This window comes from Cytobacillus sp. Hz8 (assembly GCF_042263505.1).
In the GTDB taxonomy this organism is placed as follows: Bacteria; Bacillota; Bacilli; order Bacillales; family Cytobacillaceae; genus Bacillus_BE.
In genome coordinates, this window is the sequence record NZ_JBHKFI010000015.1 from 57,672 (window position 1) to 115,342 (window position 57,671).

At 36.9% G+C, this 57,671-nt stretch carries 51 protein-coding genes, 2 tRNA genes and 1 rRNA gene; 8 read left to right on the forward strand and 46 right to left on the reverse strand.

Annotation, left to right across the window (positions count from 1 at the left end; genetic code table 11):
• Positions 1-153 precede the first annotated feature (153 nt).
• From ACE38V_RS16730 to ACE38V_RS16810, 17 genes are all read right to left on the reverse strand, one after another.
• A complete protein-coding gene (locus ACE38V_RS16730) occupies positions 154-624 on the reverse strand; it encodes an SMI1/KNR4 family protein (protein WP_375842978.1) in 471 nt (156 codons plus the stop codon).
• A gap of 37 nt (positions 625-661) precedes the next feature.
• Positions 662-1,201: an HNH endonuclease signature motif containing protein gene (locus ACE38V_RS16735; RefSeq protein ID WP_375842980.1), complete on the reverse strand. Its 540-nt coding sequence runs from the start codon at positions 1,199-1,201 to the stop codon at positions 662-664.
• Between the two features lie 109 nt (positions 1,202-1,310).
• Entirely contained in the window at positions 1,311-1,685 is a 375-nt protein-coding gene (locus ACE38V_RS16740) for a hypothetical protein (RefSeq protein ID WP_375842981.1), read from the reverse strand.
• A gap of 388 nt (positions 1,686-2,073) precedes the next feature.
• A complete protein-coding gene (locus ACE38V_RS16745) occupies positions 2,074-2,565 on the reverse strand; it encodes an SMI1/KNR4 family protein (protein ID WP_375842983.1) in 492 nt (163 codons plus the stop codon).
• Positions 2,562-4,412 carry an HNH endonuclease gene (locus ACE38V_RS16750; protein WP_375842985.1) on the reverse strand — a complete coding sequence of 617 codons (1,851 nt, stop codon included), beginning with the start codon at positions 4,410-4,412 and terminating at the stop codon, positions 2,562-2,564. The genes ACE38V_RS16745 and ACE38V_RS16750 overlap by 4 nt, the downstream gene beginning before the upstream one ends.
• 4 nt (positions 4,413-4,416) lie before the next feature.
• Complete coding sequence (locus tag ACE38V_RS16755; protein WP_375842987.1) at positions 4,417-4,749, reverse strand: hypothetical protein; 333 nt, start codon at positions 4,747-4,749, stop codon at positions 4,417-4,419.
• Positions 4,742-5,449, reverse strand: a complete 708-nt coding sequence (locus ACE38V_RS16760; RefSeq protein ID WP_375842989.1) for a DUF5081 family protein — start codon at positions 5,447-5,449, stop codon at positions 4,742-4,744. Before ACE38V_RS16760 ends, ACE38V_RS16755 begins: the two co-directional genes overlap by 8 nt.
• On the reverse strand, positions 5,449-5,748 hold the full coding sequence (locus ACE38V_RS16765; protein WP_375842991.1) for a WXG100 family type VII secretion target: 300 nt from the start codon (positions 5,746-5,748) through the stop codon (positions 5,449-5,451). Before ACE38V_RS16765 ends, ACE38V_RS16760 begins: the two co-directional genes overlap by 1 nt.
• 30 nt (positions 5,749-5,778) lie before the next feature.
• Complete coding sequence (locus tag ACE38V_RS16770) at positions 5,779-6,135, reverse strand: chorismate synthase (protein ID WP_375842992.1); 357 nt, start codon at positions 6,133-6,135, stop codon at positions 5,779-5,781.
• Positions 6,135-10,667 (reverse strand): type VII secretion protein EssC, encoded by a 4,533-nt coding sequence (essC, locus tag ACE38V_RS16775; RefSeq protein WP_375842994.1) that lies wholly within the window; start codon positions 10,665-10,667, stop codon positions 6,135-6,137. Before essC ends, ACE38V_RS16770 begins: the two co-directional genes overlap by 1 nt.
• Before the next feature lie 64 nt (positions 10,668-10,731).
• Entirely contained in the window at positions 10,732-12,087 is a 1,356-nt protein-coding gene (gene essB / locus ACE38V_RS16780) for a type VII secretion protein EssB (RefSeq protein WP_375842996.1), read from the reverse strand.
• A 427-nt stretch (positions 12,088-12,514) separates the two neighbouring features.
• Positions 12,515-12,775: an EsaB/YukD family protein gene (locus ACE38V_RS16785; RefSeq protein WP_375842998.1), complete on the reverse strand. Its 261-nt coding sequence runs from the start codon at positions 12,773-12,775 to the stop codon at positions 12,515-12,517.
• A gap of 13 nt (positions 12,776-12,788) precedes the next feature.
• Positions 12,789-13,304, reverse strand: coding sequence for a type VII secretion protein EssA (gene essA / locus ACE38V_RS16790; protein ID WP_375843000.1), 516 nt, complete (start codon positions 13,302-13,304; stop codon positions 12,789-12,791).
• Positions 13,273-16,563, reverse strand: a complete 3,291-nt coding sequence (esaA, locus tag ACE38V_RS16795) for a type VII secretion protein EsaA (protein WP_375843002.1) — start codon at positions 16,561-16,563, stop codon at positions 13,273-13,275. Before esaA ends, essA begins: the two co-directional genes overlap by 32 nt.
• 243 nt (positions 16,564-16,806) lie before the next feature.
• Positions 16,807-17,103 carry a WXG100 family type VII secretion target gene (locus ACE38V_RS16800; RefSeq protein WP_375843004.1) on the reverse strand — a complete coding sequence of 99 codons (297 nt, stop codon included), beginning with the start codon at positions 17,101-17,103 and terminating at the stop codon, positions 16,807-16,809.
• 583 nt (positions 17,104-17,686) lie between these two features.
• The gene (locus tag ACE38V_RS16805) at positions 17,687-19,366 is read right to left on the reverse strand and encodes a methyl-accepting chemotaxis protein (protein WP_375843006.1); all 1,680 of its coding nucleotides are present in this window, start codon (positions 19,364-19,366) and stop codon (positions 17,687-17,689) included.
• A gap of 571 nt (positions 19,367-19,937) precedes the next feature.
• Entirely contained in the window at positions 19,938-20,516 is a 579-nt protein-coding gene (locus ACE38V_RS16810) for a hypothetical protein (protein ID WP_375843010.1), read from the reverse strand.
• Between the two features lie 892 nt (positions 20,517-21,408).
• Between ACE38V_RS16810 and ACE38V_RS16815 the strand changes: the two genes are divergently transcribed.
• Positions 21,409-21,582, forward strand: a complete 174-nt coding sequence (locus ACE38V_RS16815) for a DUF4083 family protein (RefSeq protein ID WP_375843012.1) — start codon at positions 21,409-21,411, stop codon at positions 21,580-21,582.
• 370 nt (positions 21,583-21,952) lie between these two features.
• Here ACE38V_RS16815 and ACE38V_RS16820 read toward each other — a convergent pair whose 3' ends face one another.
• Both ACE38V_RS16820 and ACE38V_RS16825 read right to left on the reverse strand, forming a co-directional pair.
• Positions 21,953-23,284: an APC family permease gene (locus ACE38V_RS16820; RefSeq protein ID WP_375843014.1), complete on the reverse strand. Its 1,332-nt coding sequence runs from the start codon at positions 23,282-23,284 to the stop codon at positions 21,953-21,955.
• A 160-nt stretch (positions 23,285-23,444) separates the two neighbouring features.
• Entirely contained in the window at positions 23,445-23,858 is a 414-nt protein-coding gene (locus ACE38V_RS16825) for a DUF2000 domain-containing protein (protein WP_375843016.1), read from the reverse strand.
• 166 nt (positions 23,859-24,024) lie between these two features.
• On the opposite strand from ACE38V_RS16825, the gene pdxR reads away from it, so the two are divergent.
• On the forward strand, positions 24,025-25,425 hold the full coding sequence (pdxR, locus tag ACE38V_RS16830; protein WP_375843017.1) for a MocR-like pyridoxine biosynthesis transcription factor PdxR: 1,401 nt from the start codon (positions 24,025-24,027) through the stop codon (positions 25,423-25,425).
• 143 nt (positions 25,426-25,568) lie between these two features.
• Here the strand turns inward: pdxR and ACE38V_RS16835 are convergent, their stop codons facing one another.
• Genes ACE38V_RS16835 through ACE38V_RS16845 form a run of 3 tightly spaced genes read right to left on the reverse strand, consistent with a single transcriptional unit; the run spans position 25,569 to position 29,734 of the window.
• Positions 25,569-26,237, reverse strand: coding sequence for a potassium channel family protein (locus ACE38V_RS16835; RefSeq protein ID WP_375843019.1), 669 nt, complete (start codon positions 26,235-26,237; stop codon positions 25,569-25,571).
• A gap of 11 nt (positions 26,238-26,248) precedes the next feature.
• Complete coding sequence (locus ACE38V_RS16840) at positions 26,249-26,899, reverse strand: potassium channel family protein (protein WP_375843021.1); 651 nt, start codon at positions 26,897-26,899, stop codon at positions 26,249-26,251.
• 21 nt (positions 26,900-26,920) lie between these two features.
• Complete coding sequence (locus ACE38V_RS16845) at positions 26,921-29,734, reverse strand: cation-translocating P-type ATPase (RefSeq protein ID WP_375843023.1); 2,814 nt, start codon at positions 29,732-29,734, stop codon at positions 26,921-26,923.
• Between the two features lie 660 nt (positions 29,735-30,394).
• Between ACE38V_RS16845 and ACE38V_RS16850 the strand changes: the two genes are divergently transcribed.
• Positions 30,395-32,098 carry a putative bifunctional diguanylate cyclase/phosphodiesterase gene (locus ACE38V_RS16850; protein ID WP_375843025.1) on the forward strand — a complete coding sequence of 568 codons (1,704 nt, stop codon included), beginning with the start codon at positions 30,395-30,397 and terminating at the stop codon, positions 32,096-32,098.
• Positions 32,099-32,364: 266 nt separating this feature from the next.
• On the opposite strand, the gene ACE38V_RS16855 is transcribed toward ACE38V_RS16850, so the two are convergent.
• Together ACE38V_RS16855 and ACE38V_RS16860 are read right to left on the reverse strand one after the other, a co-directional pair.
• Positions 32,365-32,829: a phage tail protein gene (locus tag ACE38V_RS16855; RefSeq protein ID WP_375843027.1), complete on the reverse strand. Its 465-nt coding sequence runs from the start codon at positions 32,827-32,829 to the stop codon at positions 32,365-32,367.
• Positions 32,830-32,852: 23 nt separating this feature from the next.
• Positions 32,853-33,332, reverse strand: a complete 480-nt coding sequence (locus ACE38V_RS16860) for a GyrI-like domain-containing protein (protein ID WP_375843029.1) — start codon at positions 33,330-33,332, stop codon at positions 32,853-32,855.
• A gap of 111 nt (positions 33,333-33,443) precedes the next feature.
• Here ACE38V_RS16860 and ACE38V_RS16865 point away from each other — a divergent pair, with 111 nt between their 5' ends.
• Positions 33,444-34,406: a helix-turn-helix transcriptional regulator gene (locus ACE38V_RS16865; protein ID WP_375843030.1), complete on the forward strand. Its 963-nt coding sequence runs from the start codon at positions 33,444-33,446 to the stop codon at positions 34,404-34,406.
• Positions 34,407-34,829: 423 nt separating this feature from the next.
• On the opposite strand, the gene ACE38V_RS16870 is transcribed toward ACE38V_RS16865, so the two are convergent.
• Together ACE38V_RS16870 and gdhA are read right to left on the reverse strand one after the other, a co-directional pair.
• Entirely contained in the window at positions 34,830-35,105 is a 276-nt protein-coding gene (locus ACE38V_RS16870) for a hypothetical protein (RefSeq protein ID WP_375843032.1), read from the reverse strand.
• Positions 35,106-35,416: 311 nt separating this feature from the next.
• On the reverse strand, positions 35,417-36,799 hold the full coding sequence (gene gdhA, locus ACE38V_RS16875; RefSeq protein WP_375843034.1) for an NADP-specific glutamate dehydrogenase: 1,383 nt from the start codon (positions 36,797-36,799) through the stop codon (positions 35,417-35,419).
• Positions 36,800-36,945: 146 nt separating this feature from the next.
• On the opposite strand from gdhA, the gene gltC reads away from it, so the two are divergent.
• Entirely contained in the window at positions 36,946-37,857 is a 912-nt protein-coding gene (gene gltC / locus ACE38V_RS16880) for a glutamate biosynthesis transcriptional regulator GltC (protein WP_375843036.1), read from the forward strand.
• 504 nt (positions 37,858-38,361) lie between these two features.
• Here the strand turns inward: gltC and ACE38V_RS16885 are convergent.
• The 10 genes from ACE38V_RS16885 to groES all read right to left on the reverse strand — a co-directional run bounded on the left by ACE38V_RS16885 (position 38,362) and on the right by groES (position 48,508).
• On the reverse strand, positions 38,362-38,841 hold the full coding sequence (locus tag ACE38V_RS16885) for a hypothetical protein (RefSeq protein ID WP_375843037.1): 480 nt from the start codon (positions 38,839-38,841) through the stop codon (positions 38,362-38,364).
• Positions 38,842-38,904: 63 nt separating this feature from the next.
• Positions 38,905-39,369 (reverse strand): DUF5381 family protein, encoded by a 465-nt coding sequence (locus ACE38V_RS16890; protein ID WP_375843039.1) that lies wholly within the window; start codon positions 39,367-39,369, stop codon positions 38,905-38,907.
• A 1,303-nt stretch (positions 39,370-40,672) separates the two neighbouring features.
• The gene (locus tag ACE38V_RS16895; protein WP_375843041.1) at positions 40,673-41,689 is read right to left on the reverse strand and encodes an oxidoreductase; all 1,017 of its coding nucleotides are present in this window, start codon (positions 41,687-41,689) and stop codon (positions 40,673-40,675) included.
• 449 nt (positions 41,690-42,138) lie between these two features.
• Entirely contained in the window at positions 42,139-43,050 is a 912-nt protein-coding gene (locus tag ACE38V_RS16900; RefSeq protein WP_375843043.1) for a PTS system mannose/fructose/sorbose family transporter subunit IID, read from the reverse strand.
• 17 nt (positions 43,051-43,067) lie between these two features.
• Complete coding sequence (locus ACE38V_RS16905; protein ID WP_375843076.1) at positions 43,068-43,868, reverse strand: PTS mannose/fructose/sorbose transporter subunit IIC; 801 nt, start codon at positions 43,866-43,868, stop codon at positions 43,068-43,070.
• Positions 43,869-43,907: 39 nt separating this feature from the next.
• Positions 43,908-44,879, reverse strand: a complete 972-nt coding sequence (locus tag ACE38V_RS16910) for a mannose/fructose/sorbose PTS transporter subunit IIA (RefSeq protein WP_375843045.1) — start codon at positions 44,877-44,879, stop codon at positions 43,908-43,910.
• Positions 44,880-45,372: 493 nt separating this feature from the next.
• Positions 45,373-45,744, reverse strand: coding sequence for a DUF956 family protein (locus tag ACE38V_RS16915; protein WP_375843047.1), 372 nt, complete (start codon positions 45,742-45,744; stop codon positions 45,373-45,375).
• Positions 45,745-46,024: 280 nt separating this feature from the next.
• Positions 46,025-46,267: an SEC-C metal-binding domain-containing protein gene (locus tag ACE38V_RS16920; RefSeq protein ID WP_375843049.1), complete on the reverse strand. Its 243-nt coding sequence runs from the start codon at positions 46,265-46,267 to the stop codon at positions 46,025-46,027.
• Positions 46,268-46,542: 275 nt separating this feature from the next.
• The gene (gene groL, locus ACE38V_RS16925) at positions 46,543-48,171 is read right to left on the reverse strand and encodes a chaperonin GroEL (protein ID WP_375843051.1); all 1,629 of its coding nucleotides are present in this window, start codon (positions 48,169-48,171) and stop codon (positions 46,543-46,545) included.
• 52 nt (positions 48,172-48,223) lie between these two features.
• Positions 48,224-48,508: a co-chaperone GroES gene (groES, locus tag ACE38V_RS16930; protein ID WP_375843053.1), complete on the reverse strand. Its 285-nt coding sequence runs from the start codon at positions 48,506-48,508 to the stop codon at positions 48,224-48,226.
• 378 nt (positions 48,509-48,886) lie between these two features.
• Here groES and ACE38V_RS16935 point away from each other — a divergent pair, with 378 nt between their 5' ends.
• Both ACE38V_RS16935 and ACE38V_RS16940 read left to right on the forward strand, forming a co-directional pair.
• Positions 48,887-49,618, forward strand: a complete 732-nt coding sequence (locus tag ACE38V_RS16935; RefSeq protein WP_375843055.1) for a CPBP family intramembrane glutamic endopeptidase — start codon at positions 48,887-48,889, stop codon at positions 49,616-49,618.
• Positions 49,619-49,825, forward strand: a complete 207-nt coding sequence (locus ACE38V_RS16940) for a YdiK family protein (RefSeq protein WP_375843057.1) — start codon at positions 49,619-49,621, stop codon at positions 49,823-49,825.
• A 53-nt stretch (positions 49,826-49,878) separates the two neighbouring features.
• Here ACE38V_RS16940 and ACE38V_RS16945 read toward each other — a convergent pair whose 3' ends face one another.
• Both ACE38V_RS16945 and moaC read right to left on the reverse strand, forming a co-directional pair.
• Positions 49,879-50,529, reverse strand: coding sequence for a redox-sensing transcriptional repressor Rex (locus ACE38V_RS16945; protein WP_375843059.1), 651 nt, complete (start codon positions 50,527-50,529; stop codon positions 49,879-49,881).
• Between the two features lie 19 nt (positions 50,530-50,548).
• Entirely contained in the window at positions 50,549-51,043 is a 495-nt protein-coding gene (gene moaC, locus ACE38V_RS16950) for a cyclic pyranopterin monophosphate synthase MoaC (protein WP_375843077.1), read from the reverse strand.
• Between the two features lie 128 nt (positions 51,044-51,171).
• Here moaC and ACE38V_RS16955 point away from each other — a divergent pair, with 128 nt between their 5' ends.
• Positions 51,172-53,106, forward strand: coding sequence for an ABC transporter ATP-binding protein (locus ACE38V_RS16955; protein ID WP_375843061.1), 1,935 nt, complete (start codon positions 51,172-51,174; stop codon positions 53,104-53,106).
• Between the two features lie 379 nt (positions 53,107-53,485).
• Here ACE38V_RS16955 and tsaD read toward each other — a convergent pair whose 3' ends face one another.
• The 8 genes from tsaD to rrf all read right to left on the reverse strand — a co-directional run bounded on the left by tsaD (position 53,486) and on the right by rrf (position 57,546).
• The gene (gene tsaD / locus ACE38V_RS16960; RefSeq protein ID WP_375843063.1) at positions 53,486-54,511 is read right to left on the reverse strand and encodes a tRNA (adenosine(37)-N6)-threonylcarbamoyltransferase complex transferase subunit TsaD; all 1,026 of its coding nucleotides are present in this window, start codon (positions 54,509-54,511) and stop codon (positions 53,486-53,488) included.
• Entirely contained in the window at positions 54,511-54,951 is a 441-nt protein-coding gene (rimI, locus tag ACE38V_RS16965; RefSeq protein WP_375843078.1) for a ribosomal protein S18-alanine N-acetyltransferase, read from the reverse strand. Before rimI ends, tsaD begins: the two co-directional genes overlap by 1 nt.
• Positions 54,952-54,968: 17 nt before the next feature.
• On the reverse strand, positions 54,969-55,679 hold the full coding sequence (gene tsaB, locus ACE38V_RS16970; RefSeq protein ID WP_375843065.1) for a tRNA (adenosine(37)-N6)-threonylcarbamoyltransferase complex dimerization subunit type 1 TsaB: 711 nt from the start codon (positions 55,677-55,679) through the stop codon (positions 54,969-54,971).
• The gene (gene tsaE / locus ACE38V_RS16975) at positions 55,676-56,131 is read right to left on the reverse strand and encodes a tRNA (adenosine(37)-N6)-threonylcarbamoyltransferase complex ATPase subunit type 1 TsaE (protein ID WP_375843067.1); all 456 of its coding nucleotides are present in this window, start codon (positions 56,129-56,131) and stop codon (positions 55,676-55,678) included. Before tsaE ends, tsaB begins: the two co-directional genes overlap by 4 nt.
• Before the next feature lie 418 nt (positions 56,132-56,549).
• Complete coding sequence (locus ACE38V_RS16980; RefSeq protein ID WP_375843069.1) at positions 56,550-56,990, reverse strand: GNAT family N-acetyltransferase; 441 nt, start codon at positions 56,988-56,990, stop codon at positions 56,550-56,552.
• Positions 56,991-57,094: 104 nt separating this feature from the next.
• A tRNA-Asp gene (locus ACE38V_RS16985) sits at positions 57,095-57,168 on the reverse strand.
• A 7-nt stretch (positions 57,169-57,175) separates the two neighbouring features.
• Positions 57,176-57,249, reverse strand: a tRNA-Met gene (locus tag ACE38V_RS16990).
• 179 nt (positions 57,250-57,428) lie between these two features.
• Positions 57,429-57,546: ribosomal RNA gene (rrf, locus tag ACE38V_RS16995) — 5S ribosomal RNA — on the reverse strand.
• Between the last annotated feature and the right edge of the window lie 125 nt (positions 57,547-57,671).

Genomic DNA, 57,671 nt, shown 5'->3' on the forward strand with positions numbered 1-57,671 from the left:
TCATTTGAATTATTTTTGTAGAACAAGGTACCTACCCCTTCATCCATCAAGAATAAATCCTCTTTAAATAATTTACATTTTTTGGTATACCAAGATACCTCGTCTCCGAACTATATTTAATTTTAGATTGTATTACACTCTCAAAACTTCTTATCATTCAACCATAGCTATAAAATCACTAAATGTATCAGTTACAAAATATGTCACTGGTTCTAACTCGGCCGACTCCTCATGATTCCAAACAACAACGTTGGGATTTTTTTTATCTTTTCTAAAATCCAAACATACAAAATCACCAGCAAACAAAACAGCAATAGGCAAGATATCTGCACCTAGTAAATCTTCATTATCAGTAAGCCTGTCTTCAAGTTGAGTCAATGTTACATTTATATCATACATCCCTAGTTCATTATCTCTAGGAGTTTTTAAAAAACATAAAAAACGGTCTATTGCATATTCATGATTATTGCATTTAAAAACTCCATCCACTGGTCTTCCTCCATTATTTTCTTTCATAAAATCAACAAAATCTTTTGGAAGTTTTACTCTCCAAATTTTCTCTTTTCTTTCAAATAGTTCATCGATTGGTAACGGAAATATTATAGTTTCCTTATCTATCTTCATATAAAATCCCCCTCGTATAATAAATCAAGTAAGTAATCTATCTAGGTGCATCTGCCCACATACCTGTTGTTCTACCTCCATTATGAGGAGTAATTTGATGAATTCCATATGGAACTAATTCCATCTTTCCGGGTGTTTCTGTGTGATGCCAAGTCATACCCTCACGGTATCCACCAATTTGTTCATCAAGCCATTTAAACTGTTCCCTATCCGATAATTTCCAAAACTCTTCTGGTAAAAAAATAATTTCCTCTACTACACCAGCTCCAGAAAAATCTGCAAATCCATATCTCAATCCTTCCACTTTATTTATTATAATTCTAGGAATATATCCGTTTAAAACAGCTTGCTCTTTAATAAGACGCTTTTGCTTTAATGTTAGATTTTCTGCGCCTAATATATCCTCTCCCCAAGACCAAAATTCATTTGAATTTATTTTTTCAGCATATAATTTAGCATAATCATCTAAGACATGTTCAAAATTCTTAGTTCCACTAATAAATTCAACTATATTTTTTAAGTTAGACTCATTGACTCCCTTACTTCCATTACCCGTACCCTTAGCCCCAACACTCACCCCATCCTTCTCAATCTTCCAAAAACTCCGCGCCTTATCCCAAACACATGATTATTCTTAGGTTCCATTCGGATGGATACGCCTTCTGGAGTGACTGCTGCACCTTCTGTTAAGGAGGTAATCTTTTCACGAAAGTGACCGCACTATCAGTCAAATCTGCTAATTCTATTGTATCTTTTATGAACTTATTCTTCACGACCGATCCAGCGTTTCTTAAGCGGCTTGCTGTGAGTTTCTCGGCTTCTTTGACCAGATCATCGACATGCACGATTCCTCGTTGTATAGTGGTTTTTACTCCCGTTTTCATTCCAAACAGTGCGTCATTTTTGCCGAGATTAAGGGTACGGGTGGCGCTGCTGAATTTCGCAACCGCACTTACTCCAGGGACAATATCTAGCGGGCTTAACAAGCCGCGCATCCAGCGTTCCGATGTGCCGAGTTCTCGACTTGAGATCCAGTCCTTTCCGGTTATTGCTGATTTCAATTCAAGGGAGCCATTCCTGCTGAAGGACACACAAGTGAAACACCAACAATCACTGCTAAAGCCTTAATTTGACCCCAGAATTCTTTATTTTCCAGTGAATCTTTGATGGATTTATATTCAAAGGCTCTGGAATTCAGGTCGGCTAGTTGGTACTCCTTTTGGGAAAAATCTTGATCTGGTATTTGTCGTATCACTCTTAAGATTAATTCCTAATTCCCCTGAATAAGGCAACCATATCTTGATCAATACCCACTGTACATAATTAATTTTCAAAAAAAAGCCATGTGAAAATTCTTTTTTCCTCATGGCTTTACTTTAGTCTACTTATAATATTTATTTGTAATATTTTGTAGAACAAGGTGCCTAATCTCTTTATGATTATCTGAACTTAATCGTGTAACTTATCTAGAAATTCGGCAAATGTTGCTGCAATATAAAATATATTTTCTCTAGCACGTTCTTCAGCTTGCTCTTCAGTTAATCCTTCTTCCCTTATTAACATTTCCTTTTCTCCTGCATTCTCATGTTCCCAGAAAACTACAATAGGGTTATTTTCATGATTTTTATAGTCAAAACATATTAGGTTGCCTGCTGGATCATCTGCAATAGGAAAGACATACTTTGGTAATGTATCTATATAAATTTCATAGTTTTTAACAATATTTTCACTACTGTCTTCATTAAAACTGAATAATGTACCAAAGCAACGTTCTTTTTCCCCAACATTAAATTCTTCAGGAAATACACTTGCACCACCGTTTATTTTTACACAATCAATATAATCTGTAGGTAAATGGAACCCAAATTGTAATCCAATTTCTTTTATTTCATCTTCTGATACTTTTGAATCAGCATATTCCCATTCTAGATCTTTTCTCATCTAATACCCTCTCCCCATAATTTATTTCCTCCTAGATGATTTACTGAGCCATGAATATCTTTCACTACTAATTGCATCTTACCAGGAACCTGGTGATGGTGCCATGTAAGTCCCTTAATTTTAGCTCTTTCTTTTAGAATCTGTTCAAGTTGTTCAGGTGTAAAAAGACCCCTTGATACTTCACCTTTTTCAATTGCTTCTTTTAATATTCTTGTACATTCCTTAAACTGACTTGTATCTTTCATTACATAATACCTCTCATCTAACTTTAACGTATATTTTAAATTTTCTCCTTTAAAAATAGGAAAACCTAATACATCGTAATCTACGCCTTTCACATGTGTCCCCCCTGCTAATGATTTATTTAGAATATTATTCTTTGGTGAAGCATTTAAATAATCTTCTACATAGCCTACTACTACTTTAAATTCTTCAATACTATCATAACCATATTCCTTAATAGTTGTATCATCTACAACTTTCAAAAAATTCTCAACACTTTCATAACCTTTAGGAACAATAGATCTATTAATCAAATTTCCATTTATATCATAATCATTTTTAATTACTTCATCAATTTCAGAACGGTGAACATTAACCGTACCCTTAGTCCCAACATTCACCCCATCCATCTCACCCAACATTCTCCGCACCTTATCCCCAAACACATGAGTTTTCTCAGGTTCCAATTGGATAGGTACGCCTTCTGGAGTGAGGGCCGCACGTTCTGTAAATGGGTTAATCTTTTTCGCGAAAGTGACCGTACTATCAGCCAAATCTGCTAATTCTATTGTATCTTTTATGACCTTATTTTTCACTACATTGGCGCCATCTTTGATTGCGGAACCAGCGTTTCTTAAGCGGCTTGCTGTGAGTTTCCCGGCTTCTTTGACTAAGTCATCGACATGTACGATTCCTCGTTGAATCGTGGTTTTCACTCCCGTTTTCATTCCAAACAGCGCAGCATTTTTGCCGAGATTAAGGGTACGGGTAGCGCTGCTGAATTTCGCAACTGCACTTACACCAGGGACAATATCTAGTGGGCTTAACAAGCCACGCACCCAGCGCTCCGATGTGCCGAGTTCCCGACCTGAGATCCAGTCCTTTCCGGTTATTGCTGATTTTAATTCGAGGGAGCCATAGACCGCTCCTAACGCCATTCCTGCTGGAGGACACACAAGTGAAACTCCAACAATCACCACTAAAGCCGCGATTTGGCCCCAAAATTCTTTATTTTCTTGGGAATCTTTGATAGATTCATATTCAAAGGCTCTGGAATTCAGAACGGCTAGTTGGTATTCCTTTTGGGAAAAGTCCTGATCCGGATGCAATTTCTTCACCGCTTCGTATTCCAGTTTCATACGTTCTCCGTAGAAATTATCTCCGCTGAACAAATCCTCTAGGTTTATTTTCGTTTTGGGGACTTCTAATTTTTGTTGTGCACCGTAGCCGGCATACATCGTTCGAATTTCTTTAGCGCCAATTCGATTGGTGGTCGTGTAGTTGGTAATGCTGATATTCTGAATCGCTTCGACAAAGGCATCCATGTCGTTATAAAAAGGCTCGTCAATCGTTTGGTCAACAATGTCGCCCACTTTACCGGTGAACCCATGCAGAATTTTAAAATCCTCAAACAAATCCTGATACTTGCCCTTTTGACTCGTATATTCGAACTGGATGACACCGTCACTATCATAGTTTTCAATATCCGATTTGGCATCCTTCAAATTTCCACTTATATCCTTTAGCTCATCAATCATCCCTTTGCCAAAGCGGTGCAGTCCGATTAAATCACCAACTCCGTTCTTCATCTTCTCCCAATCAGCAGGGATGTATTTAACATCCATAGACTTACACCCCCAACTTCGCAATAACTTCTTTGGCGAGGGTTTCATCTACTGTAATCATTGTATTGAGAATATCTAAAACCAAAGTCGATGCACGGAAATAATTATCGTATAGATCTAGGATTTTTTCATTGGCTTCAGGATATACTTCCATAGCCGTCATCGCTTTTCCTGCTGTATAAAACTCTAAATTTCCCAATTTTTCAATGTTTGGTGCCGCATTCGATTCTAATTCAGTTAAAATCTTTTCTAAATATTTAAAAACCGTTGTGATTTCATCCGGATTTACATTAATCAGCAACTCGGAACCTCCATCACCCATGACCGCTTTATGCATAGGACTTTTCCTCCTTATACGGGAAATCCATTTCATCAAAGAGCAATTTCAAAAACCAATACTGGCTTACATGATAATATTTTTTATTAACGGTATCGACCATAATTAGTTTTTCATCCTTCGTAAATATAAGCCATTGCTGATAGTAATTGGAATTGTATCTGTCTCTCGGCTCCTCTTTTAAATGAAAGATTTCTAGATTCATAAACATCCTTTCCGGTTCAAAATTTTCTACCTTATGCCTTTCTTGATTCGATAATTCCTTTTTCAGAAATGTCCTCTCATTCTCCTGAGGTTCCCTCAATATAAGTGGGATGCTGTCCATTAATTTCTTCAAAATAATAGCCTTAGAGACAACCCTTAATTGATATTGACCTTTTTCCTCTAATTCCACCAATAAAATCAGTTCATCCTCCTCTTTTTCACGAAAGGAAAACATAAGATTATTGATACGGACATATTTTTGGCTCTGATGATAATACTCCATCGCTTTTATAACGATTGCTCCACCTTGAGTTATTTTTCCCTCAGATGTCACAATCCCCTTTTCTATTAATCGATCATGGGCCAACTTAAATACTTCTTCCCCCTGGAATTGGAAAATTTGCTTCTCTGGAAGGCCAAAAAGTACATTTCCACCAAAGGCGGCAGCTAATAAGTAAAGTTCTGGTGCACTGAATGTATCAATGGAAGGACTCATTATAAATTCCTCACTTCTTTGACCGAACAATCTTGAAGGAAGTCTTGGTAATAGCCATCAAGATTATTTAAGGCCTTTGTTTGCTTTTTAGCAGCGTCGAGCATATCCGTATGATATTGTTGAATAATCTCGAGATAGCTTAAGAAGGCATCCCGTGCTCTTCCACTCCATTTCGCACCGGAAATATACGATACAAGTTCATTACAGCTCGTTAAGGATGTTTGAATCGATTGCTCCAATGCCTTTGCGGCTACTTGAGCCTCTTTCACTTTGTCATCATGAATCCTAACCTTCCCCAATGAATCATTCCTCCATTCTCTTCAAAATGATTACTTTTTCTTCGCACTTCTAGCTCTTTCCTCCGCTTCCCTAATCGCTAAATCCCGATAATACTCATATCGCTCATAAGCTTTATTCTCGGCTGATACAAGAGAACTTCGTTTTTCCTTATCATGATTAAAATACTCATTCAGCAAGGCATTCTTTTCCTCTCTCTTTGGTTCAAAATCATTGGAAGGTATATCCTTTTGCGAAAGATTAGGAACCGTTGAAATATAGCTGCTATAGGAGGCATTTGCCTCAGATACCTTCTTGTCATGATCTTGAAGGGCATCCTGCAATTTCATGTAAAGCTTATAATATTCGTCTCTTTTTCTTTCTGTTGCCGTTCCAAAAAAATTAAACACTATAGTTTCACTTCCTCTCTATTTTGAATAGGGGCAATAATTTTGATTTTTTCTGCACGGCCATTTTTAATATAATAAGCTTCATAAGGATGTAAGTTTTTCTCCTTATATGGTCGATTGATGACTTCGAGCATGTTTTGATCCGTGATTCTCCCAATTAACACACCTGTTTTTTGCTTCTTCAATATAGACGAAATATCGTCATACTGTCTTTCAATCGCTCCGTTCATCGCTCCAATGACGAAATAAATTCCTAGTCTTGCCCCTGTTTCGATTAGCTTGGCAAGTGTGGCCTGTGACATGAGGGACATCGATTCAATCACAAATGATGCATCTGTCATCAATACCACCATAGGACGAATTTCATGAAGAAAATCCTTCAAGGTTGCACGTCCATTTGTTGCCATTTGCACCTCACGAAAAGCATCTTCTCTTGCTTCATATAATTGTTGTAATCGATTCACCAATTGATCCATTGTTGCTTCATCACCTGCATATAAATCCACATTATCCTTATAGATTTGGAATCTTGCAGAACGATTATCAATCAGTCCTAAATCAATATGTGAATTAAAAGAAACACTCGCTACCAATGTTAAATACGTTTGTTCCACCGAATCCATTAAATCCCCTAGAATTAATGTATTTAAATCATTCACCACACTTAACTCCATAGGTTTAACCTCTTCAAAATCGACCGCAAATGGAATTGCGCCTCTGTTCAATAATTCTTTTGTCTCCTTAGACTTGATAAAGTCGGTAAACTGAATGACCTCTGGAACCATTGGAATAGGAGCTGGTAATTCCCCTTTCCAATCTCTCCTCATTTCCTTGCCTTCTTCCTGTATTCCTTTAATGATTTCCAACGCATCTTCCCCTTTTAATGGAAGAGCCGTTTGGAAGGATGTTGGCTGTTCTAATTTCACTAGTCCGCGTCCAGGCATTTCCTCAATGGTTAATTCTGTTCTTCCAACTATATTTCTAGATTCCAATTGGTCAATCATATAGAGGGAGATTTGATGCTTAATATTCGCAAGTAAAGGGGCCTTCATCGCATTCTGGCGCCCTGCGCTTATTACCATATGAATACCAGCGCTTCCCCCTTCCCGAGCAATCTGATTGATGATTTGCTCAAACTCTTCTTTATAATTCGCCTCGGCAATAGAATCAATCATATCGATTAGCAATAAAATTCTTGGAATCTCTTCTCCACTGGCCTGTTCATACATTTGCAAATTAGCTACACCGTATTTACTTAACTTTTGTTTTCGCTCTTTTAGCTCATTTTTTAATCGTCGTATCCATTTATTTATCTTAATTTCATCGTCGACCAAGATGGTATCTGCAACATGAGGTAACTCTTTTAGCGGCAATAACCCATTAGTTCCTAAATCAATCAAATACATATGAACTCTTTCTGGATTCTGTTGTCTGGCTATATCCATGGCAATACTTTGTAAAAAAGTAGATTTTCCAAAGCCAGGACTGGCAAATACCGCTAAATGTCCATCACTTGAAAGATTTAATGTGAGTGGTTCCTGTGCCTGCATTTCTGGAATATCTAACAAACCAAATGTCACTTCTAAAGGTTTCTTCTCTTCATCCCATGCCATTTTATAATCAACTCGATGAAGACCTGAGAGATAGATCCTTTCCTCAAGCGGTGGAAGCCAAGGCCTTGGAAGTTCAGCAATCTGCCTTTCCCTTGTATAGGCAAGAATATAATCGACGACTGCATCCAGTTCAGTTATCACCTTTGAAATCTCTTCTTTTTTCTCGAGACCACTTAAATCCTCTGAAATGGCTTCATATTGTCCAAGATCATTGATCGCATAAATAGTCGTATCCATCAGTTCTTCATCATCTTTATTTGTCCTATACGGAGCTCCACTCCAAGCACTCTGGAATAGCTCATAAATTTCATTATTGCCAACTTGCAAATAAGCTCTCCCTGGGAGGACGATATCTGCTGCATCTGTGGTTTTTAACATTTCCATTGAATCACTTGCATTTTGAACCTTTAGCGCAAGCTTGAATTTCGAGTTAGACCAAATTTGATCATCCACGACGCCACTAGGCTTTTGTGTTGCCAGAATAAGGTGAATTCCTAATGAACGCCCAATTCGGGCGGTCGAAACAAGCTCCTTCATAAAATCCGGCTGCTCTGCTTTCAATTCAGCAAACTCATCTGAAATGAGAAATAAATGCGGCATCGGCTCACTTGCTTCCCCTAATTTATAAAGCTTTTGATATTGATTAATGTGATTGACGTTATGCTCCCCAAATAGACGCTGTCTTTTTTGCAGCTCTGCCTTAATTGAAGCTAGTGCACGCATCGACTGTGCTCCATCCAAGTTCGTAATCGTCCCCAATAAATGGGGAAGGCGATTGAATAAATTAGCCATACCGCCACCTTTATAATCGATCAGCAGAAAGGCGACCTCATGAGGATGAAAATTAACGGCAAGAGAAATAATATAGGATTGAATAATCTCAGACTTCCCTGATCCTGTCGTCCCTGCAACAAGGCCATGTGGACCATGGGCTTTTTCATGAAGATTTAAATAAACAATATCCTCTTTTCCGCGAAGGCCTAGAGGAACAGCAAGGCTTTTATAAGTCTCATTTCTTGCCCAGCGCTCATGGATATGAAGCTCTTCCACTCTTTCTGCTCCATACATTTCAAGAAATGTCACGCTCTCTGGAATGGAATTTTTTAAATTTTGTAAATGATTAAGGGGTGCCAAGGCACGTGAAATGTCCTCTTTGTTAAATCCTTTAGGAAAATGGTCAGGAATAAATTTTTGATTCACTAATTCCCCATTTTCGAGAATGATATTCCCATTTGCGGCATCCCTAATATCAATAACTGTCTTCACATGTTCTGGAAGGGACTGCATCACATCTTGAACAAACACAAGTGAAACTCCAAGTTCACTTGGATCATCATTAAAAAACTCCATCACCGTATGATCTAATATCATTTTTTCATCGGTAATTAAAACAATAAAATGGGGTGAAAAATAGATTTTTTCATTTTTATTCCCTTTTTCATCGACTGCAAGCTTTCTCTCTTTTAAAATTTGATAAAGGGAATTTAAGACTTGATCACGCGACCGTTCATGATAAACAAAGCCTCGAACATTGATATCTCTTAAGCTGGCATGTGGGAGCCACCTCATCCATTCCCAGCTTTCCTTTTCTTCTTCTGGAAAGATCGTGATGAATTGGAGATCATAATAGCTATGAAAAAGAGACGTTTGCATGACCAAAAGCTGCAATTGTTCCAAGACAAGTGGACGTTGCCCGATATAACCGACAGGCCCATTTACTAAGGACGTGGCAATAGGGACATTTTCTAAGCTTAAATACTGGGATTGTAGCTTCGCGGCAGCACGTATAAGTTCATCCTTTTCCTGTGAAAATTCCTCAGTACTGAACTCAATGGCAAAGCTTGAATCTACATTCCCTAATCCAACACGATACATCAAGAAATCATGATGAAACATGGTCTTTTCATAAATCCGTGGATTTACTTTCATCGCCATATCACGCAGTTGTTCAATATTGGGATAATGATAATTTAATGAATGGCGCTGTTCTTCGCTCACCTTATATAATTCCTGTGTCTTCTCTTTCAAATATTCTCGATAGCTTTTGTCTCTTTCCTTTATATCCTTTCGATACTGCTTCAAGCCCTTTAAATAGTAAGTGACAGAAAGGACAATCGTTACAATGGTCATGGAAAGCATCATGATCATGTATATTCCACTTCTTTGAAAAATGGAGACCACCACAAAGGCGGCAATCATGACAATAGGCGGAATAATCGTACGAGCTAACTGTTCACTTGGTTTTGAAGGCTTGCCTGATGGTCTTGCAATCACTTTCTTTTCTTCCGGCTCTCGATAAATAATTCTTGGTGAACGGTGATAATCTGGATACTCCTCATTAAAATTCTGTTCACTGTGAAATAATCGGATCAATTTCGTTGTTACGAATAAATCAGACGCAATGATTTCAATATCATTTTTCCCAATTTTCACGATCATTCCTTCACTATAAAGCTGATCTCCTGGTTCAAGTAAAACGTTCCCTTTTGTTTGGATAAAATTATGGAAGACCTTCCCCTGGTATACTTCAAGCTTAAATGCCGTTCCCAATTCATCGCGTATCAGGACAAAGTCGACGGTTCCTTGATTCACTTTCACATCATCATATTCATTTGCACCAAACGTCATTCTGTACAGATTAGAAGAGTCATATTTTTTCGATTCTTCCGCATCAACAAAAAAAAGATGGACATCTCCTGATGGATGGTTTAATGTCATTCCTTCATTTTCTCTAAGAAACCGTTCCCCTACTTTGCATTGTTCACCATCCCACCTAATCAAAATAGCTGGACTGAAGTTCCGAAAGGTAATGGTATTTAACCAGACATCTCCTACAGTGATATTTTTGGATTCTGTTTTTTCTAAATGGCATTTGTGCAATTGATCTCCATAGCTCAGTAGTAATAATGGTTGTGCCATCCTTCTCTCCCTCTCTACACAAATAAGCATTGCCCTACTAATTTTATTTCACTAATTCCTCGATTTACTTTTTGTCCTCGGCTGTTTCTTTCCTGGTCTCCCTACTTTTTATATCCTCCTGCTTACTTTGCACTTTATCTTTGTCTGAATTTGTTTTCTTTTCTAGGTTTGAGGTAGTGGCATCTTGATTTTGTAAATCTGTTGTTTGTTCATTTAGATCTGTTGAGACATCAGTTGCCGCCTCAGAATCCACCGATGAATCTTGCCCATATTTTTCCTGATATTTCTTTAATTCTTCTTCATATTGACTGATTTTTTGTTCGCGTTTCGTTCCACTTAAATTCGGATCATTTTTTGCCTTTTCCATTTGCTTAATAAGCCCATACATGATTAATTGGGGATCATCAATGTATTTTGCTAGATCTACGGATTTGTTAAAATTCCCGCGACCATTAAAGATCCAATATAATAAGTAATTCTCATCACTTTTCACACTCATATTTTTCATAATGGCTTCCTTTTGATCTTCTGAGAGTATTTCTGTTTTGATATATGAGTAAGCGAGAATATATTTACTTTCATTCGGTAATTTCTCTGGATCCTGCTTTTGTAATTCGTTGATGACTCCTTCGTAATCTTGAGCGAGATAATAGTGATGCGCTTCTAATAAATGATTTTGAAAAGGAATTTTAACGAAACTCTCATACGTAAGTACGACGGCTGAGATAACGATTAACACGATCAGGGTATAGGTCAATTGTTTAAAGAGGCGGAATCGTTTTTTCGGTACAAATTGCATCTTTTTTTCCGTCTCCATTTTTTCCTTTAAATAACTTTCTTCTAACAAATTTACTAACGAGTCAAAATCACTCGACTCACTAACCAATCGTTCAAATTCAGTATCATGCGGACTATTAATCGCTCCGTTATAAAGCTCCTCAAAACTGTACTTTTTCGAAAAAAGCGCAATTGCCATACACCTATATTGCAGGACAAATTTTTCTTCATCCGTTGTATAAGGAGGAACTGCCTCACGAATCCCACGATAAACCAACGAAGGCATAAGATTATCATCAAAAACAAGATTTTCCGGATGGAGGAAAAATGTGATTCGTGTTGCCAATAATTTTCTCAAACGTGCAAGATTGCATAACAACCTCAGTTTTTCATGTCTCGTCAGCTTCAGGATGTCATTCCATCTCTTCGCTGTAGAATCAACGGTATATAAAAAAGTAAATGCATCTTCTTCCCCATCCTTAACCTCAGCTGGCACAAACCAATCGGCCCTCTCAGTAATCAAAGCCAGCTGTCGTACATCCTGAACATGCGTTTGTGATTTTGGCAGATTTAATTGCCATTGATCTTCATTGATTAAAAATTGGAAAGTCATTGATTCCATATGTATGTTTTTTTCTTCCATGTTTGACTGACTCCTTATCTTATTTCCGCACTTTCCTTTGTCGTTCAATTGAGCCCGTTGTAATAGGGAGATTCTTTAAAATTCAAAAAATCACCCCTATCTTATATCCACCTATAAAGTGAAACTTCCATCAGTGGGGGGTTTTCGACGCACAGGACGTGAAGTGTGCAGACTTATGTGTTGACGTCGCGCTTTTAGTCTGCCATTCATCCCCCACTGATGGTTAGTCACGCAAAGCCTGATTGATTTTTCTAAGGGCTGAAGCCCAAAGAAAAATCTTATTTCACTTATCACGCTCAAGGGACGCCATATCCTGTGGCTTCGCCTGACTAGGACCTTAATCCCTCGTCGGACCTTTACGGACAGTTGATCTCCCACTTATCTTCTTTGTATTCTCAGAATCTTGAAGTGGGAGTCAAAATGTCCGTTAAGAGTGGGATAAAACAACTAAGATATCCCCATTTGTGATTGGATAATCAGAAAGCCGGTCATCATCTGTTAAAAGAAGCTCTTTTGCAGGTACTTTTACTGCAAAAAGGGAAGTCTCATCTATACCAAGGTTCAGTGTTTCCGTAATATTCATAAGCAATTGCTTCAATGGTTGATTAACAGGAATCCTTAAATCATATTGACGATCGGACCATTTACTAAAACCAATCGTCACATTAATATGTGTTCCACTCGACATTCCTTCATTCTCCTTATCTCAACATTTTTCTCATCACTAAATAAATACTTACAAAAATAAACAACACTAAAGTCAAAAGAGGAACTAATAAGCTATTATTTATTGATTTCTCCTTATTATCTTGAGAGCTGGAAGCATTTGCTACGTCTGTGTATTGGGCCTTGTAATCCTCAGTAAACAACCCTTTTTCCATGTCTTTTGCTGTTAAGCTTGATTGACTTGGAGAGGCAAAAAGCATTTGTTCAAGTGTTTCTATTGTTTTCTCTTCTTCTCTTTGTTTAGAAACAATGGCATCCCGATTTTGTTGTTTAAACAAATCGGGTGCAATTTTCTCTAACTCTGTTTCTTTGGAATCTTGCGGTTTCATTTTTTTCTCTTGATTTTCACCGATCCGATCCATTTTCAAATTCATTTTTCCGCTATGATCCAAATCGTTATCTGCTAACACATTAGGAGCAAGAAATAAGAACAAAATAAAGGTCAAGAACAAAACGGCATTAATGTGCTTCACTTGTATTTTCAGCTTCAACCACCTCACTCTTTGAGAAACGATTTAAGACAAATAGTTGACCAACAAAGCTAATAGCGATAATGACGATTAAGCTAAAAATAATGTTCATCTTTAATTCTTCTCCGTTCGAAAATCCCATGAGTAACTTTTCAACATATTGTAATGGAGAGAAGCTTCTTAATTTTGCTCCAAAACTCAACTTATCCATATAAAGTCCCATTGTTTCTGTTAAGAATAGATATGAGCTGAATAACAGCAGCAATACAAACATGCCCAACATTTTTAATTGTCGCAGCAAGTATGTCGCTAACAGCTGCATGGCTAGCATAATTAGAGTAATTAAACCAATCCAAATCATAAATCTCTCTTGAGGAATCTTTAAAATATATCCAGAAGATATCCCGATGACTAACCCTTCAACGAAGCCAATACCCGCTGTAATAAATGCGATTGGAATATTTTTATCCACTATTGAGCGCTCTTTTTCAAATGAATCCTTTTGAGGTCTCTTCCGTTCATTAATTGAAATCGTATAAGCAGAAAATAGAGCCACAATAAAACAGATTAATACTAGAAAATAGGGGATGGTTGTATCTCCATTTATGATGATTCCCTCATTCTCTGTTTGTACAGGATTAGAGAGAAAGCTGAATAGATTTTCATTTGGACGTTCACCAATTCGGCTATTAGCAAGAACATTTTTGAAATTATCAGCAAATTCTTGATCCTGCATTAATTTATCTGATAAATTAGCAGATAAATCATTGGCTTGTTTCACCAAAGTAACCCCGCTATTTTGGATTTCTGTTGCCTGATGGTCAATTGCGTCAAATGTTTGATAGACGCCATCCGCAGAATCAAGATTGCTTTTTGATTCTGCAGCTAGTGATTGACTAGCTTCTAACCAGTTCTTAAATTCACCATCTAAAGTAACCAAGTAACTATTTTCCTCATCCTCATTTACCAAAACATCCTCATGTAAATCTTGCAATGTCAGACTGTTATCACGCCATGAGTTAATCTTGCTAAGGGTATCTGAAAGATTTTGATTTAATGCCTCAACTTGATTCGTTGTGTCCGTAATAATTTGTTCCAATTGTGCTGAATTCTGACTTGCATGATTAACTAGTTGAATATACTCATTCATATCACTCTTTAAATCAGCAGCCTGATTACGTACTTCCTCAATGATTTGATCCACAACAAAATTAGTTAGAAAATCTACGATGTCCTGTTTTTCAAACAGATAAAACAAGGAATCCTTTGTTGCTAAATCACTTAAGCTTGTGCTATTCAAAGCACTTGCAAGTTCAGGACTATCCATATCAAGGCCAAAATAGTTGTTATAAAGCGCAAGCATTCTTTGATATTCACTGACCGTATCACTTGCTGAATTAATAAGCGTCCCTGTCGCATTACTAATTAGTGGTGACATCACTTGATGCTCCATGTAATTATTTTCAACCACAGTACTTTTTAAAATGACTGTATTGGATTTAGCCTGTTTTTCAGCTTCTTGTTCCACTTGCTCCACAGGTTGGTCCGTGCTTCCAGCTGTTGATTGTTCCACTTGAACTTCCTTGCTCTGTTCTGAAGTTGGCTGATCATTTTCTACGCTGTTAACTTGACTCTTTGTGCTTACAGCTTGATTTGCTCCTTTTTCAGTTAATCGAAGACTCCAATTTATGGGTTGAAAAACGTCAATCTCACTGTTTATATCTTTCAATGCTAAATTTAGTTTTATGTTGATGTTTCCCTTACTTGTTGCTGGAAGAATGATTTTCCCGTTATTTAAATAGGTTCCTGTATAATCGGTTCCTTTCATCTTTGGCAAAGTGATCAATACTTGTCTAATACTGAATTCCTTTGGAATCGTAAGTGAAAGTTCCTGACCAGCATCTTTACTTTCTTCTAAAGAAATAGAGTCATTTATCGTTACACCCTTATTAGCCATATCATTTTTAATTTGTCTAATTTCTTCAGAGAGCGGGATGCTGTTGCTTGGAATATTCGGAGTGTAGCCAAACTCACTCTTGTATTTATTCGTAACAGCAATGACATTCTTTAATTCTGTCTTTGTTGTATCATTCAAATCTAATTCATCTATATCCACAACATTTAAGGATGGAAGTTTATCCATTTGTTTTTGTAAGCTTTGTTTTGCGCTGCGATCCATTTGGGCAAATATATTTTTTAAATAGGCAGCCTTCTCTTCACCAGTGGAGCTTTCAATCTCTTTTTTTACTTTTTCTGCTACCACCTTTTGTCTTACATTTACAATTCGATCTGCAATCTTGGTATCCATCTGATCCAAATTAGCCTGAGCTGCTTTTAAATAAGATTGAACGGCTGCTGATACTAATAAAATATTGTCCATACTGCCATTTTTATTTTGAAACTGAGAATTGACCATTTCATTAGCCAGTTCGAGCTGTTGGAGTTGCTGTCTAATATCCGTATTATTGAGTTGTTTGTCAAAATCACTAAAACGATTAGTAAAATCAGCATTTATAAGTTCATTAGCAGCCTTCGTTGAAGTGAAATCCGTAAAGTTGGTATAAGAAGCTTGATTGGTATTGGCTCCTTCACCCAGACTAGTTCCAAAGTCATTTAATAGATTATTTAAACCTTCAAAGCTATCCTTCGACACTTTCGTATTGCTCTTAATCTGTTTAAATTGCGAAGAATAATTGACTAGTGGTTGATAAATAGTATTTGTATAGTTGTAGGTATAAACTTTCTCCTTTTCCACGACGCTGCCAATATTGTCCTGTGCTTCTTGGAGATTTCCAATCACACTGGCAAAATAAACATCAATTATTCGGCGATTAAAGTCTTCGAGAATTGTACTAGCCGCTTTTTCAGCCTTCATGTTCACATTCTCGTTGTCCGTTGCATTTATTTTGTAGGTTAATTTTGCTTTTTCCGGTGCTTTTGAATCAATCGCCAATGCCTTTTGGGTAAAATCTGTAGGAATGACAATCATCATATTATATGCATTGCGCTTTAATCCACTTTCTGCAACACCGCGACTGACAACATACCAATCATAGGTAGGATCACCCTCAATACTGCGAATAAATTCATTTCCGAACTCATACTGATCTCCATTAAATTTGGCCCCTTGGTCTTCATTAACCAAAGCAATCGTCATTTTCTGTTTATCTTCATCCGCATTCGTCTTGGTCGCTTGATGAAGTGATAGATATGAGCTGCCAGAAGAAAGAGCAAGTACGAGTACTAAAAACAGCAAAACTCCCCGCTCAAAAATTTTCATTAAAATCAACTCCTGAAGTTGTAAATATATTTTAGTGGGAAAGATCGTTTATCCGGACAAAACCTTTTCTTTAAAACCTTTCCCCAGTATGTATAGTAAGCAATGAAATAGTCGTGAAAATGCTGGCATTCTTCCAATCACTAGTAAAAGCCACACAACCATAGTCGCGTGGCTTTTTGTTTTAAGAAAGATTGGATTCCAACAGATCCTTTAGTGTTCTCAGCTATTAATAGAAATGCAACATTAATTTAGACCAAAATTTCTAGATAATTGCTCATCATGTTGAGCCACAGCTTCTGCTGTTCTGTTTAATTGCTTATTAATTTGATCCAAAAGATCAGCAAAATTTTCAACTTTAGGCCTTAACTGATTGAATTGAACATCAAATTGTTCAAATGCACGCCCTTCCCATTCTCCTCTTAATTCTTCTTGTAAATTTGAAAGAGATTTTAAAACTTCTAGAATTTGCTGTGACCCTTGACCATATCTAGTTGCTTTTGATTTAAGCTCTTCGGGGGTCATACGAATTTGTCCTGCCATTTTCCTTCCACTCCTTTTAATTTAAAGATTCATAAATTAGGCTGTAACATAAAAAATTATAATAGTAGCTATGTGTAAAAAGCGGCCAAAGTTTCTATCACTCATATTCAGCCTACATTTCACATAGATCAAACTAACTCTATATGGAAATATATACCTACATATTATTTACCATTATGTTACACTCTGGTCAAATCTTACTAAAAATTCACATAATTCACACTGTGACTAATTTTCTATTATTATCTTGAAATCAAAATTATTTTCTAGGAAAATAGAATCGTTTGTATCATTTTTATACGGAGTATTTACCTATTATTAAAACAAAATATCATCTTAATATTTCAAATATTACAATTTGTAGTAGATTTTTACCTTTTTTTCTCCCATTCAAACATAAGAAAAAGGAAAGACTATTTTAATGGATTTTCATCAAATGCTAAAACTACTAGAAAACTAGCGAATTTCAAAAAATAAACCTCCCTTTAACAAAAGGAGGTTAAGAAAAATAAAATTATGTTGTTTCCTGAATTCTTTGATAATGAAGAAAGCAGCAAACATTCTTCTATTTAGAAAAATATTTTCATACCTTAAACTGTTTTACGACTTCTCCTAGATTTTCCGACAAGTCAGCTAGGAAGGAGGCAGACGAAGTCACTTCCTCCATTGACGCCAGTTGTTCCTCCGTAGCAGAAGCGATCTCGCTTGAGCTTATCGATGTTGCTCTCGCAATTTCAGCTGTTTCTTCAATAGAGACATTTACTTGTTGAGCACTTACAGATAATTTCTCGGATATCGCTGATAATTCCTGTGTTTGCGCATTAACGTCATCGATGGAACATAAAATGCCTTCAAATCTCTTGCTTGTTTCTTTTGTCAGATTCAAACCGCTTGCAACCTCTTTATTACCTGCTTGCATCATGTCTACTGCTTTCTTTGTATCGGTTTGAATGAATTGAATCAATTCGGAAATTTCATTAGCAGACTTTCTCGATTCTTCCGCTAGTTTTCGAACCTCATCCGCAACAACAGCAAAGCCTTTTCCATTTTCCCCCGCCCTTGCTGCTTCAATAGCCGCATTCAAAGATAGTAGATTCGTTTGATCTGCGATTTCCGTAATGAGCTGAGTAATTTCACCAATCTCGTTTGATCTTTTTTCTAACTCTTCTATGACTCTATTCGTCTCCATATTCGATTGATTAATCGTATTGATTTGTTCTGTCACTCTATGAATATATTGATTTCCCAAACTTGCTTGCTTTTCTGTTTCAGCAGATGCTTTTGCTACAGAAGTGGCATTGTCAGCAATTTGCACAATTCCATTAATAATCTCCTCAATTGCTTGAACACCTTCTTCTGTTTTCTTCCCCTGAATTTCAATCTTGTTAGCTACCTCATTAATGGAGCTTGAAACTTGGTTGGTGGCTGCATTTGTTTCTTGAGCACCGGCTAATAATTCCTCAGAGGCGGATACAACCTGCTCTGCCGAAGAACCAACCTGAAGAATTGTATTTCGCAAATTCTCTCTCATTTGATTAAAAGAAGCAGCTAATTGTCCAATTTCATCACGGACATTCACTTTAACTTCCTTCGTTAAATCTCCTTCACTCACATATCCAGAAGAAACCACAAGCTCTTTGATCGGCTTTGAAATTTTCCTCGCAATAAAGCTGGCAATGCCAATTCCGATTCCAATAAAAATGAGTGAGAGAATTAGACATGCCCATATCATTTCCGTTTTAAGACTTGAAATGAAATCTGCATCTGCGTCTATCCCGACAATCGATTCTGTTCCATCAATCTTTTTATAGGCAGAAATATGAGATCCACTCTTATCCTGATAAATATCACTCGAGACAATTTTCGTAGTGTTTAGTGCCTTTAGCTGGTCTTTAGTAAATTTCCATTCATCCATCATTTCATCATCTTCATTACTTAACAGCATATACTGTTTTCCATCTTTAACGGTTTCGATATAGACATATTCGAGATCGTAGTCTTTCTGAAAAACGCGGGCTTGAGCCAATAGCTGTTTATAAACAGAAGAATCCGTTGTTGCCCGGTCAATAGTATAACCACCTACATTAGAAAAAATTTGTTCTATTTTCAAAGATAAATTTTCTTCAGTTTGTTTTACTATGTACTTCTCAATTAAATAATTTGATAACAAGAAAATAATTACACTAAAAATCACACTAAGAGCAATAATGGGGACTAATATTCCCCCAAGTATTTTCGATTTAACCGTTCTACCCTTCTTCATTTTTCAACTCCCCGTTTAGACATCTTTCGATTTATGCGATCATCTTGAAAGGAATAAAATTTCTTCACATATAAATCACTTCTTTTCCAGTTAATCAATAACATTAGTATTATTAAACAATAAAAAAACTACACAAATCCATACAGCTAACTAATCAAATATTTTTCATAGAAAACAGCATTAGGTATCCTGGCAATCATCACACAATCAAAAGCTAGAGCCCATTATCCTAATGGTTTTCTCCTATATTTTGAGAAGTTTTCCTTCGTTTTCATATAAAAATTCTCTCGCATCTTGCCGAATTCAATTAAAGGATGGTACAAAATATCTATTTTATAATTGGTAATTTTATCCTACTTCGATTGTTATTTCAATATATTTGTTAAATGTTTCTTAAATAATTTGAAAAATATTATCACTGAAGAAATAAAGGAATTTAATACAAAAAAAATGACTTTAGCTTTCTGCTAAAGTCACCTATTATAAGTTCTGAAAATATGTGAGTGATGGGCCATAGCCCTTTTGCTAAATTCATTCTTTATTTTAGCTATAGAAACTGACCAATTCCAAGCTATTTTTTAAATTCTTTAAATCGAGTAGTTATACTTTGAGTAAAGATGGTAAACCAATAGGCACAAAGCAGCAGTAAAATCGTAAAGTAGTACATCGTTGCCTTATGTCCAAATATCCTGGAAAAATACTCAGCCCCTTTATAATGTCCCCCTCCACCTGCTAACACGACAAGGACAATGAAGCCGTAGTATAAACCGGAATAGATTTTATATTTATTATCTTCCCCGCTTGGCAGAGTTATTTTAATCAGGGTATCTTTGAATTTTCCAGAAATTGCAAAGATAAAAACCCATACCATGATCATGCTCAGTTGAAAAATTGGTTGATCATGGAATTGTTTAATAGCCGGCATTCCGAAGTAAATACAAATTAATAAAAGGCCATAATAACCACAATAAGCCTTTAATTTTTCGTTTTGGACCTTTCCAGTAATATCTAGGTATATCGTAAAAAGGATATATGGAATAGACAGAATGACATAAATCCAAAGATTGATAAATGAAAAATATGGAAGAGGGAGAGTCATTACTCCTAAAACTAAAAGAGCTATGGACGCTGGTGTTAAATATTTTGGCATATTCATTCTCCCCTTCCCAATTAGATTTTTAAACATTTACCCTTATTAACCGAATACACTCTTAAATCCATTTTTGAGTTTTTCAGAGATTCAATCATATCTCTTTTTACAATTACGAAACTATTATATCCATAGATTAATTACAGAAAAGTAAGGTATGTTGAGAAAGAGTACCCCTATTAACAACATACCTATTCCTGATGGTGTTTGATACTTTGGCATTGTTAATCCCCAATTATATAGAATGATTTTTTATTAGCTCCTGCTGTGCAATTTTTTTGTCTTAAAGTTAAATACCTTCGTTAATCAAAAGCACACTTTAAAAGCCTCTATTGAATGATCCTCCAACAGCACTTATAATTTTCTGAAAAATACATCTATATACTTACTAACATTTTCTCTATTCACTCGTCAAACGCAACTAAGGATTTTGTCGATTTTTGTCTGGTAGTTTATTCCTTTTATTTATAGGGGAATTTAGGAATTTAGTTATAGAAAATGTCGAAGTAGGTCCAAGGAATTTTTAAAAAGGAGAATATGATTAAAAGGGGGATTCTTATTTTAGAATTTCTAGGACTATATTCTCTTTTTTTAATTTACAATAATATCGAATAATCTATTTCAATAAAAAAGCGGCCCTTAAGCCACCACCACAGGAACTAGACAAGCTATTAGAAAATCGTTACACTTTCCCCAGATATTTATCTAAAGAGGAAAGCAACCATATTTGAGCCAACAGACCTTGTCGAAAATCGGCGTTAATATTCTGGAGGGTATACATTCATCTGCCCTCCCTTTTTATAGGTCATCTCAGTGCTTTGCCTTATCTTTATCTTGTTTATTAAACACAGCAACTTATGGTATAATTATCCAAAAGCACGGGAGGATAATCATGTATATTGGGGAATTGTTAGTAATTGCATTATTAATTCTAGGAACAGTCTCATTTGCTCTTTTTTTGCGTAGATTACTTTTTTATAAAGATGTACGAACCCAGAATGATATGGAATTGAATGAAAAATTGGATAGGATTATTGAATTGCTTGAAGAGGATAAAAAGAAGTAGACATTTTTGCCATGATATCTTGTTACAGGGTTTCTATTTTTCAGCTTTAACTCAATCACGATTAGAGCATTTTTGAGATTAACTTCATATAATTTCCCATAACACATAAAAAATGATTCATAATCCCTTATAGACATATGAAACAATCAAAAACTATTGAAAGTGACTATTGCCTTTAACAGATATAAAGTATTTGGTTCATAATTATTAGTAGAACAATCCAAAATAAAAGATTTTACCCTGATTTAATCCCGGAGTTGGCATATTCGCTCATTAACTGGGGGGTGCCAGAAAGTCGTATTTTCAACTTTTGGATACCCCTTTTCATGTTTCAGAACCATGATATATCAGCATTCTTAATTACTAGATTTTAGAGGAACTCCACTTTTCGGTCAGCCCCTTTCACCTTATTTTCTTTCGCTTCTCTCCGATCAGTTGCCTTAATTGACTTTAAACGAATTAAATAGATTCCTATTCCAACAGCTAACCAAGCCAAGCCTGAAAAAAAGCCTGAACTTCCAACTGGAACTAGCAAGCAAAGGCAGATAATTAAAGCTAAAGCTGGTAAAAAAGGAAAAAAAGGAGCTGAAAACCAGTCAGTTCTTTCTCCCTTTGCCGATTTTCTTCTTGAAAAAAAGAACGCAAGTATAGTAAAAATGAAAGTTAAGAGATATAAAAAGCCTGTTGCATTAACTGCCATGTTAATCGAGCTCACCAACGTAAACAAAATTTGAATGCTTACCCCGAGGAGGATCGCCCAAACAGGAGTTTGAAATCGTGGATGGATCATTCCTAATTTTTTCGGTAAAAATCCTTTACGTCCCATTGCAAATGCTGTTCTTGAAATCGAGATAATAAAGGCATTAGCTGTCGCAGGTAAGGCAATAACAATAACGATGCTGATTAATATGGGGCCGAATTCCCCTAAAAACTGTTGACTGGCAAGAGCAACCGGAACCTTTGATATTCCAAGCTGCTGCCAAGATACTACCCCCGTAGAAACAAATAAAAGCCCAGAATACAAGACAAGTACGATGATAATGGACGATAAAATGGCTTTTGGAATAGTTTTACTCGGATGTTTCATTTCTTCGCCTGCATCTACAATGACGTCCCAGCCGACCATAGAAAGAAAACCTACTAAAGATGCAGAAAGAATACCTTTTAATCCATTAGGCGCAAGCGGGACATATAAGGAATAATCAACATGAACAAAACCTAAAGCAAAAAATATAACGAGCACAATAATTTCAACTAATACCATTCCCACTTGAATAGCACCACTGAACTTAATTCCCAGCATATTGAAAGCACCCAAAACAAGAAGGAGCATGACAGCACTTATTAATGAAGGAGCACCCGTTAAAGAGTGAAGATAGTTTCCAAACCCTTGTGACACAAAACTACTTGCCGCAAGCCACGCCCCCCAGTAGGACCATCCAACCAACGCCCCAACAAAAGAGCCCATCGTTTGACTAACATATTCATAAGCTCCTCCCGCCCTAGGATATTTTGATGCTAATTCTGCATAGCATAATCCAAGTAAGATTTCTAAAATAGCCGCTAGAATAAAGGCAAGCATCACAGCGGGGCCAGCCTTCCCAGCTGCAACTCCACTTAAAATAAATATTCCTGCGCCAACCATTGCACCAGTACCAAGAGCAGTAGCCTCCTTCCATCCTAAATCTCTTTTTAAATTCATGAAATTCCCCCTTTATTTTTGAAGTCTGATCAATAGTAAAATCGATTAATATCACTAATCCTATTGATGTTTCATTTAGATACTCTTCACTCCCACCCAAAAATTCCTTTAGAAATCACATTCAAATTTTCTAATATATATTGCATTTGAATTCCACCTATTATCTTAAAAGCCCCAAACTACCAGTTAGTTTATTCACTTTTTTCTTATCCCCATATAAAGCCAATCCTAAATAATCGAGATCATCCGCTGTGAATGCCGCTATCTTTTGGGTATATTCTTCATAATGATTAGTTGTCTGAGCTATATGGCTAAAATCCACTACTAGCAAATCGGAAAATTCTTCATTAAATCCCTTATCTCTTAACTCTTTAATCTTTAAAGAATCCCCCTTCAAAATAGGAATCGGGATCGTCGTTATCCCTTCATGAGAATTACCGCTTCCATCTATAACCGTTGGCCCGATAGTTTCTTCCATTTTCTTTCCTAAAGTAAGAGCCAACACAGCAGCTGTATTCGCAATTAACCCTGTTGGCAATTCTGAATCAATAACCATTACACATTTCATTTCCATCATGATTCCCCCATTTCCATATGACTGAACAATACCAATAATCCATTGTTGTTTCCTAATATCTGTAATTTACTCTCCCTTTAATAATTTAGCATGATAAAATGGAAGGGATAAGAACCAATTTGAAGAGAAATTTATAGGACCAATTTGAAAAAGGATGAAAAAAATGATTTGGATACCAATTGATCGAACACGAGATATATCTTTAATTCGTCAAGTGTATGAACAAATTCGAACACGTATATTACATGGGGAACTTATAGCCGGGGAATGCCTTCCACCTACTCGAGAACTCGCAGCAAACTTAGGAATTTCGCGAAATGTGGTAGTAGAGGCTTATGATCAATTATTCGCAGAAGGATATATTGAAGGCCGTCAAGGTTCGGGTACATACGTTGCTGAAGGAACGTACTTGGATCCGCAAGAGAAACAAGATTCTCTCTCTTTTTTTGAAATTCAACATTTGGAAGAAAAGACCAATGATGTGATTGATTTTCGTTCCGGGCTTCCTGCTTTAGATATGTTTCCTAGAAATATATGGGGGCAAATCGCAAAACAAGTCTGTACAGACACTTCGAATTCCGTATTTGGATATGGTCAACCTGAAGGAAGAATTGAATTACGTCATATCCTGTCCCATTATTTAAAAAGACATAGAGGGGTGGATTGCCATCCAGATCAAATAGTTATTACCTCTGGAGCCACTCAAGCTTTATCTCTTTTAGCTAAATTATTACTTTCCCCCGGGGACGAAGTCATGATTGAAGATCCTATCACTCATGAAATCCAAACAATATTTACCTCTACAGGGGCATCGCTTTTTCCTATACCAGTGGACGAACAAGGGATGAAAACAGAACTGATTCCACTTAATAGAAAGCCTAGTTTCATTTTTGTCACCCCCTCCCATCAGTTTCCGCTTGGAGGGACGTTGCCTATTCAAAGAAGAATTCAGCTCATTCAATTCGCTAGAAAAGTAGATTGCTTTATTGTTGAAGATGATTATGACAGCGAATTCCGTTATCAAGGTGGTTCTATTAATTCACTCCAAGGGCTTGATCCGAATCGAGTCATATATATTGGAACATTTAGTAAAATATTATCACCAGCCCTTAGATTGGGATATATCATTCTACCTCCTGCCCTAACCAAACGATGTCAGGAATTAAAATGGTTCACCGATCTTCATACTCCTTCACTACAACAAATTAGCATTGCCCGTTTTATCGATGAAGGACATCTGGAAAGACATATTAGAAGAATGAGAAAAGTTTATAGAAATCGAAGAGATCATGCAAAAAAATGTTTAGTAAAAAAATTTGGTGATCATGTTCATATATCAGGAGATTCCACAGGACTTCATCTAATTGCAGAGTTCAAGAATACAAATTTCTCAGATGAAAAAATTCAACAATTATCAGAGACACATAAAGTTAAAATTTACCCCGTTGAACTTCATACAATTCAAAAAGGAACTCACAAAAATAAAATAATATTAGGCTATGGGAATTTAACAGCAAACGAAATTGAAGAAGGGGTCGATAGATTAAAAAAAGGAATTATATAAGATAATGGGTCTGTCAAATAAAGTTTTATCACAATTTAACGCAGGACAAAAAAGAAGCTTCCCACAAGTTCGCTCAACTTGTGGGAAGCCTCCGTTAAAATCCTCAATGTCTTTTTCCATATTAGGCTACTATACTTTTTACATTATGCCCCAGAGAAAATAATATTAATTGCTTTTTCCGCGCTTTCATCTGCTAAAAGTAGAATGTTATCGTTTAGTTCAATAATCGTATCACCACGTGGAATCACAACTTCATCTTCATTGCGCAAAATGGCAATGAAGACACATTTTGGGGGAATATCAATTTCTTTGATCGCTTTTGAAATAACACTGGATTCGGCCTGAACCGTAATTTTTGCAATCGATAAATTGCCCCGATTTAATTCCATCAATGTCGTGATATGATCCATATCTACTTCTTCCATGACAATTTGGGCAATAATCTCTGATTGGTTGATGGAAACGTCAACACCCATATCACGATTATAGAGCCACGCATTGCGTGGATTGTTGACGCGCGCCACTACACGGGGAATCCCAAATTCAAACTTAGCGATGGTAGAGGCAACAAGATTCACTTCATCACTGCCCGTCACTGCGACCATGACATCTGCTGATTGAATGCCTGCTGCTTCCAATGTATTGGGGTCTGTGCCGCTTCCAATAATGATGATATCTTCATAAAATTGGTTCCGTATTTTTTGGGCAGCAGATTCGTTATTTTCGATCATTTTAATATGGATATCGTTTTCCAACAATAGCTTTCCAATATGTGTACCTGCTTGACCTCCACCGATAATGATGACATTCATTGTTCTCCCCCCTATTCCAATCCCATCATGGCCTTTAACTTGCCTTTAGCCGTTGCATCCACTGCAATATAAAGATGATCCTGAGCATTCAAAACGGTACCAGCCACAGGGATAAATGCCTTATTCTCACGTTCTATTGTGACAACTTTTATTTCTCCTAAACTACTTATTTCACTTACGGGGTGTCCAATCAGCAACGCGGGAATTTCAATCCTGACTAATTCAACATTCCCATTTTCCGTGACCCAAACACTGTCCAGTTGGTCGTTGCTTAATAATTCCGTTATTCTTTGTACGCCCCACATAGTAGGTGAAATGGTTTGAATTCCAAAGCTTTGGTAAATATGTGCTTTCCTCGAGTCATATATACGAGCAACAACACGCGGAACATGATATTCATTTTTGGCAATACTTGCTATTAAAGCATTCGTTTCATCATTATCCGTACAGGAAACGACTGAATCAACCATTCTGATATCAGCTGATTCTAAAATTTCCTTATCAATTCCAAACCCTACAATGGTTTCCCCCCGAAAGGCACCGGGTAACTTCTTAAAAGCAACTTCATGCCGGTCGATAATCGTCACTTCATGTCCCTTGTTCACCAGATGAATAGCCAACAGGGCTCCTGTCTGACTGCATCCAATAATAATATCCTTCATTGCCTCCCCCACACTCCTTTTCTATGATTTCTTCCTTTTCACAGCCAAATGTCGTGAAAAAGCTTTGCGTATTTCTTCTATTATTAAAATGATTGGAGGAATTAAGAAAAAGAAGAACCAGCTTTTTACTCCAATTGGTGCTGTTCCAAATACATCTTGCATGAAAGGAACATACATCATTAATCCAAGAAAAAGAACTTGTATGATAATTCCAACGTTGATGGTTCGATTATTCCAAAGTCCCTTTTTAATAACAGATTGATTTTCGGTACGGCAGTTCATTACAGCTCCAATTTGGCTAAAAATGAGTCCGGAAAGGGTCATTGTCGTCGCAACCGTATAAATTTTGCTGCCCACAGGAGCAAAATTTGCTGCTGAATATCCATTGATATAGTTAACGAAGAAGAAGGAAGACATTGAGGCGATAGATGCCAGAATCCCATACCAACAGAAGGCCTTTAGGACAATTTTTTTATTCAATAAAGATTCATTTAAGTTTCTTGGCGGCTTGTTCATCGTTCCTTTTTCCGGCTCCTCAGAACCCAATCCCAATGCAGGAACTAAATCGGAACCGAGGTCGATTGACAAAATTTGCATGATTGTCAATGGCAAGGGTATGGCCCCTTTTGAAAATAGGAAGAACGCAGAAGGAACTGCTTCAGCCATATTACTATTTAAAATATAGAGCAGGAATTTTCGAATATTGTTATATACCGCTCGGCCTTGCTCAACTGCTTGGACAATCGAAGCAAAATTATCATCGGTTAAAATCATATCTGCCGCTTCCTTTGCAACATCCGTTCCTGAGATTCCCATGGCAATGCCAATGTCTGCTTTCTTAAGTGCCGGTGCATCATTGACGCCATCCCCAGTAACAGCTACAATTTCTCCAATTTGTTGTAAGAGATCAACTACCCGGTATTTTTGCTCTGGTGCCACACGGGCAAAAATAATTTCCTCCTTTAATGCTATCCGTAATTCATCGTCAGACATATTTTCCATTTCAATACCGGTAACCACACGGGGATGAACGCCTTGAACAACCCCTATGCGCTTTGCGATACTTTCTGCTGTTAGACCATAATCACCCGTAATCATCACAATACGAATCCCAGCCTTATGACAATTTGCAACGGCTTCAGCTACTTCCGGACGCGGTGGATCAGCCATCACTACTAACCCAATCAAAGTCATCTTTTGCTCGACATTCTCCTGTGTGTAAGAATTTAAGTTCCCTGAAATCTTGTTGTCTTCTTCGCCAATGTATCGAACAGCAACAGCCAAAACACGTAAACCGGACCGTGCATATCCATCATTAGCCTCCATCGTCTTTCTTTTCATTTCAGCCGTTAATGGGAAGACAGCACCGTTTATAAATACCGTTTCACATAAATCAACCATTTCTTTTGGGGCTCCCTTTGTATAGGCCACCCGATTTTTCCCGTTCACCGGCGTTGGTAATTGATGAATGGTTGTCATCCTTTTTCTTCTTGAATCAAAATGCAGTTCACGGACCCTTGGCTGTTCTTGCTGCAAATTTTCCACCATCAATCCTGCTTTTTCAGCAATAACCTCCAAACAAGCCTCCGTTGGGTCGCCCAAAACGGTATATGCAGGATTTTCTTCATTTGGCGGAACAACTCTTGCATTGCTGCAAAGGCTTGCCGCTGTTACTAGCAATTTTAGTGTCGGATTGGAATTTGCCGAAATACTCTCGCCATGATCCATGATTTTCCCTTCTGGGGCAAATCCAGTACCCGTGACTTCCAGTTCTCTGTCCGGAAGCCAGATTCTGTTGACAGTCATTTCATTTTGGGTTAACGTCCCAGTCTTGTCAGTACAAATAACAGACGTACAACCCAGTGTTTCAACCGAAGAGAGGTTCTTAACAAGGGCATTTTTCTTTGCCATCCGTTGTACACCCTTTGCCAATGAAAGGGTAACAGTTGGATATAAACCTTCCGGAATAAAAGCGACAATAATCCCCAAGGCAAAAATAAACGATTCCGAAACCGGATTTTTCACAAAGAAAATCGCCAATAAAAAGAAAGCCGTGCCAAATGCAGAGGCAATAATTGAGATTTGTTTCGTCAGACGATTCAATTCCTTTTGCAACGGGCTCATTTTATGAATAACATTTTGGGTCAAATGGGCGATTTCCCCAAATTCAGTATCCATACCCGTTTTGACAACAATCGCTTTTCCAGTACCGCTTGAGACCGTACTTCCCGTAAAAATCAAATTGGGAGTTTCAAAGCTTGTTATCCCCTCACGGTTGATTGGATCGGAAAATTTACGAACGGGATTTGACTCTCCCGTTAGCGCCGATTGATTGACCTGTAAATCACTTGCCATGACAAGCCGTCCATCAGCAGAAATTTTATCGCCTTCCTCCATTACTATTACATCTCCCGGCACAAGATCATCTGCGAGTATTTGCTTTTCTTGTCCATCGCGAATGACACGTGCATAGGAAGAGAGCATTCCTTTTAATGCTTGCGTAGCTTTACCTGCACGATATTCCTGTATAAAACTAAATACGCCATTAATAAGATTGACACACCAAACAGCAATTCCCAACTCAGGCATTTGCGCCAAAAATGCAATAGCGCCGCTAATCCATAAGAGAATCGCCATCATACTGGTAAAGCAGGCTAAAAATTGTAAGTAAAGAGGCTTTCCCTGATTTTCTTTTATGATGTTTTTCCCATACTTTTTCAGCCTTATTTGCGCTTCTTCCGTCGTCAGACCTTCTTCCTTCGTCTGTAATGTTTCAAAGACTTGACCTGGAACCAATTTAGATATCGTTTGCTCAAAGTTTTTTCTCTCATCCATTTTTAAGTCCCCCATGCTCAAACTTTTCTCGACATAAGTCCCAAGTTTTACGAAGAGGCTTGTATCCTTTGTATAATTAAATTATACCGCGATAAGAGAAGGAATTATTAGAACCCTTTGTTAACTTTGATTTGGCCATCTGATGTGAAAAGAAGAAGGATCTTCAAGGATTTATTGTTTTGCTTTAATAATGATAAGACGTATTGATAAGGGGATAGATATGCCGAAAAAGCCGAATAAAATATATTTTTGATTTAAGTAGAATCGGTAGTATTATGACAAAAAACAGGTAATGCTGCAAAAAATATTCCATTTAATACTGCTTATTTTTCATAACTCCGTCTACAACGGCAGGAAACCTCTATCTTTTCCATAATACACACTAAATAATAACAGGTCCTAAGTTTCGGAAAATCTACTAATATATAAAAAGATATTATTAACTAAAAATTTAACAATCAATATATAATGAAATCAGTTCTAAAGTACTATCTATTACTTCGAAATTTCACTTTTGAAAGCTAAAGAGCGTACCAGTGATTAAATATGGATTACTCTCCGAAACTTAATTCAACCTCATTGGTGAATATGTCAAGTTCAAAATATTTATGTCAATAAGTTTTTTCGTATAAAAAAGCGAAAGAACAAGGAGTGAATATGGTGTATCATAAAGTTCCGTTCAAAATTATTGTTTTAAACATCTTTTTAGTTTTCTTTCCAATTATTGTTGAGCAATATAATGAAAGTTCAACAGAATTTATCTGGTTTCTTCATTTGATCCCTATTTATTTTGCTATTTATTATTTGAGTTTATCAAGAGCTCTTGTATTTAGTATCCTTACAATTCTTTTACATTTCAGCTGGGAATTCGGGGAATCCATACATACTTCTGAAATTCAATACCATGATATTCAAATATTTATTTCTACAACAGTGATGAAGATTTTGGCAATTTTAGCGACTAATTTTCTCACAACTCAAATCAAACAAAAGCAGCATAACCTTGAAGAGGCAAATCAACAATTACAACTGCAAACAAAAGATTTGGAGTACTTTGCATACAATGATTATTTGACAGGATTGCCTAACCGCTATATGTTAAATAGACATCTTTCTACGGAAATAAATCAACGGAATGAACAGGAATTGGCAGTATTATCCTTGGATTTGGACCGGTTTAAAATGGTAAATGATACGAAAGGTCATGGAGCTGGAGATGAGCTGTTACAGCTAGTGTCTAAACTATTAAAACAACTTGTTAGACCAAGAGATATAGTATCGAGACAAGGTGGAGACGAATTTATCATTTTACTTAAAGGTTCAGGAAAGCGAGAATCTAAACAAATGGGGCAACAAATCCTCAATGAGTTTTCCAATCCATTTTTCTTAAGTGACGAAGAACTTTTCATAACGCCAAGCATAGGAATAAGCTTATATCCAAGAGACGGTGCAAAAGCCGATTCTTTAATAAAAAATGCCGACAAAGCCATGTATTTAGCTAAAGAAAAGGGCAAAAACAACTTTCAATTTTACACATCAAAGCTTGATAGCAGCCTCGAGCAAAAAATGGTTTTGGAGCAAGCTTTAAGAAAAGTGATTGAAAACAAAGAATTAGTTTTATATTATCAGCCACAAATTGAATTAATTACGGATGAAATTATAGGTGTGGAAGCTCTCCTTCGCTGGAATCATCCTGATATGGGATTGATCTCTCCATTGGAATTTATCCCTTTAGCAGAGGAAACTGGACTTATTATCCCAATTGGAAAATGGGTGATAGAAACGGCTTGTAAACAAACAAAAAAATGGCACGAAAAAGGTTTTACTTCCTTGCATACTTCTGTAAATGTTTCAGTTCGTCAATTTAACGACCCTTACTTTGTCAACTACATCATTGAGGTTTTATCAAAGACAGGCTTAGAACCTAAATATCTTACAATTGAAATAACAGAAAGTATAATGAATAACACTAAAAAATCGTTAAATATTATAAATCAATTGAAAGGAATAGGAATTAAAATATCGATTGATGATTTTGGGACAGGCTATTCTTCGCTAAGTGTCCTTAATGAACTTCCCATTGATTATCTAAAAATCGATCAGTCCTTTATAAAAGATCATGAAACAAATTCTAATAAAAATGCACTTGTAAAAGCAATTATTCAAATGGGACAAAATTTAAATTTTGAGCTTGTCGCTGAAGGTATTGAAAATGAGAAGCAAATTAATATCCTAAAAAATTATCAATGCGGATTTGGGCAAGGATATTTTTACAGTCCACCATTATCTGTAAACAAGGTGGAAAGGCTATTTCAAGAAATGCATTTAAAGACCAATGAAAATATAATATTTAGGGTTCCTTAACATGTGAAGGAGCCCTTGATTACTTATTGAAAAAGACAAAAAAGAAAATAAGACGATTGAGCAGCTGAAAGAAGAAGAAATTCCGAAGTTTAGATAAAGAAGGGCCTTTTCTGTTTTTAAAAACAGCTATGGAGCATGATTACTTTTCTAGCGAGTGAAAGCTATTTTTTACCTAGAGAGAAAATAGCTTTCACAAATTCCAATGGAGAAAAAGAATGACCAAATACAAAAATGGCAGGGATCCTCCACTTACGCTTTTGGTTACTTTAATATTCTCCTTTGATTACAAAAAACGAGCCCCGAATTGTTCCTGCTAGTTTAGACTTCTGCCTAGCAAACTTAAACTTTCCTTCTAACTCCTTTGGTATTTCCATCCCCTCAGAAAGCTTAAAACCAACAGCCCGCTTCTTAGGGTCATCAACCGTATACATGACGTTGACCTCAAGACCATCCTCATAAAAGACGTAGGCCATCTTGATATTTTCCACTTGAAAACGCGACGTTTCTAAAGGCTTGGCTGCAAACTCAATATCACGTTCTTCTTGCAAAATTCGGTTCACATAATCAAGGGTCTCGCAGGATTCACTAGCTGGTATGACAGTAAATTCATGCTTATATTTATTCATAAAGTAACGGGCTTCATTAGCACGTAAACCAGCAAGCGCTTCGGCTACAGGTGAAGACTCTAAACCAACCGTAGACACATTTTTAAAATCAACAATATAAGACATTTCCATTCCCCCCTTTTATCTCTTTATTTCCCAACAACTGGAATCCATATTTCACCAAAAGCTAAGCCGTTCCGCTGCCCCATCTCAACTGTTGCATTTGGCCCACCAACATAGGCAAAATTCTTCGCTTCCGGAAGGACCTGACCAAAGGCAAGGCCAGTAAGCTTATTCTTTAATTCTTCAGCTGTTTTCCCTTCCCCTTGAACAACTAGATATTCCCCCTTAGGAAATTGGATAACTCTGGCTTCTTCCGGTGCCTCTGCTTCTGTCATGACGCCGGCATAATGCATCATCTTGTTATTCACCGCTTCGTTCACGGCAAATACGTAATCATTTGTGGCCATGGCTTTTAAAGTGGCAAGCCTTCCATCTTTGCTGATATTCTGCCAAAAGTCTGACTTTTCCTTGTTTATGCCTACAAAATCTGTGTAATCGCTCTTAAGCTCAGTTCCAATACCTATTACGGTAAAGCTGTCCTTTTCTTCTAAGGTATAATCTGCCATATTCAAAACCTTCCTTTTTTTTAAAATGAATCAAATGATTTGCCTTTTTCACTTGATGAGTCTATGATAGCCTTAAATCATGTCAAAAAATGATACTGTTTAGGAGTCCCAATGAAAAAAGTTGAACGGATTAATGTTATGATGCGGTATATCAACAACCGCGCCCACTTTACGATCTCTGAAATCATGCGAGAATTTAACATCTCTCGTTCGACAGCTATTAGAGATATCAGAGAAATTGAGGCCATGGGAATGCCACTTGTCGCTGAAGTTGGAAGAGATGGGGGCTATTCTGTTATGCGCAACTCTGTTCTACCCGTTGTTAGATTTACCGATAATGAGGTCAAAGCTCTTTTTATTGCCTTTATGGCTACAAGAAATCAACAGCTCCCCTATCTAAAGAGTCGTCAGTCTCTTGCTGAAAAATTACTAGGCCTCATCTCAGAAAACCAGCAAGATGATCTTTTTCTTTTAAATCAAATCTTGCTTTTTGAAGGGACCAATCCCTATAATCCTGACCTACTTGATCTTTCAGACCTCCCCCATCCCATGTTAGAAAAACTGATTCAAATCCTTCTTTTGGATAGCTATTTATTTATTACCGTCCAAGAAGAGAAGGTAGTAAAGTCTTATCCAATTTATCTCTTGCACCTTTATCGTGAAAAAAGTCTTTGGCTGATTGAAGGCTTTGACTTAAAGGAAGAAAAAAAACAGATTTTTCCTGTCGATCAGCTCACCAATGTCAAACCCTACCCGACAGAAAAAAGATTAAGTAAAAAAAAGATTTTAGAATTAATAAATAAGCAGGAAGAAGTAATCAACCTTGTCCTTGAGCTAGGCCCAAAAGCAATTGCCCAGTTCAAAAAATACCATCCTTTAAAGATTACAATTTCCTATACGAATCCTTACCAAACCAAAGCCATTCTAAAGACTTTTATCAATGTTAATAATCCCAAAGAATTGACCGAAATAACAAACTGGCTACTTTTCCTAGGTAAGGATATCAAAGTCAAGGAAATGCCAAAAGAAGTATTAGAGGGTTTGCAAGAGAGATTATGCTTATACTGTCCATAAGCAATGGCCAGTTAAAACCTAAATAATTTTGAGCTTGGCCAGGGGTAGTACCAGTAAAGCTGTCACTAGCCCTATACAATATATATTGTGCAATACAAAAACTTGTTATAACAGTAAAATAAGCATACCAATAGCTCAGTAATAGATTCTAAAATCAAGGATAATGAATAAGCTATTCAAAATGCTGATGATACAATTCAAAATTAACAAAGCAATTTTGCGAGTTTTTATTTTATGAAAGGACACATCTACAGAAGGGCTGTTCTTGGAAGAAGAAAAAGTGCAAATGGGTTCTAAGTGGCTTGTTGATATTAAACATAAGATAGGTAAACCCCGAGGCATTAAAAAAATAACCAGTCTTTATAAAAAATAAAGCAAATTTCGTCATTTTTTTCAATCAAATTTAGGAAAATTCCTTTATTTTTAAAGGATGTTTGGATTTTCAATCAAACGTTTGATTAAATTAGGGTCAACTAGAATTCCGTCGAATCTTTGAAATGAAATAGCTTCTCCATAAAGTGAAACTTCCATCAGTGGGGGTTTTCGACGTACAGGACGTGAAGTGTGCAGACGTTGCGATTGACGTCGCGCTTTTAGTCTGCCATTCATCCCCCACTGATGGTTAGTCACGCAAAGCCTGATTGATTTTTCTAAGGGCTGAAGCCCAAAGAAAAATCTTATTTCACTTATCACGCTCATAACGCCACATCCTGTGGCTTCGCCTGACTAGGACCTTAATCCCTCGTCGGACCTTTACGGACAGTTGATCTCCCACTTATCTTCTTCGTATTCTCTGAATCTTGAAGTGGGAGTCAAAATGTCCGTTAAGAGTGGGATAAAAACAAAAAGAGGCCCCCATTAATTATGAAGAACCTCTTTATTAAAATGGATTTATTTTCCCATTAGGGCGTTATCACATCATGCCGCCCATTAAATATAGCCAATCGGTGACCACTCACCGTTTTATGATGCTGGATCTATTTTTCTATTATAATTATGACTAGGATTTTTCAAATAATTCCCTGTTCAATCATTGCATTAGCTACTTTTACGAATCCAGCTATGTTAGCACCCACAACAAGATTCCCTGGAACCTCATATTCTTCTGATGCTTTCATACTCTTTCTATAAATATCATTCATGATTTCTTGTAATTTCAAATCCACTTCTTCTTGTGTCCAAGCCAGTCTTGCACTATTTTGTGCCATTTCTAACGCGGAGACTGCAACACCGCCTGCATTTGCTGCTTTGGCAGGAGCAAATAAAACAGAATGATCCATAAAAGTATCGATTGCTTCTTGAGTAGAAGGCATATTTGCACCTTCACCGACTGCCTTAACCCCATTTGAAACTAACATTTCTGCTGCTTCCTTATTTATCTCATTTTGTGTTGCACAAGGTAATGCAATATCACACGGTATTGCCCAGATGCCTAAACACCCTTCCTGATAAACAGCACCAGGATGATCTTTGACATATTCAGAAATTCTTTTATTCTCTATTTCTTTTATTCGTTTAACCGTATCTAGGTTAATTCCATTTGAATCATAAACATAGCCGTTTGAATCGCTGCATGAGACCACTTTTGCACCAAACTGCACCGCTTTTTCCATTGCATAAATCGATACATTTCCTGATCCTGATACCACAACTGTACTTCCTTTAAAGCTTAGTCCCTGACTTTTGAGCATTTCTTCTACAAAGTATACCAATCCATATCCTGTCGCTTCTTTCCGTCCTAAGCTTCCTCCGTAACCAATGCCTTTACCAGTGAGTACACCTGCTTCGTAAGCATTTTTTAATTTTTTATATTGCCCGAACAGATAACCAATCTCTCTAGCCCCTACTCCTATATCCCCAGCGGGAACATCGGTATCCGGCCCGATATGCCTGCTAAGCTCTGTCATAAAGCTCTGACAAAAGCGCATAATTTCTAAATCAGATTTACCTTTTGGATCAAAATCAGAACCGCCCTTTCCACCGCCTATTGGCTGCCCTGTTAATGAGTTTTTAAAGGTTTGCTCAAACCCTAGAAATTTAATAATGCTTGCGTTAACAGAAGGATGAAATCTTAGTCCCCCCTTATAAGGTCCAATTGCACTATTGAATTGCACACGATAGCCACGATTCACTTTTACATTCCCTTTATCATCCACCCATGAAACTCGAAAGGTAATCAATCGCTCTGGTTCGATCATTCTTTCTAAAATTGCATGTTTGATATATATTGGATTTTTCACAAGGACAGGTACTAAAGAATCAAGTACTTCTTTAACTGCCTGCAGGAATTCCCATTCATTTGGATTACGCATTCGAACACTTTCAAATAATCGATTTACGTAATCTTTCACGATTTGCGTTTGATTCTCTTCTACTCTTTCCAGCATTTTCATTATATTCAGCTCCTAAAGTATATTAAAATTTGAATTTTTTTATTTTCATAAATGCGTTTTCATTTTATAATTTTATTATTCATAGTTTCAATATTCATTTCCGATGAGATTCATGCATGAAACGCATTAAAGTGGAGTGATAAAAAATGGAGACGAGGCAAATTCAGTATTTCCTGGAAGTTGCAAAAAGAGAGCATGTTACAGAGGCAGCAGATTGCTTGCATGTTGCCCAATCTTCCGTCAGCAGACAAATTTTCAATTTAGAGAACGAATTAGGTGTAGAACTTTTTATACGTGAGGGAAGAGGCGTAAGGTTAACCCCTCTAGGCAAAATTTTTTTTGAACGAATGAAACAAGTGTGGAATATGATGGAGGATGCCAAGCGAGAAGTAGAAGAATATTTAAATCCGGAAAAAGGCACGGTTCGAATTGCATTCCCTATTAGCATGGCGGCGCATACATTGCCTTCCATCATTTATGCTTTTCGCACTCGGTTCCCAGATGCTAAATTTCAAATGAGCAATGCACTTTATTATGATTTAATCGATGGTGTTGTAAATGGTGAATTTAATTTGGCGATGATCGCACCCATGCCCAATCTGGAAAAAGAGAAAAAAATTAAAGGAGCAATCCTTTTCACAGAAAATATAGTTGCCCTCATCTCTGTTCGTCATCCATTAGCTGATCGGAAATCCATTAGGTTAAGAGACTTAAAAGATGACCCCTTCTGTGTCCTGCCTGAAGGATTCATATTTCGCGAACAAGTTGTTCAAGCATGTAATGATGTAGGTTTTTCGCCACAAATCGCCTTCGAAGGGAAAGATATTGATGCATTAAAAGGGTTAGTCTCTGCAGGCTTAGGTGTAGCATTGATGCCAGAGATGACATTGGTTGATAACACACCACGTTCCACCGTCATGATTCCAATACCTGACGCAAGTCTCACACGCACTGTCGGCGTCATCTACCCGACCGAACGTAAACTGCTCCCAACCGAAGTATTGTTTTATGATTTCCTGCTTACAACTTATGAAAGATTAAATGAGTTTAGAAACTAAAAATCGCAAAAGAAAGAGGACGATTCTTTACTACATCTTTGGACTCAACAGAACCGCCCTCAAGACCTTCTCTTAAAAATGCACCTTGAAAGAATCCAAGTGCATTTTTTTATGTTTTGATAATGAGGACAAACACTTAATCAATGGCCACCTTTAAACGATATTATAACCAAAAGCCATGACAAGCTTATCCATTTCCTTTAATTTTACAACGATACCAATCGGAACTAGCTTAGTAGGGTTGCGATTCTCGGTTTGTACCTCTTCCTTTTATGATTCCACTTTTTGAATCGTCTTTTGTTCACTACTGCCTATCAATGTGAGTGCTATAATAATAAATAAAATTTTACCATGCAAATAAAGTGAACCCTACTGGTTTTATAAATAAATTCAGAAAAGACAGACGAATATCCGCTTTATATTTTTCAATAATTAAAAAAGGACGGATCTCCTCCCCATCCATCAACTGGATAAGAAAGTAAACCGTCCGCAGCTTTGTATGTACTATCTTAAAAATCGTAAGACTTCTTCTAGATTAGAAGTGATTACAAAGGGTTTTCTCATTGCCTTTTTTATATTTGCATTCCCATTATCAGAGATCACTAAAAAAATGGGATCCTGAGTAATGGTTACAACACCTTGTTTTTCATTCCATTCAGCAAGAGTAAACACGAAGGTCGATGATACTTTTCCTGTCGCAAAAAGGTCATCCTCAACTTTTGTAAATGCATCTTCATCTACCGCTAAGTCATGAGAATGGCTCCACTTATTAGATACTGTTACAACACCGTAATTTTTTTGTTCGACCTTATAAGCATTCTTTTCAATATACCTTGTAAGCAACAAACTAATCCCCAAGGACACTAATAATAAAATGAAACTATTTACCGCATCTGAATACTTTTCAATAATCAAAAATGAAATAATACCGAATAAAAACATGATGACCGTTAGACCAATAATATTTCTGAAAATCCTAATCACTCTATTTTCATCCCCTCTAGTATAAAAGCAATCCTTGTCACACGAGAAGCTCACTCTAGATATTTATAGTATCTTATGATTACTAACATATTGCTGTAGAGCATCAAATATCTCAGTCTCTTCCTTCTTTGTTAAAACATAATAAGATGGGATATGTACCGTTTTTTTATCTTTACATTTAAGAGCAAACCCATATGATTTTAGTCCTAAAAATCCAGTAGGTACTTCACCAAGCAATTCAACTTTAGTGATATTTTTACGATTTATTTCCATATTCTTAACAATGATTTTATTGGTATCATAAGAGAACATGATTGGATTCTTAAATAATACATAAACCATCAGTAAAAACAATTTTCCAAAAAAGAAAAAGCCAAAAAGAGATAAAAAAATATATAATACTCTCCGTGGAATGCCATCATCTGAGAATAAACCTGCAAAAAAAAGTAATATCCCTACAATAACCAAGCATATAAATGCTAATAAACGGCCAAGCACAAAGATTTTTCGATACTTTATTGCCTTCATAATTTGCCTCTTATGGATGATATCAAATTTGCGATAAGACTCTTCCAATTTGATTCATTTATGGTTTGTATGAGCAATTTTGCGCTTTGGCTCTTATCCAGATTTGTATTATGAACAATCCAGGTTCTTTCATCACTAATTAAAAGTAAATAAACCTCTATAAAGGCAGGTAATGTATTCTCCTCCATTTTCTGTGAATTCCCAAAAGATTTAGATTATTATTCATTCACTATTATTTACCACTTGTGTCTAAGTTCGTCAAATTTGTCCAAACAGCGAAACGAATTTTTAGAGGTTCTTTATTCCTGTATATCAATATTGAACCTAGTGCATTTATAGGTGCAAAGGAGTGTGTTCATTGTTTTTATGAGGAGATTGAAGGTTTTAATATTTTTCATTGTCTTTATATCGTAAAGTTGTTCATTTATTTCTGGGCCCTTTTTTACTATTTTGATTTTTTATTTAAGGCAAAAAAAAGACAACATTCTTGGGATTTAAGAAAGTCATCTTCGCTTTAAATTTAGTTATATATTTGTCTAGGATATTTATACCGAGACGCCCAATCGGCCCTGCTAGAAGATAGTGAGGACAGATATTTGATGGCTTCATGCTGATATTCTTCCCGAAAAAATCTTGATCGGGACTGAGTTCTTTCCAGGACTCGTATTCGACCATTTATTTGCTACTTCCTTCCTGCCATTCGTTTATCTTGTTGCGACTGTCACGCTTCATTTGTATGGCAATACGAGTGTGTAGCTCCTAAAAAGAGATATACCAAGGCTTTTGAGGAAAGTCTACCTTGTCAAGTAAGTTGGTTCTTGGCTAAGTTAATATTGTTAGTTCAATCTATATGTCCAAGATAAGACACCTTTTTTCCAAAGATGTCTTATTTATTGAGCAAAAAGAGAACCAGCATTATTTCTATAGATATCGGAGACCGAGGTAATTTACTGGTCTATTTATTGATTTTTTAATAAGGTTTTGTAGTTACATAGAAAATCTCTATAATTGTAACTCAGTGAAGCAAAACAAGTACTCGTATAATAGTTAATCCAGAGATATTAATAATTATATTAAAGCTTTACCGTTTCTCAAGAGAGAATGGTTAAATTACATCATACCGCCCGTAAGTTGGATTGTGTAATATCTTTAACGTTGTGTGAAAAAGAGAGGCTGAAATAATATGCTCATACATAATTGGTTTCATCCGTTTTAAAAGCTATGCTTCCTTTGTTTTGGAGAAATTCCGAATTAACTTAATAAGCATATATCAAGAATCCCATCAACAGAATCAGCTTTCATTTTACTTTAAGTTTTTAACTCCTGTTTCTAATATTTCCATTTGCAGCAGTGTCTGTTCGTCTGTAATGGTTTTATCTTTACCATTTATGATTGTCTCATATAAATCATCATATACTCTACCATAATCACCATTTACGGATTTCACTTTTTCTTCGTGGATTGTACCTTCTTCATCAATATAGGTCAGTACACCATAATGTTTTATTGTATCTATACCAAAATCTTTGTTATCAGGCATGTAAAATAACTTTAAATGTTCTTCCTGACGATCTTTGGTTTCTTTCACAAAGCATCCCTTTTTTCCATGAACGATGAAGCTAGGTCTTTCCTTAAGTCTAAAATAACTGGATTTTACAGATACTTTTAGCGTTCCATAATATAAATCTAAATCAAAATAATCATTCATTCTTCCTTGCCCTAATAATTGCCTTACATCATAATGTATATGATCCGGCTTGCCAAAATAGCTGATAACCTGATCCAGTGTATGACAGCCATGTCCATATAAAAATGAAAAAGCAGGATCAAAAGAATGAACGGACTCCGGTACTTCGGGACGATAATAGTCATAATGCATTTCCACTTCCAGCAAGTCCCCTATTTTCCCTTCTTCAATGACCTTTTGAACTGTTAAAAAATCACTATCAAAACGTCTGTTTTGATACGTCTGAACAATTAATTCTTTCTCTCTTGCCAATGCAAATATTTCTTTTGCCTGTTCTGAGGTTTCCATAAAAGGCTTTTCAACCAAACAGTTTTTATTATGTTCTAATACTAATTTTGCGTATTCATAATGACTGTCATGTCTTGTGCAAATCACAATGAGTTGAATGCTCTTGTCATTTAATAGTTCATCTAAATCAGAAGTATAATTTACTCCTGCAATCCTATTCCAACTTTCATGCTCAGGATTTCTTTGATAAATTGTTTTTACCTTTATATTCTCTCTTTGCAGTACGAACGGCAGATGATATCTGTTAGTGCTTTTCCCATTTCCAATATAACCAATAGTTAGCATAGCGGCCCCCTAAAATATATTTAATAGCTTCTGGTAATACTACTCAACCTCTGTTTCTTGCGATTGTTTGGATTTAAAAAACTATCCCCAAATAGCAATATTCCTGCAATAAGTATATATGGAAAAAATAAATTTTTCTATTATTTAACCTCGATTACTTAGCATTACAAATGATCTGGTTATCTTTCATATTTCATATACTTCCCCATACAGGCTTTAAAATTACTTTTATAATAGAAGAAAAAGATTCCTACCCCCATTAACCTGCCACTTCATATTATAAGGTCACCGGATAAATTACCTTATAATACGAACTGATTAAGTTTTAGCATATATATATAAAACACCTCCTTAAATGATCAGTTTATCATTCCAGGAGGTGCTTCTCTATTTGTATGCACTGTTTGAATACAGGCTTGCATTCAAACCTAGGTAAGAGTCTTTATTTATTACATTAAATGTATTAAGTGGAATACGATACCAACTACGAACAATCCAAGAATCATCACAATTGGAGAAACTTTCTTCTTAAGCAACCACATGCAAAGAAGTGTTAATAGCAATCCAGCTAAACCAGGAATTAAGCTATCCAAGTTGCCTTGTAAAGTAGTTACTTTAACATTGCTCAATGAAAGACCACCGGCTTGCTGTTCCAGCGCAGTTTTAATCCCTTGTACTCCAGAAGGTAATTTATCCCAATCAATATAAGCACCTTTGTCAAGTTTAACTTCAGATACAATTGGCGAGAATTTTACAGAAACCCAACGGTTAACTAATGAACCGAGGATGAACATCCCCAGGATTGATGCACCTTTAGTAATGCTTTGAAGTAATCCGCCAGATAAGTCCTCCGTAATTCTAGAACCAGCTTTGTAACCAAATTCTTGCGTATACCACATGAATCCCATACGAATAAGATTCCATAGAACGAAGTAAAGAATTGGTCCAAGTATGTTACCAGTCATAGCAAGAGAAGCCGCTAATGCACCAAGGATTGGCTTAACCGTGAACCAGAAAACTGGATCCCCGATACCTGCCAATGGCCCCATCATCCCAACTTTAACCCCTTGAATGGCTACATCGTCAACTGGCGCACCATTTGCGCGTTCTTCTTCAAGTGCTAAAGTTACACCAATAATAGGTGAAGCTACATATGGGTGAGTATTAAAGAACTCTAAGTGACGTTTTAGTGCAGCAGAACGATCTTCTTTCGTTTTATATAATCTTTTGATAGCGGGAATCATTGTATATGCCCAACCACCATTTTGCATACGTTCATAGTTCCATGAACCTTGAATGAAAGTTGAACGCCACCAAACAGAAATACGATCTTTTCTTGATAATTTCAATCCTTGTTCCATTTTTATGTCCCTCCTTCTTAGTAATTATCAATAATGGTGCCTAGAGGATCTCCAGTATTACCGTTTCCACCATTACCTGAACCGCCTGATTTAGAAAGTGCTAAGTAGATAAGTGCAAGAGCGACACCGATAGCTCCAAGACCGATAAGTGTGATTTGTGAAACAGTTGCTAATACGAAACCAATCGCGAAGAATGGCCATACTTCTTTTGTAGCCATCATGTTAATAACCATTGCATAACCAACGGCTACAACCATTCCCCCACCGATTGCTAAACCGTCTGTCAACCAAAGTGGCATAGCTTCAAGCAAGCCTCTAACCGGACCTGCACCAACAGCTACAATTAATACAGCTGGGATTGCAATACGTAAACCTTGCATACAGATAGCAGCGATGTGCCATGCTTCAACTTTTCTAATATTTCCTTCAACTGCTGCAGCATCCATAAAGTGTACGAATGCTGTTGCAATTGTACGACAGATGATTGTCAATAATAAACCTGCAACTGCAAGCGGTACAGCGATCGCGATTGCAGATGAGACACCAGATTGACCTTGTCCACTTAAAACTAAAATAATTGCAGATGCAACTGATGCTAACGCAGCATCCGGTGCTACGGCAGCCCCAATGTTCGCCCAACCTAAAGCGATCATTTGTAGGGTACCACCTAAGATAAGACACGGTACTAATGTTCCTGTAACTAAGCCAATTAACGTACAAGCAATAATTGGTTGGTGGAAGTGGAATTCATCCAAAATCCCTTCCATCCCAGCTAAAAATGCTACGATAAAGACTAATATAATTTGAATAACATTCAAATCCATGATTAATCCTCCCTTTTCTCCTGATAACCAGGGTTATTTTTGTTTGTTTAGCTCATCTTGAGCTTTCCTAATAATTTCGTTCATATCGCCTTTTGAATCGTTCGGTACTTTACGTACATCGAAGTTCAAACCAAGTTTTTTCAACTTATTGAAAGTATCGATATCATCTTGGTTAAAGGCCAACACTTTATTCGGTTGAACTTTACCAGGTGAGTGTGCCATAGAACCAACGTTGATTGTCTTCAATGGAACGCCACCTTCAACTGCCCTAAGAGCGTCTTGTGGGTTTTCAAAAAGAAGTAATGCGCGTTGGCCGCCGAAGTGTTGATCATCCTTGGCAAGCTCAATCATTTTATTGACAGGAACAACGTGTGCCTTTACTCCTGGAGGAGCAGCTTGTTGGATCAATTTCTTACGGAGATCATCCTTAGCTACTGCATCAGATACAACAATAATGCGTGTTGGCTGTGTAGTTTTTGTCCAAGCGGTCGCTACTTGTCCATGAAGCAAACGAGAGTCGATACGTGCTAATACGTATTCAAACTTACCAGGGGCACCTGCATTTAATGGTTTAGCAGCAGCTGCAGCAGCGGTTACAACTGGTTCCAATTCTTCAGGTTTTACTTTAACCCCTTCTTTTGCTGTGCTCAAAATATGCGCAGCAATTTCATGAGCTGTGTTCATTGAGAAGCGGGATGCAAAAGCTTCAATCAACATTGGTAAGTTCATACCAGCAACGATTGCCCATTTATCTTTGTGTTCTTCAACTAAGCTGTTAGCTTGATTGAATGGAGTTCCACCCCAAAGATCTACTAAGAATAGTACTTCGTCTTGGTCTTCGAAAGAGGCAATTGCTTCTTTCATTTTTGCCTTTACATTTTCAGGTCCTTCGCTTGGCATCAATGTAACAGCTTTTACATTTTCTTGCTCTCCAAAGATCATCGCTCCAGATTGCAAGATACCGCTGGCAAATTCACCGTGACTAGCAATGATAATTCCTACCATCTTTTTACCTCCTATACATTATTGTTACAGCTAAATAAAAAATGAGAAAATCCACCAACTTATTTCAGCTGTATTTTTTTCGGCTCATTTAAGCGATTACAGTTTCGACAAAAACAACAAAAAAAGCATGAGCAAAAAGTCGATTAAATGAAGATATAGGAATAGAATTCCCATTTTTCTTCATTTCAATCAATACTTTTCACTCATGCCTGATCGAATCAGTAACACGTAAAAAATAATGGCTATCAAATTTAATTTTAGTTTGCAAACGCTATAAATATAGTGTTAAATAAACAGCTTCTGCATCAAATATATTCTTCTTATCTGCATCACTTTAATGAGCTTCCTTAAGTGATTATAGCACACCGAATGTTCTTCTTTCAAGAGGGAATTTTTTCTGGTGCCGCCATCTTCTCACCACAGTTTATCAGTTAACAATTTGGGATCCATCAAAAAAAAAGACAAGTTCCAACCTGTCTTTTATGTAAAACAATTATTTTTTAGATTTTCTCTTCAAGCTGCGTTTGATAACATCAAAGAAACTTAATGATTGGACCATATGATTCGGATCAACGTATTCACGAATTGCTCGCAAAACTTTTTTTGGCTCTTTTGAAGAAAATGTATACATCCCATTACGTTTAGTTTGAATAGTATAGCGTGGGATCCATTTTCCCTTGAACATGATAGAAGCGATCACGTGATCAACTTCATCCCAAGGAATTTGAATAAACTTACGAGCATCACGATCATTGTAGAATTCAAATCCTTTATCTCCGATCATGATTCTACCATATTCAGGAAGCCCCATGTGTGAGGTTGCATCAATAACTAAATCGACTTTTGTATTGATTGATTGGACCATTTGATGTACTCCATTTCTTTTTTTAAATAATTATTATTATACGCGATTTTTCACTTTAAGCAAAAAATACTTGGGACAAGTTGGAGCATTACCTTTAAAATTATAATAGATTGATCAAGTATTCACAATATTAGGTATAGTGCAAAATCCTTATCATTATTATATTCAGTAAATGGCATTCACTCTTTTTACCAGTGATTTTTAAAATATTGTTTATATCGGTTATATACTTAGTTTGTTCAACACTATGTGCACTATGGTAAGATTGCTTTTTCTCTTTTCATTTCCCACAACATTTCTTAAATTTCTCCCCGCTTCCACATGGGCAAAGATCGTTTCTGCCAATCTTTTGACGGGTTTGGAGACTAATGATCTCTCCTTTTTTATTGGGCATAACCAGTAATGCCTTATTCTCCTGTGCAAATAACTCTTCTGATGTATATCCCTTTAAATACCATTCCCTCGTATTATTCATAAGAAGAACAACAGCACAGAGTTCACCACTAACAACTTCGGAAGCCACGGCAACTCCTTACTAGTCATCTCTTTCATTTCATATATATTTTTTTCTATTGTAGCATGCATGTACTTAAGTTAAACACATGAAACTGGGCTAACTACTCTAAAAGAAACTTTCTTATTACTCCAACTTTACTTTAACAGATAAAAAAGAGGCTTCTCATAAGTTTGCTTAACTTATGAGAAGCCTCCGTTAGATACCTCTATGTTAACAAAATATTAGAAATTCACTCTCATCCTACTCAAAAGCCCATTCATATCAAGGCTTTAAGGGCGTTATTACATCATTCCGCCCATTCCACCCATACCGCCCATATCAGGCATTGCAGGTGCAGCAGGTTCTGGTTTATCAGCAACAACAGCTTCAGTTGTTAAGAACATAGCAGCTACAGATGCAGCGTTTTGAAGAGCTGAACGAGTTACTTTAGTTGGGTCAACGATACCAGCTTCGATCATGTTTACCCATTCGCCAGTAGCAGCATTAAATCCTGTGCCGACAGCTTCACGTTTTAAGCGGTCAACAATAACGGATCCTTCAAGACCAGCATTGTGAGCGATAGTGCGAACAGGTTCTTCAATCGCACGTAATACGATGTTAATACCAGTAGCTTCGTCACCTTCAGCTACAAGAGAAGCAACTTTACCGTATACGTTTAGAAGTGCAACTCCACCACCGGATACGATCCCTTCTTCAACAGCCGCACGAGTTGAGTTCAATGCGTCTTCGATACGAAGTTTGCGTTCTTTTAATTCTGTTTCAGTTGCAGCACCTACTTTGATAACCGCAACACCGCCAGCTAATTTAGCAAGACGTTCTTGTAATTTTTCACGATCAAATTCAGAAGTCGTTTCATCTAATTGAATGCGGATTTGGTTTACACGGCCTTGGATAGCCTCTGATTCACCAGCACCTTCTACGATTGTTGTATTTTCTTTTGTCACAACAACTTTAGCAGCGCGTCCTAATGAAGAAATCGTTGCAGACTTAAGTTCACGTCCTAGTTCTTCAGTGATGACTTCCCCGCCAGTTAAGATAGCGATATCTTCAAGCATAGCTTTACGGCGATCCCCGAATCCAGGAGCTTTAACAGCTACTGCATTGAATGTTCCGCGAAGTTTGTTTAATACTAAAGTGGAAAGAGCCTCCCCTTCAACATCTTCGGCAACAAGTAATAATGGCTTACCTTGTTGTACAACTTGTTCAAGAACAGGAAGTACTTCTTGGATATTGGAGATTTTCTTATCAGTAATTAAGATGTATGGATTTTCAAGAACAGCTTCCATTTTGTTTGTATCAGTTACCATGTAAGCTGAAGTGTATCCACGATCAAATTGCATACCTTCTACTACATCAAGTTCAGTTGTGAATCCTTTTGATTCTTCAATTGTGATAACACCATCGTTACCAACGCGCTCCATTGCTTCAGCAATAAGTTGGCCTACTTCTTCATCAGCAGCAGAAATGGCTGCAACTTGAGCGATAGAAGCTTTGCCTTCGATTGGTTTAGAGATTGCCTTTAATTCTTCAACAGCGGTTACCACTGCTTTTTCAATACCTTTACGGATACCCATTGGGTTAGCACCAGCAGTAACGTTTTTAAGACCCTCACGAATCATCGCTTGTGCAAGAACGGTAGCAGTCGTTGTACCATCTCCAGCTACATCGTTTGTTTTGCTTGCAACTTCAGCAACAAGCTTTGCACCCATGTTTTCAAATGCATCTTCTAATTCGATTTCTTTTGCAATGGTAACACCATCATTTGTAATTAATGGAGAACCAAATTTTTTCTCAAGAACCACATTGCGTCCTTTAGGTCCAAGAGTAACTTTAACCGCATCAGCAAGCGCGTCTACACCACGAAGCATAGAACGGCGAGCTTCTTCACTAAATTTAATTTCTTTAGCCATTATTAAAAAACCTCCTATAAATTTGATTTATATCTGTTGAACGTTCGTATAATTAGCCGATTATAGCAAGGATGTCATTTTCGCGTAGAATTAAATATTCTTTACCGTCGTATTTCACTTCTGTTCCAGAGTATTTTGAGAAGATAATTCTGTCATCAACAGAAACTTCAAGTGCAACACGTTCACCGTTTTCTAGAACTCTTCCAGATCCAACAGCAACGACGATACCTTCTTGAGGCTTCTCCTTCGCTGTATCTGGTAAAACAATACCGCTTGCAGTTTTTTCTTCTGTTTCAACAAGCTCAATGACAATACGATCACCTAGTGGCTTTAACAAGTGAAACAACCTCCTCAAATAATATGTAAATTTTATTATTAGCACTCTCTTCGATTGAGTGCTAACACATTTATTATATTAAAGAATCTGAAAAAAATTTGCAAGTAAAAAGCCATATTTTTTTCAAATTTACTTATGATCTTAAACACTTACAAGTATGTACTGCATTTGCTTATTTATCCAGCATTTTGGAAAAAGCAAACAGAAATTTAATCATTCTGAAATATAGTTTAAAATGTCTTCCATTTGAAACAAAGGGCAATTTATTAGTAGAATGAGAATAAAGTGAAATTCGATGCTGCTCATATTTTACTAACAACTGGGTACCCAATGATCAGCTTATTATTATAGGAGAAACGAAAAAGGAGACAAATCATTTTGAAAAAAGAATACTGGCTTATCATCATCGCCTACATAATCATGCAGTTTTCAAGCTTTATCGGCGTTCCATTCATTTCATTAATGGGAGAGGCTTTAGGAATCAGTCAGAGAAAATTGCAAATATATTCAGTATCCATTTGGCTTGTTATCAGCTTCGCCGTTACTTTAGTGATTGTTTTATTCTTATTAAGAAAGGAAATGCTACACTATAATAGAAACAAACCTTTGGCACCTGTAAGCAACTCGATTTTATGGGCAGTTGGAGGTGTATTTTTAGCCCTTTTCGCTCAAGGAATTGCAGCAAGAATTGAAAGCCTCCTCGGCATCGAAATGGGTTCAGAAAATACGCAGCAAATCATCCATTTAATCAATACTTACCCGATTGTTATTCTTGTCACTTCCATCATTGGACCGATGTTGGAGGAAATTGTTTTTCGAAAAATCATTTTCGGTTCCCTACATAAACGATTTAATTTCCTGATATCGGCACTAATTAGTTCCATTATTTTTGCTTTAGCACATGGAGAGCCTGAGCACATCCTTTTATATTCAGCAATGGGTTTTACCTTTGCATTTCTTTATGTCAAAACAAATCGCATTCTTGTACCGATGTTTGCTCATGTGGCGATGAATACATTTGTGGTTTTAGTTCAATCCATTTATAAGAATGACCTCGAAAGAATGATACATGATGCGGAAAAAATTCAAGGTTTTATCGGAGGACTTTAAATGAGGCAATCACCCCTTTATTCCGGGATCTTATATATATTCTTGGGGATATTATTCATCTTTTTTGCTATTCAAAATATCCAAGAAGATGGACAGTGGCGGTTTTTCACTTACCTGCTCGTAATATTAGCCACCTTTGATTTAGGATCAGGCATTAGAATGATCTCCTTTCACTTTAAAATTAAAAAAATTCAAAATCGAAAATAATAAAAAGCGGCTTATTTTATGAAGACGATTCATTAAAAATAAGCCGCTTTTCTTTAGTCTTGTTTCCCATTTGGGTAATGTTTCAAAAAATAGACTAATGATTGCAGTTCTACTGCTAAATCGATATGATGAATACGAATGGAAGAAGGTACTGTTAACCTGGCAGGAGTAAAGTTAAGAATTCCCTTTACATTCACTTTTGCCAAACGATCCGTGATCGATTGTGCAACAGGTGCTGGAATCGTTAAGATGACAACTTGAATGTCTTCGTCTACCAAAACCTTCTCTAAATCATCCATATGATAGACAGGGATATCCCCAATTTTCGTTCCAACCTTGGACGAATCAACATCAAAGGCTACTTCAATTTTCGTATTGTTATTTTTCAAAAAATTGTAATTTAAAAACGCCGTACCTAAATTACCCACCCCAATTAAGGCAACCTTTGTTAATTCATCCTGATCCAAGGTTTTACGAAAAAAGGATAGAAGATAATTGACGTTGTAGCCATAACCTTTTTTCCCTAATGCACCAAAATAGGAAAAATCCCGGCGAATCGTCGCAGAATCCACCTTCACCGCTTCGCTGAGTTCTGAAGAAGAGACTCTTTGCTTGCCAGATGAGTGTAGGTTTTTTAGAAACCGATAATATAACGGCAATCTTTTCGCAGTCGCTTGTGGGATTTTCATCGTACCATTACTCACTTCTTTTCCCCCCAATCATTTAAATTTTCTCTTTTCTTTTGTAGTCGCCACTCTTTCCACCAGATTTCTCAAGTAAATAAGTCTCTCCAATTATCATCCCTTTATCTAAGGCTTTGCACATGTCATATACGGTTAAGGCACACACAGATGCGGCTGTTAACGCTTCCATTTCTACACCTGTATTTCCCTTCGTTTTCACTGTGGCAATCATAACAAGCCTATAATTTTCTTCAGCTTCCTCTTCCCAGTGAAAAGCAATATCGACACCTGTTAATGGTATTGGATGACACATTGGGATGATTTCCCATGTTTTTTTGCAGGCCATTATCCCTGCTACTTGAGCAACTGCGAGAACATCACCTTTCTTGATTTGATTATTCGTAATCCCATTATAGATTTCTTGATTGACTATAATACTTGACTGCGCTTTGGCAATACGAATTGTTTCGGGCTTATCCCCTACATCCACCATTTTGGCTCTGCCTTCTTCATTAAAATGGGTAAATTTCAAAATATCAACACCTCACTTAGAATGATACACTATTTTTTCCCTACTGTGTATTAACATTGTACATTTATTCACAAATATTGATGAACATTGACGAATACGTTACACTATCTCTAGATGCAGGGGTGAAAGAGATGATTTTATTACAAGTTAATGGGTTAACTAAATATTACGGAGCTGACCTTATTTTATCGAATATAAAGCTTGAAGTCCAAACGCGCGACCGCATTGCCTTAGTAGGCCGAAACGGCGCGGGTAAATCAACATTATTAAAAATGATTGCTGGAAAAATGTCCTATGATGCTGGCGAAGTGATAAAGCCAAAGGACGTTTCCATTGGCTATTTAGCACAAAATACTGGGCTAGAATCAGAATTATCAATTTGGGATGAGATGCTGACTGTTTTTCAACAGGTAAGAGATTTAGAACAAGATCTTCGAAGATTAGAGGAAAAAATGGCAAATCCCGCTATTTATGATAACAATACAGAATATGAACGAATCATAAAAGAATATGATACACTCCAAGTGAAATTTAAAGAAATGGGAGGTTATCAGTATGAGGCCGATATCCGCTCTATCTTACATGGGTTGAATTTCCAAACCTTTGATTATTCCACCAAAATTGCCAGTCTTAGCGGCGGACAGAAGACACGTTTAGCTCTTGGGAAGCTTCTCCTTACAAAACCCGATATCTTAATCTTGGACGAGCCTACCAACCATTTAGATATTGAAACCCTGTCTTGGCTTGAACAGTATCTGCAAAGCTATGATGGTGCAATATTAATTGTTTCACATGATCGCTACTTCCTAGATAAAGTAGTGAACCAAGTATATGAGATTTCGCGAAAACATATTAGTAAGTTTAAAGGAAATTATAGCGCTTATTTGGATCAAAAAGCGGAGAATTTCGAAAGAGACATGAAGCTTTATGAAAAACAGCAGGACGAGATTACAAAACTTCAGGAATTTATACAACGAAATCTTGCTCGCGCCTCGACAACTAAGAGAGCTCAAAGCAGACGAAAAATGCTTGATCGCATGGAAGTCATGGACCGGCCTTTAGGGGATGAAAAATCAGCCTCTTTTGGTTTTGACATTGAAAAGCAAAGTGGAAATGAAGTCCTAAATATGCATTCCTTATCAGTAGGCTACCATTCGGAAAAGGTATCAGAGAATATCTCCTTCCGTATCACAAGAGGAGAGAGCATTGCCCTTGTGGGTCCAAATGGAATTGGAAAATCCACACTTCTCAAAACGATTGTGAAAAAACTTTCTCCTATCTCTGGAGAAATTCATTACGGTTCTAATGTATTTATTAGCTATTACGATCAAGAGCAAGCTAACCTAACTTCGAATAAAAGGGTCCTTAATGAACTTTGGGATGATTATCCGAATAAAAATGAAAAGGACATCCGTACAGTACTCGGCAACTTTCTTTTTACTGGGGACGATGTCTTAAAAACGGTTTCCACTCTAAGTGGCGGAGAAAAAGCTAGACTCTCCCTAGCTAAATTAATGATGCAAAAAGGAAATTTCTTAATTTTGGACGAACCAACCAACCATTTGGATTTAGATAGCAAGGAAGTGTTAGAAAATGCCCTTGTGGATTATCCTGGAACAATCCTTTTTGTTTCACATGACCGATATTTTATCAACCGCATTGCCACAAAGGTCTTAGAGCTTGATGCAGGTGGTGCAACGGAATACTTAGGCGACTATGATTATTACCTTGAAAAAAAACAAGAGCAAGAGGAACTAATGGCTTTAGAGCAACTTGAACAAACAAAAAATGACTCCTCTACAGCTACTCCATTAGAAAAAAATAGTTATCAACAGGATAAAGAAGCGAAAAAATTAGAACGCCAACGTAAAAGACGTTTAGAAGAAATCGAAAAAAGGATTGAAGAATTAGAGAGCTTCCTTAGCCAAAATGAAGAACTTTTATGCGATCCCGAGATTTACCAAGATCACGAAAAGGTACTCGCGATCCATAAAGAGAATGAAACCTATCAAGCTGAGCTTGATTCTCTTATGGAGCAATGGACTGAACTAGTTGAAGATGAATAATATCCACAATAAAAGGTCTAACGTCTTAATATCACGTTAGACCTTTTCCACAATTTTATGCACAAACAAAATCTCTTTATAAAGCTATCAACAGCAGTTTTCCACATTATCCACAAACAAATATCATCTTATCCACATTTTCCACAGGATATATCAAATTTTTTATAGTTATCCACAGAATCAGCCCTTCTAAAGGATTGTGAAAAAACTGAGCCTGTGAATTCAATCAAACGTTTGTTTAACTTTTTCTCTCTCAATATACTTCAATCAAACGTTTGTTTAATTTCTTCATCCTCAATATTGTTCAATCAAACGTTTGTTTAATTATTGATTAATATAAAAGGACTGACACTCTTTTAAAGAATCAGTCCCCTCCTTATTAATTATTATAAATGGTAATTTCTAATCCAGGATTGGCATTTAAGGATAAATCTGAACGAATTCCTTTTTGATAAAGCACGCTACCAACAGCTGCAATCATAGCTGCATTATCTGTACAAAGTGATAAAGGAGGAATCACTAATTCAACATCGGTTAATGACTGAAATGCCTCCTCCAATTTTGCTCGCAATCCTTTATTTGCTGCAACACCACCAGCTAAAAGAACCTGCTTCACTTGGTACTTTTTCGTAGCTCTGACTGCTTTTGTCACCAATACATCGATGACACTCTCCTGAAAACTAGCCGCAAGATCCTCAGGCTTAATAATCTCTCCACGTTGATCAGCATTATGCACAGTATTAATCACAGCTGATTTTAATCCACTGAAACTAAAATCGTAAGAATCTTTTTCTAACCAAGCCCTTGGCAAATCAATGGTTGGCCTTCCTTCATGAGCTAAACGATCAATATGAGGACCACCTGGATATGGCATATTCAATACTCTTGCCACCTTATCATAAGCTTCACCTGCAGCATCATCCCGCGTCTCACCAATCACTTCAAAATGACCATGTTCTTTCATATATACAAGCTCCGTATGCCCGCCAGACACGACAAGAGCAATTAATGGAAAGGTAAATTCCTTTATTAGCCGATTCGCATAAATATGTCCAGCAATATGATGAACACCAATTAATGGTTTCTGATGGGCAAATGCAAGAGCTTTTGCTGCATTTACACCAATAAGGAGTGCCCCAACCAATCCTGGTCCTTCTGTTACCGCAATCCCATCTATTTCTTCCATAGTCATATTGGCCTGATTCAATGCCTCTTCTAAAACAATCGTAATCTGCTCAACATGATGGCGCGATGCGATTTCAGGGACGACTCCACCAAAACGCTTATGACTTTCTATTTGTGAAGCCACAACATTTGCGACAATTTCTCTTCCATTTTTAATAATCGCTACTGCTGTTTCATCACAGCTTGATTCAATTCCTAATATATATACGTCTTTTTCCATTATAAATTCACCCACATCACTAATGCATCCTCATGATTATCAGTATAATAGCTCTTGCGAATCGCTCCATCCATAAATCCCAGCTTCCGATATAAGGACTGGGCAATCATATTTGAAACGCGCACTTCAAGTGTCATCGTCACAGCCCCATGTGCACTTGCGAATTCCATCGTCTTTCTCATCAATGCCTCGCCAATCTTTTGGCCACGATACTCAGGAAGTACAGCAACATTTGTTATATGTGCTTCATCCACTACAAGCCACATACCGCAATAACCTACAATTTGCTCATTCACTTCAACCACAATGTAGACAGCATACTGATTTCTGGTCATCTCATTGACAAAGGCTTCCCGACTCCAAGGTAGAGTAAATGAAGCATGTTCGATTTTCAAAATATGATCAATATCATGTTCTGTCATCAATCTGAATTTGGCCATTTCCCGTCGTCCCAGTTTCATAAGTTCTTCTCTACTTGCTTCTTTTTTAACCAATTGGCTTCCGCCTCTGCTAAACGAATATAATTGGGGACAAACGTATGAATATCCTCCCCTTCTCGATTCACTCCTAGAAAAGCAAGCTCTGCAGGTCTAGGGTTATACTCTGTTTTTGCAGCAAAAAAAGCTTGTCTTCCTAAAATCTCTTCTAATGTCTTTCTATGTAAAGGTAAATCATTCCCAACAAACAAAACCTTGCGAGATTCTGACTTCAAACTTTCGGCCCACTCTTTTGATAAAAGAATTTGATCATCTCTAATTGTTTCAAGTGAATCTTCCTTATATTGATATAAACCAGTATATACCTGACCTCTTCTTGCATCAATTAATGGTGAAACCACGCCATCAAAATACCTGCCAACAGATGCTGCCATAACCTCAATACTTGATATTCCCACTAAAGGAATTTTTAATGACCATGCCAATGTTTTCGCAATCGTTACCCCAATTCTTACCCCAGTATAAGAACCAGGACCCTTAGCAACAATAATCTTGCTTAGCTGATCCGAGGTAATATCACATTCCTTCATGAGTAATTCAATAGCTGGCATGATTCGTACGGAGTGATTTTTTTTGATATTCGTAATGTGTTCACCAATTACTTTTTCTTCATCAATTAAGGCGATACCTAATACACTGGAAGAAGTATCAATAGCTAATATTTTATTCATGAAAATATCTCCTTACAAATTTGTTCATACCTTTCACCAACAGGCTTGAACTCCAAAATCCTAGCACCGTTTTCCCCATGGAACAAATGAATCAATAATAACGAATCAGGTAACTGATCCTGTATCATATGCGCCCATTCAATAACGGTAACCCCGTCGCCTTCAAAATACTCATCAAATCCCAAGTCCTCATCTGCATTTTCAAGGCGATAAACATCCATATGATAAAGAGGCAAGGAACCTTTATACTCTTTGATAATGGTAAAAGTAGGGCTATTCACATTTCTACGAATTCCAAGTCCCTCAGCAATTCCCTTTGTAAAAGTTGTTTTACCTGCGCCTAAATCTCCTTCCAGAGCTATAACATCTCCAGACTGCAATTTCTGCGCAAGTTTATATGCAATTTCCATCGTTTTCTCCGGCTTATCAGAAACTATTTTATAATGTATCATTATCGTAATCACCTTTGTTTATTTGAAAGTGAAGCTTGTATATAAAGAAATCTGGCCAATTGGCGATCCTTCAAGTAAAGGCAGAGGCCGTAGTTCCCCGAAAAAGGGAAAGTGCTGTTTTCGGTTGCGAAGCGTTGCTTGGATGCTTCCCTTGTGCCCTTATATTTTACAACCAAACTTGGTCATAAGTCGATCTCCATCACTGCTGCCGATATACTAAAGTATAAAAAAACCTTAGGAATGATCCTAAGGATACTATTCTAATATGTAGTTTACATGATTTTGCCTCTTGTAGCAAAAGGCTATCCGAATGAGTATAAAAAAAAGACGAAACAGAGTTTCGTTTTTGTAATTTAGTATCCATTAATATCCTGTATCATTTGCTCAATTTAGATGCACATTTTGAACTGCTCAAGTATTACAAATCCTTTATCATCTGAGAGTATGGAAAATCCTTGAGCCCTATGCTCTTATAAAGAGATATCGCCTTTTTATTACTATTTTCCACTTCAAGACGGATACGCTTTACATTATTACACAAATTGCTTTTTAAATACGAGAAGAATTCATGTCCTAATCCGCAACAACGATACTTAGGCATCACGTAAAGTTCTTCAATCCACAAAACCATACCGCCTGCCTCCTGAGAAAAGGTCTTTGCCAAAAGCGCATAACCTGCTTTATTGCTTTCATATTCCATAATATATCCTGACACATAATTATCCGACCGCATTAACTCATCAAATGTATTGATAAAATGTTTTTGAGGCACATTGTGATTTACAGCATCTGAGGAATAAAAATTCTTTGCCATATCCAAATAAAACGATTTATCTTCTTTTCTGATTTTTCTTATCAATATGATCCTCCATATTCTAATGCATCATATAGCTAATCTTATAGTACATAAAACCAAAAATCCACGTGCAGGTTCAAATCCTGACACATGGATTTTTTTGTTGACGGTCCGGACGGGACTCGAACCCGCGACCTCCTGCGTGACAGGCAGGCATTCTAACCAACTGAACTACCGGACCAATGCGATTGCGGAGGCAGGATTTGAACCTGCGACCTTCGGGTTATGAGCCCGACGAGCTACCAGACTGCTCCACCCCGCGATAATAGTATTATATGCAAATTATTTTATGCATTTCTTTTCCGCAGTGTATGACCGCCCTGATTTCAGTATGCTTATTCAAGATGCTGTTCAATCAGTGCGCTGACGTGGATTCGATGAAGTTTATTCAGCGTGCTCCACCCCGCGATAATAATATATGATTTTTGCAAAAAAATATAGGCCTGGCGGGCGTCCTACTCTCACAGGGGGAGAGCCCCCAACTACCATCGGCGCTGAGAAGCTTAACTTCCGTGTTCGGTATGGGAACGGGTGTGACCTTCTCGCTATCGCCACCAGACTTGTATTCACTTGAGAGTTTGTTCTCTCAAAACTAGATAATGTTCAAGAAGAAGAAAGAAATCCATGTAATCAAATTGTCTAGCTCCGGCTCCTAGCTTCTCGGCCGTTTCGATCCATCCCTAC

Excerpts from the sequence above, each read along its gene's own strand:
- tsaB (WP_375843065.1), bottom strand. The coding sequence starts at position 55,679 with ATGAATAAAATATTAGCTATTGATACTTCTTCCAGTGTATTAGGTATC.
- ACE38V_RS16820 (WP_375843014.1), bottom strand. The coding sequence starts at position 23,284 with ATGAATTTAAAAAGAGATTTAGGATGGAAGGAGGCTACTGCTCTTGGT.
- ACE38V_RS16840 (WP_375843021.1), bottom strand. The coding sequence starts at position 26,899 with ATGAAGGATATTATTATTGGATGCAGTCAGACAGGAGCCCTGTTGGCT.
- essB (WP_375842996.1), bottom strand. The coding sequence starts at position 12,087 with ATGGAAGAAAAAAACATACATATGGAATCAATGACTTTCCAATTTTTA.
- ACE38V_RS16745 (WP_375842983.1), bottom strand. The coding sequence starts at position 2,565 with ATGAGAAAAGATCTAGAATGGGAATATGCTGATTCAAAAGTATCAGAA.
- ACE38V_RS16870 (WP_375843032.1), bottom strand. The coding sequence starts at position 35,105 with ATGAGCGTGATAAGTGAAATAAGATTTTTCTTTGGGCTTCAGCCCTTA.
- ACE38V_RS16750 (WP_375842985.1), bottom strand. The coding sequence starts at position 4,412 with ATGGATGTTAAATACATCCCTGCTGATTGGGAGAAGATGAAGAACGGA.
- ACE38V_RS16760 (WP_375842989.1), bottom strand. The coding sequence starts at position 5,449 with ATGAGTCCTTCCATTGATACATTCAGTGCACCAGAACTTTACTTATTA.
- ACE38V_RS16755 (WP_375842987.1), bottom strand. The coding sequence starts at position 4,749 with ATGCATAAAGCGGTCATGGGTGATGGAGGTTCCGAGTTGCTGATTAAT.
- ACE38V_RS16900 (WP_375843043.1), bottom strand. The coding sequence starts at position 43,050 with ATGGAACAAGGATTGAAATTATCAAGAAAAGATCGTATTTCTGTTTGG.
- pdxR (WP_375843017.1), top strand. The coding sequence starts at position 24,025 with ATGATTTGGATACCAATTGATCGAACACGAGATATATCTTTAATTCGT.
- tsaE (WP_375843067.1), bottom strand. The coding sequence starts at position 56,131 with ATGATACATTATAAAATAGTTTCTGATAAGCCGGAGAAAACGATGGAA.
- ACE38V_RS16810 (WP_375843010.1), bottom strand. The coding sequence starts at position 20,516 with ATGCCAAAATATTTAACACCAGCGTCCATAGCTCTTTTAGTTTTAGGA.
- ACE38V_RS16895 (WP_375843041.1), bottom strand. The coding sequence starts at position 41,689 with ATGCTAACTATTGGTTATATTGGAAATGGGAAAAGCACTAACAGATAT.
- ACE38V_RS16825 (WP_375843016.1), bottom strand. The coding sequence starts at position 23,858 with ATGGAAATGAAATGTGTAATGGTTATTGATTCAGAATTGCCAACAGGG.
- ACE38V_RS16865 (WP_375843030.1), top strand. The coding sequence starts at position 33,444 with ATGAAAAAAGTTGAACGGATTAATGTTATGATGCGGTATATCAACAAC.
- essC (WP_375842994.1), bottom strand. The coding sequence starts at position 10,667 with ATGGCACAACCATTATTACTACTGAGCTATGGAGATCAATTGCACAAA.
- ACE38V_RS16845 (WP_375843023.1), bottom strand. The coding sequence starts at position 29,734 with ATGGATGAGAGAAAAAACTTTGAGCAAACGATATCTAAATTGGTTCCA.
- ACE38V_RS16815 (WP_375843012.1), top strand. The coding sequence starts at position 21,409 with ATGTATATTGGGGAATTGTTAGTAATTGCATTATTAATTCTAGGAACA.
- ACE38V_RS16855 (WP_375843027.1), bottom strand. The coding sequence starts at position 32,829 with ATGTCTTATATTGTTGATTTTAAAAATGTGTCTACGGTTGGTTTAGAG.
- ACE38V_RS16785 (WP_375842998.1), bottom strand. The coding sequence starts at position 12,775 with ATGTCGAGTGGAACACATATTAATGTGACGATTGGTTTTAGTAAATGG.
- ACE38V_RS16915 (WP_375843047.1), bottom strand. The coding sequence starts at position 45,744 with ATGGTCCAATCAATCAATACAAAAGTCGATTTAGTTATTGATGCAACC.
- ACE38V_RS16835 (WP_375843019.1), bottom strand. The coding sequence starts at position 26,237 with ATGAATGTCATCATTATCGGTGGAGGTCAAGCAGGTACACATATTGGA.
- gdhA (WP_375843034.1), bottom strand. The coding sequence starts at position 36,799 with ATGAAAATGCTGGAAAGAGTAGAAGAGAATCAAACGCAAATCGTGAAA.
- gltC (WP_375843036.1), top strand. The coding sequence starts at position 36,946 with ATGGAGACGAGGCAAATTCAGTATTTCCTGGAAGTTGCAAAAAGAGAG.
- ACE38V_RS16805 (WP_375843006.1), bottom strand. The coding sequence starts at position 19,366 with ATGAAGAAGGGTAGAACGGTTAAATCGAAAATACTTGGGGGAATATTA.
- tsaD (WP_375843063.1), bottom strand. The coding sequence starts at position 54,511 with ATGGAAAAAGACGTATATATATTAGGAATTGAATCAAGCTGTGATGAA.
- ACE38V_RS16890 (WP_375843039.1), bottom strand. The coding sequence starts at position 39,369 with ATGAAGGCAATAAAGTATCGAAAAATCTTTGTGCTTGGCCGTTTATTA.
- rimI (WP_375843078.1), bottom strand. The coding sequence starts at position 54,951 with ATGGCCAAATTCAGATTGATGACAGAACATGATATTGATCATATTTTG.
- ACE38V_RS16940 (WP_375843057.1), top strand. The coding sequence starts at position 49,619 with ATGAGGCAATCACCCCTTTATTCCGGGATCTTATATATATTCTTGGGG.
- ACE38V_RS16910 (WP_375843045.1), bottom strand. The coding sequence starts at position 44,879 with ATGGTAGGAATTATCATTGCTAGTCACGGTGAATTTGCCAGCGGTATC.
- groL (WP_375843051.1), bottom strand. The coding sequence starts at position 48,171 with ATGGCTAAAGAAATTAAATTTAGTGAAGAAGCTCGCCGTTCTATGCTT.
- esaA (WP_375843002.1), bottom strand. The coding sequence starts at position 16,563 with ATGAAAATTTTTGAGCGGGGAGTTTTGCTGTTTTTAGTACTCGTACTT.
- ACE38V_RS16955 (WP_375843061.1), top strand. The coding sequence starts at position 51,172 with ATGATTTTATTACAAGTTAATGGGTTAACTAAATATTACGGAGCTGAC.
- ACE38V_RS16800 (WP_375843004.1), bottom strand. The coding sequence starts at position 17,103 with ATGGCAGGACAAATTCGTATGACCCCCGAAGAGCTTAAATCAAAAGCA.
- ACE38V_RS16860 (WP_375843029.1), bottom strand. The coding sequence starts at position 33,332 with ATGGCAGATTATACCTTAGAAGAAAAGGACAGCTTTACCGTAATAGGT.
- ACE38V_RS16730 (WP_375842978.1), bottom strand. The coding sequence starts at position 624 with ATGAAGATAGATAAGGAAACTATAATATTTCCGTTACCAATCGATGAA.